This is a genomic window from Cohnella endophytica, from assembly GCF_003628305.1.
GTDB lineage: Bacteria > Bacillota > Bacilli > Paenibacillales > Paenibacillaceae > Cohnella > Cohnella endophytica.
Genome location: NZ_RBZM01000002.1, coordinates 115,344 through 173,014, shown reverse-complemented (window position 1 = coordinate 173,014; position 57,671 = coordinate 115,344). Strand labels below are relative to the sequence as shown.

56 protein-coding genes (2 of these 56 cut by a window edge) are annotated in these 57,671 nt (G+C 54.0%); 48 read left to right on the top strand and 8 right to left on the bottom strand.

The window, feature by feature from the left end; translation table 11 throughout:
* The 3 genes in view from D7Z26_RS02945 to D7Z26_RS02935 are tightly spaced (at most 29 nt apart) and all read left to right on the top strand, a layout consistent with a single transcriptional unit that may run on beyond the window.
* Positions 1-921 carry the 3' portion of an FtsX-like permease family protein gene (locus D7Z26_RS02945; protein WP_120974578.1) on the top strand. It extends 1,872 nt beyond the left edge of the window, so only the last 921 of its 2,793 coding nucleotides appear in the window; its start codon lies off the left edge, out of view; the stop codon is at positions 919-921.
* Positions 922-950: 29 nt separating this feature from the next.
* Positions 951-1,952, top strand: a complete 1,002-nt coding sequence (locus tag D7Z26_RS02940; RefSeq protein WP_120974577.1) for an ABC transporter ATP-binding protein — start codon at positions 951-953, stop codon at positions 1,950-1,952.
* Positions 1,927-2,403 (top strand): RNA polymerase sigma factor, encoded by a 477-nt coding sequence (locus D7Z26_RS02935; RefSeq protein ID WP_120974576.1) that lies wholly within the window; start codon positions 1,927-1,929, stop codon positions 2,401-2,403. The genes D7Z26_RS02940 and D7Z26_RS02935 overlap by 26 nt, the downstream gene beginning before the upstream one ends.
* Positions 2,404-2,474: 71 nt before the next feature.
* Here D7Z26_RS02935 and D7Z26_RS02930 read toward each other — a convergent pair whose 3' ends face one another.
* Together D7Z26_RS02930 and D7Z26_RS02925 are read right to left on the bottom strand one after the other, a co-directional pair.
* Positions 2,475-2,753: a DUF2653 family protein gene (locus tag D7Z26_RS02930; protein WP_120974575.1), complete on the bottom strand. Its 279-nt coding sequence runs from the start codon at positions 2,751-2,753 to the stop codon at positions 2,475-2,477.
* A gap of 6 nt (positions 2,754-2,759) precedes the next feature.
* Positions 2,760-3,203, bottom strand: a complete 444-nt coding sequence (locus D7Z26_RS02925) for a hypothetical protein (protein ID WP_120974574.1) — start codon at positions 3,201-3,203, stop codon at positions 2,760-2,762.
* Positions 3,204-3,422: 219 nt separating this feature from the next.
* Here D7Z26_RS02925 and D7Z26_RS02920 point away from each other — a divergent pair, with 219 nt between their 5' ends.
* On the top strand, positions 3,423-3,992 hold the full coding sequence (locus D7Z26_RS02920; protein WP_120974573.1) for a DUF309 domain-containing protein: 570 nt from the start codon (positions 3,423-3,425) through the stop codon (positions 3,990-3,992).
* Here D7Z26_RS02920 and D7Z26_RS02915 read toward each other — a convergent pair.
* Complete coding sequence (locus D7Z26_RS02915; protein ID WP_120974572.1) at positions 3,955-4,533, bottom strand: beta-class carbonic anhydrase; 579 nt, start codon at positions 4,531-4,533, stop codon at positions 3,955-3,957. The genes D7Z26_RS02920 and D7Z26_RS02915 overlap by 38 nt on opposite strands.
* 18 nt (positions 4,534-4,551) lie before the next feature.
* Positions 4,552-4,893 (bottom strand): iron-sulfur cluster biosynthesis family protein, encoded by a 342-nt coding sequence (locus D7Z26_RS02910; protein ID WP_120974571.1) that lies wholly within the window; start codon positions 4,891-4,893, stop codon positions 4,552-4,554.
* Positions 4,894-5,031: 138 nt separating this feature from the next.
* Here D7Z26_RS02910 and D7Z26_RS02905 point away from each other — a divergent pair, with 138 nt between their 5' ends.
* From D7Z26_RS02905 to glnA, 22 genes are all read left to right on the top strand, one after another.
* Positions 5,032-6,561 (top strand): carboxypeptidase M32, encoded by a 1,530-nt coding sequence (locus D7Z26_RS02905; protein WP_120974570.1) that lies wholly within the window; start codon positions 5,032-5,034, stop codon positions 6,559-6,561.
* An 83-nt stretch (positions 6,562-6,644) separates the two neighbouring features.
* Entirely contained in the window at positions 6,645-7,616 is a 972-nt protein-coding gene (locus tag D7Z26_RS02900) for an aromatic acid exporter family protein (protein WP_120974569.1), read from the top strand.
* Positions 7,617-7,755: 139 nt separating this feature from the next.
* Complete coding sequence (locus D7Z26_RS02895; RefSeq protein WP_120974568.1) at positions 7,756-8,319, top strand: outer spore coat protein CotE; 564 nt, start codon at positions 7,756-7,758, stop codon at positions 8,317-8,319.
* 191 nt (positions 8,320-8,510) lie between these two features.
* Positions 8,511-9,992, top strand: a complete 1,482-nt coding sequence (locus tag D7Z26_RS02890; protein WP_120974567.1) for a putative amidoligase domain-containing protein — start codon at positions 8,511-8,513, stop codon at positions 9,990-9,992.
* Between the two features lie 53 nt (positions 9,993-10,045).
* Positions 10,046-11,119, top strand: a complete 1,074-nt coding sequence (gene fni / locus D7Z26_RS02885; RefSeq protein WP_120974566.1) for a type 2 isopentenyl-diphosphate Delta-isomerase — start codon at positions 10,046-10,048, stop codon at positions 11,117-11,119.
* 114 nt (positions 11,120-11,233) lie between these two features.
* Entirely contained in the window at positions 11,234-13,906 is a 2,673-nt protein-coding gene (gene mutS / locus D7Z26_RS02880; RefSeq protein WP_120974565.1) for a DNA mismatch repair protein MutS, read from the top strand.
* Positions 13,906-15,330 (top strand): S41 family peptidase, encoded by a 1,425-nt coding sequence (locus D7Z26_RS02875; protein ID WP_158602166.1) that lies wholly within the window; start codon positions 13,906-13,908, stop codon positions 15,328-15,330. Before mutS ends, D7Z26_RS02875 begins: the two co-directional genes overlap by 1 nt.
* A gap of 58 nt (positions 15,331-15,388) precedes the next feature.
* Positions 15,389-17,410 carry a DNA mismatch repair endonuclease MutL gene (gene mutL, locus D7Z26_RS02870; RefSeq protein WP_120974563.1) on the top strand — a complete coding sequence of 674 codons (2,022 nt, stop codon included), beginning with the start codon at positions 15,389-15,391 and terminating at the stop codon, positions 17,408-17,410.
* Positions 17,407-18,183 (top strand): class I SAM-dependent methyltransferase, encoded by a 777-nt coding sequence (locus tag D7Z26_RS02865; protein WP_120974562.1) that lies wholly within the window; start codon positions 17,407-17,409, stop codon positions 18,181-18,183. The genes mutL and D7Z26_RS02865 overlap by 4 nt, the downstream gene beginning before the upstream one ends.
* Positions 18,176-19,165: a tRNA (adenosine(37)-N6)-dimethylallyltransferase MiaA gene (gene miaA / locus D7Z26_RS02860; RefSeq protein ID WP_120974561.1), complete on the top strand. Its 990-nt coding sequence runs from the start codon at positions 18,176-18,178 to the stop codon at positions 19,163-19,165. The genes D7Z26_RS02865 and miaA overlap by 8 nt, the downstream gene beginning before the upstream one ends.
* 29 nt (positions 19,166-19,194) lie before the next feature.
* Entirely contained in the window at positions 19,195-19,437 is a 243-nt protein-coding gene (gene hfq, locus D7Z26_RS02855) for an RNA chaperone Hfq (RefSeq protein WP_120974560.1), read from the top strand.
* Between the two features lie 220 nt (positions 19,438-19,657).
* A complete protein-coding gene (locus D7Z26_RS02850; protein WP_120974559.1) occupies positions 19,658-22,144 on the top strand; it encodes a PBP1A family penicillin-binding protein in 2,487 nt (828 codons plus the stop codon).
* A 188-nt stretch (positions 22,145-22,332) separates the two neighbouring features.
* On the top strand, positions 22,333-23,274 hold the full coding sequence (locus D7Z26_RS02845) for a hypothetical protein (protein ID WP_120974558.1): 942 nt from the start codon (positions 22,333-22,335) through the stop codon (positions 23,272-23,274).
* 88 nt (positions 23,275-23,362) lie between these two features.
* Positions 23,363-24,124 carry an ABC transporter ATP-binding protein gene (locus tag D7Z26_RS02840; protein ID WP_120974557.1) on the top strand — a complete coding sequence of 254 codons (762 nt, stop codon included), beginning with the start codon at positions 23,363-23,365 and terminating at the stop codon, positions 24,122-24,124.
* The gene (locus D7Z26_RS02835) at positions 24,093-24,842 is read left to right on the top strand and encodes an ABC transporter permease (RefSeq protein WP_120974556.1); all 750 of its coding nucleotides are present in this window, start codon (positions 24,093-24,095) and stop codon (positions 24,840-24,842) included. Before D7Z26_RS02840 ends, D7Z26_RS02835 begins: the two co-directional genes overlap by 32 nt.
* A 226-nt stretch (positions 24,843-25,068) precedes the next feature.
* A complete protein-coding gene (locus D7Z26_RS02830) occupies positions 25,069-25,629 on the top strand; it encodes a DUF402 domain-containing protein (protein ID WP_120974555.1) in 561 nt (186 codons plus the stop codon).
* 29 nt (positions 25,630-25,658) lie between these two features.
* A complete protein-coding gene (locus tag D7Z26_RS02825) occupies positions 25,659-26,309 on the top strand; it encodes a YdcF family protein (protein ID WP_158602165.1) in 651 nt (216 codons plus the stop codon).
* A 74-nt stretch (positions 26,310-26,383) separates the two neighbouring features.
* The gene (locus D7Z26_RS02820; protein ID WP_120974553.1) at positions 26,384-27,370 is read left to right on the top strand and encodes an AAA family ATPase; all 987 of its coding nucleotides are present in this window, start codon (positions 26,384-26,386) and stop codon (positions 27,368-27,370) included.
* A 53-nt stretch (positions 27,371-27,423) separates the two neighbouring features.
* Positions 27,424-28,716: a GTPase HflX gene (hflX, locus tag D7Z26_RS02815; protein WP_120974552.1), complete on the top strand. Its 1,293-nt coding sequence runs from the start codon at positions 27,424-27,426 to the stop codon at positions 28,714-28,716.
* A 44-nt stretch (positions 28,717-28,760) separates the two neighbouring features.
* Complete coding sequence (locus D7Z26_RS02810) at positions 28,761-30,029, top strand: methionine gamma-lyase family protein (RefSeq protein ID WP_120974551.1); 1,269 nt, start codon at positions 28,761-28,763, stop codon at positions 30,027-30,029.
* Between the two features lie 102 nt (positions 30,030-30,131).
* On the top strand, positions 30,132-30,545 hold the full coding sequence (locus tag D7Z26_RS02805; RefSeq protein WP_120974550.1) for a MerR family transcriptional regulator: 414 nt from the start codon (positions 30,132-30,134) through the stop codon (positions 30,543-30,545).
* A gap of 30 nt (positions 30,546-30,575) precedes the next feature.
* The gene (glnA, locus tag D7Z26_RS02800) at positions 30,576-31,904 is read left to right on the top strand and encodes a type I glutamate--ammonia ligase (RefSeq protein WP_120974549.1); all 1,329 of its coding nucleotides are present in this window, start codon (positions 30,576-30,578) and stop codon (positions 31,902-31,904) included.
* A 337-nt stretch (positions 31,905-32,241) separates the two neighbouring features.
* Here glnA and lexA read toward each other — a convergent pair whose 3' ends face one another.
* Positions 32,242-32,865 carry a transcriptional repressor LexA gene (gene lexA, locus D7Z26_RS02795; protein ID WP_120974548.1) on the bottom strand — a complete coding sequence of 208 codons (624 nt, stop codon included), beginning with the start codon at positions 32,863-32,865 and terminating at the stop codon, positions 32,242-32,244.
* A gap of 167 nt (positions 32,866-33,032) precedes the next feature.
* Here lexA and yneA point away from each other — a divergent pair, with 167 nt between their 5' ends.
* The 4 genes from yneA (at position 33,033) to D7Z26_RS02775 (ending at position 35,199) form a co-directional block, all read left to right on the top strand.
* Complete coding sequence (gene yneA / locus D7Z26_RS02790; RefSeq protein WP_120974547.1) at positions 33,033-33,440, top strand: cell division suppressor protein YneA; 408 nt, start codon at positions 33,033-33,035, stop codon at positions 33,438-33,440.
* A gap of 137 nt (positions 33,441-33,577) precedes the next feature.
* Positions 33,578-33,769 (top strand): DUF896 domain-containing protein, encoded by a 192-nt coding sequence (locus D7Z26_RS02785; RefSeq protein WP_120974546.1) that lies wholly within the window; start codon positions 33,578-33,580, stop codon positions 33,767-33,769.
* Positions 33,770-33,873: 104 nt separating this feature from the next.
* A complete protein-coding gene (locus D7Z26_RS02780; RefSeq protein ID WP_120974545.1) occupies positions 33,874-34,392 on the top strand; it encodes a hypothetical protein in 519 nt (172 codons plus the stop codon).
* A gap of 12 nt (positions 34,393-34,404) precedes the next feature.
* Entirely contained in the window at positions 34,405-35,199 is a 795-nt protein-coding gene (locus tag D7Z26_RS02775) for an HAD family hydrolase (protein ID WP_120974544.1), read from the top strand.
* Positions 35,200-35,261: 62 nt separating this feature from the next.
* Here D7Z26_RS02775 and D7Z26_RS02770 read toward each other — a convergent pair whose 3' ends face one another.
* Complete coding sequence (locus D7Z26_RS02770) at positions 35,262-35,801, bottom strand: cupin domain-containing protein (RefSeq protein ID WP_120974543.1); 540 nt, start codon at positions 35,799-35,801, stop codon at positions 35,262-35,264.
* A gap of 144 nt (positions 35,802-35,945) precedes the next feature.
* On the opposite strand from D7Z26_RS02770, the gene metH reads away from it, so the two are divergent.
* From metH to D7Z26_RS02700, 14 genes are all read left to right on the top strand, one after another.
* Entirely contained in the window at positions 35,946-39,401 is a 3,456-nt protein-coding gene (metH, locus tag D7Z26_RS02765; RefSeq protein WP_120974542.1) for a methionine synthase, read from the top strand.
* A 147-nt stretch (positions 39,402-39,548) separates the two neighbouring features.
* The gene (locus D7Z26_RS02760) at positions 39,549-40,517 is read left to right on the top strand and encodes a metal-dependent hydrolase (RefSeq protein WP_120974541.1); all 969 of its coding nucleotides are present in this window, start codon (positions 39,549-39,551) and stop codon (positions 40,515-40,517) included.
* A 245-nt stretch (positions 40,518-40,762) separates the two neighbouring features.
* Entirely contained in the window at positions 40,763-43,048 is a 2,286-nt protein-coding gene (locus D7Z26_RS02755) for a DEAD/DEAH box helicase (RefSeq protein WP_120974540.1), read from the top strand.
* On the top strand, positions 43,045-44,370 hold the full coding sequence (locus tag D7Z26_RS02750; RefSeq protein ID WP_158602164.1) for a ribonuclease H-like domain-containing protein: 1,326 nt from the start codon (positions 43,045-43,047) through the stop codon (positions 44,368-44,370). The genes D7Z26_RS02755 and D7Z26_RS02750 overlap by 4 nt, the downstream gene beginning before the upstream one ends.
* Before the next feature lie 4 nt (positions 44,371-44,374).
* Entirely contained in the window at positions 44,375-45,220 is an 846-nt protein-coding gene (locus tag D7Z26_RS02745) for an HAD-IIA family hydrolase (RefSeq protein WP_233566574.1), read from the top strand.
* Positions 45,221-45,260: 40 nt separating this feature from the next.
* On the top strand, positions 45,261-46,082 hold the full coding sequence (gene mutM, locus D7Z26_RS02740) for a bifunctional DNA-formamidopyrimidine glycosylase/DNA-(apurinic or apyrimidinic site) lyase (RefSeq protein WP_120974538.1): 822 nt from the start codon (positions 45,261-45,263) through the stop codon (positions 46,080-46,082).
* Positions 46,083-46,934 (top strand): deoxyribonuclease IV, encoded by an 852-nt coding sequence (locus tag D7Z26_RS02735; protein WP_120974537.1) that lies wholly within the window; start codon positions 46,083-46,085, stop codon positions 46,932-46,934.
* Positions 46,931-47,278 carry a cyclic-phosphate processing receiver domain-containing protein gene (locus tag D7Z26_RS02730; protein WP_120974536.1) on the top strand — a complete coding sequence of 116 codons (348 nt, stop codon included), beginning with the start codon at positions 46,931-46,933 and terminating at the stop codon, positions 47,276-47,278. Before D7Z26_RS02735 ends, D7Z26_RS02730 begins: the two co-directional genes overlap by 4 nt.
* On the top strand, positions 47,271-47,591 hold the full coding sequence (locus D7Z26_RS02725; protein ID WP_120974535.1) for a thioredoxin family protein: 321 nt from the start codon (positions 47,271-47,273) through the stop codon (positions 47,589-47,591). The genes D7Z26_RS02730 and D7Z26_RS02725 overlap by 8 nt, the downstream gene beginning before the upstream one ends.
* Entirely contained in the window at positions 47,588-48,367 is a 780-nt protein-coding gene (locus D7Z26_RS02720) for an ABC transporter ATP-binding protein (RefSeq protein WP_120974534.1), read from the top strand. Before D7Z26_RS02725 ends, D7Z26_RS02720 begins: the two co-directional genes overlap by 4 nt.
* Positions 48,364-49,386, top strand: a complete 1,023-nt coding sequence (locus tag D7Z26_RS02715) for an SAM-dependent methyltransferase (protein WP_120974533.1) — start codon at positions 48,364-48,366, stop codon at positions 49,384-49,386. The genes D7Z26_RS02720 and D7Z26_RS02715 overlap by 4 nt, the downstream gene beginning before the upstream one ends.
* Positions 49,368-51,155: a serine/threonine protein kinase gene (locus D7Z26_RS02710; protein ID WP_147423821.1), complete on the top strand. Its 1,788-nt coding sequence runs from the start codon at positions 49,368-49,370 to the stop codon at positions 51,153-51,155. The genes D7Z26_RS02715 and D7Z26_RS02710 overlap by 19 nt, the downstream gene beginning before the upstream one ends.
* Before the next feature lie 145 nt (positions 51,156-51,300).
* Positions 51,301-52,002 carry a response regulator transcription factor gene (locus D7Z26_RS02705; RefSeq protein WP_120974531.1) on the top strand — a complete coding sequence of 234 codons (702 nt, stop codon included), beginning with the start codon at positions 51,301-51,303 and terminating at the stop codon, positions 52,000-52,002.
* Positions 51,999-53,351 carry a sensor histidine kinase gene (locus tag D7Z26_RS02700; protein WP_120974530.1) on the top strand — a complete coding sequence of 451 codons (1,353 nt, stop codon included), beginning with the start codon at positions 51,999-52,001 and terminating at the stop codon, positions 53,349-53,351. The genes D7Z26_RS02705 and D7Z26_RS02700 overlap by 4 nt, the downstream gene beginning before the upstream one ends.
* 56 nt (positions 53,352-53,407) lie before the next feature.
* Here D7Z26_RS02700 and D7Z26_RS02695 read toward each other — a convergent pair whose 3' ends face one another.
* Positions 53,408-53,926 (bottom strand): C40 family peptidase, encoded by a 519-nt coding sequence (locus D7Z26_RS02695; RefSeq protein WP_120974529.1) that lies wholly within the window; start codon positions 53,924-53,926, stop codon positions 53,408-53,410.
* Positions 53,927-54,293: 367 nt separating this feature from the next.
* Between D7Z26_RS02695 and D7Z26_RS02690 the strand changes: the two genes are divergently transcribed.
* The 3 genes from D7Z26_RS02690 to D7Z26_RS02680 all read left to right on the top strand — a co-directional run bounded on the left by D7Z26_RS02690 (position 54,294) and on the right by D7Z26_RS02680 (position 56,734).
* Positions 54,294-54,923 carry a GNAT family N-acetyltransferase gene (locus D7Z26_RS02690; RefSeq protein WP_120974999.1) on the top strand — a complete coding sequence of 210 codons (630 nt, stop codon included), beginning with the start codon at positions 54,294-54,296 and terminating at the stop codon, positions 54,921-54,923.
* A 25-nt stretch (positions 54,924-54,948) separates the two neighbouring features.
* Positions 54,949-55,620: a GNAT family N-acetyltransferase gene (locus tag D7Z26_RS02685; protein ID WP_120974528.1), complete on the top strand. Its 672-nt coding sequence runs from the start codon at positions 54,949-54,951 to the stop codon at positions 55,618-55,620.
* 340 nt (positions 55,621-55,960) lie between these two features.
* Positions 55,961-56,734: an MBL fold metallo-hydrolase gene (locus D7Z26_RS02680; RefSeq protein WP_120974527.1), complete on the top strand. Its 774-nt coding sequence runs from the start codon at positions 55,961-55,963 to the stop codon at positions 56,732-56,734.
* Here D7Z26_RS02680 and D7Z26_RS02675 read toward each other — a convergent pair.
* A complete protein-coding gene (locus D7Z26_RS02675; protein WP_120974526.1) occupies positions 56,731-57,426 on the bottom strand; it encodes a thiamine diphosphokinase in 696 nt (231 codons plus the stop codon). The genes D7Z26_RS02680 and D7Z26_RS02675 overlap by 4 nt on opposite strands.
* Positions 57,427-57,605: 179 nt before the next feature.
* On the opposite strand from D7Z26_RS02675, the gene D7Z26_RS02670 reads away from it, so the two are divergent.
* On the top strand, positions 57,606-57,671 hold the 5' end (the start) of the coding sequence (locus D7Z26_RS02670; protein ID WP_233566571.1) for a trimeric intracellular cation channel family protein. The gene runs 564 nt beyond the window's last position; the window shows 66 of its 630 coding nt (coding positions 1-66); the start codon lies at positions 57,606-57,608; its stop codon lies beyond the right edge, outside the window.

Sequence of the window (57,671 nt, the reverse complement as noted above, 5' to 3'; positions counted from 1 at the left end):
GTCGAAATAAGCGGCAAGTCCGGAGGTTCGGCACAAGTCATCGGCATCGATAACGTCGATTTCGCGAAGACGGCATGGTTCCGGGAAGATCTGTTTCCGTTATCTCCGTATGAATATCTCAACGCCCTGGGTACGACCGAGCAAGCCGTGTTGATCTCGAAGGATTTCGCCGATAAACACGGCTTAAAAGAAGGCGATCCGATTAAGTTGACGATCGGATACGATAACGAGCCCGTCGATTTGGTCGTCGTCGGTATCGTGCCGTACTGGCCGAGCTTGTACCCGGAGGAATCTCCGTTCTTCGTCGCGAATCTGGATTACCTCTATCAGCAGATCGAGAAAATTCCGTACGAGGTTTGGCTGAAAATGAAAAAAGGCGCAAAGCTCGCCCCGGCGTTGGATGAATTGGCCGATCGCGGCATTGCCATCACGCAGGTTGAAGATGCTCGGGGCGAACTCGTTTTGCGAAGAAATCACCCGGCGCAGGGCGGAGTCTTTGGAATTCTCAGCCTTGGTTTTCTTATCTCCTTGCTAGTATCTTTGCTCGGCTACTTGATATTCTGGTTTTTCACTTTATCTCGGAGAGTCGTGCAGCTTGGGATATTGCGGGCGATGGGACTGTCGCGAGGACAGCTGACCGCCATGTTGCTGCTCGAGCAGTTGTTCACGACGGGATTGTCGGTCGCCGCGGGGATCGGGCTGGGGAAAGCCGCAAGCCGGTTGTTCCTCCCTTTCTTGCAAGGAGCAAGCTTGGAAGGCAACCGTCAAGTGCCACCGTTCCGCATCGTGTTCGAAGCGGAGGATACGCTTAAGCTTTACGCGGCTACCGGGGTCATGTTGGCGGCGGGAGCCTGCTTGCTCCTCTTGCAGCTGAGACGCTTGCGTATTTCCCAAGCCGTGAAGCTCGGCGAAGAAAGATAACAGGATTGGACGAAGGAGGGACCCGGGCAATGATTCATTGCGAAGGACTGGTGAAAATATTCAAAACCGACGAGATCGAGGTCGTTGCCTTGCAGGGTCTGAACATGACGATCGAACAGGGCGAAATGATGGCCATCATCGGTAACAGCGGCAGCGGCAAATCGACCTTGCTCAACATTCTGGGCGGACTGGACAAACCTTCGGCGGGCCAAGCCTCCGTGGGAAAGTGGGACTTGCTCAAAATGACCAAGGAGCAACTGATCGAATACAAGCGAAGCACGGTCGGATTCATCTGGCAGAACAACGGACGGAATTTAGTCCCTTATTTGACCGCGCTGCAGAACGTAGAGTTGCCGATGCTGATCCAAGGCAAAGCCGACCGCGCGTACGCGAAGCAATTGCTGAGCGCGGTCGGACTCGAACATCGGATGAAAAGCCGGCTCGCGCAGCTGAGTGGAGGCGAGCAGCAAAGAGTGGCGATCGCGATCGCGCTCTCCAACCGGCCGCAGCTCGTACTTGCCGACGAGCCGACGGGCTCGGTGGACAGCGCTACGGGAGAGCAGATTCTCGGTATTTTCCGCAGGCTTAACCGGGAAATGGGAGTAACGATCGTCATCGTCACGCACGATCTCTCGGTGGCCGGCAAAGTCGACCGCGTCGTGGCGATCCGGGACGGATTGACGAGCACGGAATGGGTAAGACGGGAGTCGGACGATGAGGAACGCGTTCATGCGGATAAGGCTTCTTTAGCCGGTACGGACGGGACCGTTATCGTTGCTTCGTCCGATTCCGCGTTCGGCGCTCGCCATGAGGAATATGTCGTCGTCGACCGCGTCGGCCGGTTGCAAATTCCTAAGGCGTATCTAGACGCGATGAACGTACAGGGCAAAGCCGTTCTCGAGTTCGATGGAAAACGCGTCTCGATCGGTCCTCCGGAGGTTGCTTCGGCAACGATGACGTCTGCGAAATCCGATTGTTCGTCCGAGGACGGAGGTGAACGGACGAATGGAGCAAGCGGGGAATCTGGATGAGCTGTATGCTACGCATTCGGTCACGCTCGGCCGATTCATGTTCAAGCTGACGCGCAACCGGGAGGAAGCGAAGGATTTAGTTCACGACGTTTTCTTGAAGCTCTGCCAACAGGAACGCATGCCCGAACATCCGAAGGGATGGCTGAACCTGACCGGCTACCGGTTGTTCGTCGATCAATGGCGCCGCAATCGCCGAATTTCTTGGACGCCGCTGGACTCGCAAGCCGCGTCGGTCATGTCGGATCCCGAGCAAGCTGTCATAGATCGGGAGTTCGATCGGCTCGTCCGGCGACTTCTATTACGGTTCAAGCCGCGCATGCGGGCGGCGATCTATATGCGGATCTATAAGCAGATCAGCTACGGAGATATCGCGCGGCAGCTCGATTGCTCCGAAAACACCGTCAAATCCTACATCCGGCGTGGAAAATCGCAATTATCCAAATGGATGTGAGAAATAAAAAAAGGGGTTTTCCCTCGGTCATTTTCAGAATGACTTCCGGGAAAACCCTTTTCATTTGTCCGTTATTGCTCGATATCCGCCCACATCTCGTCTTCTACGTCGAGGGTAATCTGCGAGGGGTAGACGCGGAGCTCGAATTCGGCCAATACGTAACGCATGATCGCTTCCTTGATATTCGCTTCGATGATGAAGCGGCTCCGTCCTTGCACCCAGACCTCGGCGCTGAACCCTTGCGCTTCATCATACAAGAGATCGACTTCGACGGATTCGACCGGCACTTCGTGGCGCTCGGCCAAATTCATGCAAACGGCGTTGACGATTTGATCCATGCTGAGTCTCATCGTCCGTTACCAGCGACGCGGGCCGTCTTGTTCGCGAGGACGCGGCTGGCGTCTGCGTCTGAAGGCGTTAACGACGGCCATGGCGACGGCGACCAATACGACTAAGGCAAGCGCGTTAACGATAAAGCCCATCATGCTGGCGAGGAAGCCAGATCCGAACATTCCGCCGAACATCAAACCGGCCAAACCGCCGATCATCATGCCTTTCATGAAGCTGCCGCCGCTGAAAAATCCGGGTTTCTTCGCGGTCGTTCCGCTGGTCGAGGAAGTGGATGATTTATTGGTGGTGGAACTTTTACTCACGCTATCTTGAGATTTTGGCGGCGTTTTGGAGAACGATTTCTTCCCCGAGCTGAACGAACGGGGTCTTGCGTCGGCGCTGTCGACCGGAACCGTAACGGCGATCGTGAACGCGAACAGGCTTAACACTAGCAATGCTTTTTTCCACATGATGTATGACGCTCCTTCTGAAACTTGATGGTCTATGGATGGTTATACGAAAAAGCGGCATGCGGGTTTCAAATTTAATAGGGTTAATTATTAAGAGATTCATTTTGTGAGTATTCCGGCGGCGTAATTGCTTTGGAGGGATGTCCGACAGCTCATTTTGAGGTATGCTTAAGAATAGATTTGCGCGTCGAAGGTGCGTGCACGCGAGGAGTGTATTCATTGAACGTATTTCCTTATCCGGAACGATTCATCGATTATCTGGCGGAGTATTACGGTTCCCGCGACTATTTCGAGTGCCATGAAATCATGGAAGAATATTGGAAGGAAAACCCCGATTCCCCGTATATCGGTTGCTGGCTCGTGCTGATTCGAATCCCGGTATGCCTGTACCATGCGAGGAGAGGCAATTGGACGGGGGCCGCGAAATTGATGGGCAAAGCGGCGGTAGAAGCAGAGGCGGAAGCGATGGCGGGGAATTTCGACGAACTGGGTTTGGATGGAAAAAAACTCGCGATCGCGCTAAGCAGAGCGGCCGAGGAATGGCGGAAACCCGAAGCGACGTATGCAGACATCGAATTGCCGCTCGTCGATCCGGTATTGCGCTCTGCCGCCGAAGAGCGTTGCCGCGAGCTCGGTTACTCATGGGGCATTGCGGGGCTTGAAGCCGGGGATAACGTCATTCACCGCCACCTGACGAGGGATCGCAGCGAAGTCGTGATCGCCCGGGCAGAGGCGGCCAAGCGCAAAGCGCTTAGCCGCGAGCTTCCAGGTGGAGATAACCGTCCGTGACCATCTCGAGTTCGCCGGTTTCGGGATGAATAATGAGTCCGTGAACGGGCGTTTCGGGAGGCAGCAAGGGGTGGTTGCGCACGATGTCGACGCTGTTCTCGACGCTTTCCTTCACGTTGTCGAAGCCGGTTAACCAACGGTTCAGGTTCATGCCCGAATGGCGGAGCGTGTGAATAACATGCTCTTGGATGCCGCGCTCTTTCATATGGGACACGACCTTATTCGGATCGATCCCCGTCATTCCGCACTCGTGATGCCCGATGATAAACACTTCGTTCGCCGCTAGCTCGTAAAGCGCGACGAGAACGCTCCGCATAATATTCCCGAACGGCGCGGTGATGATCGCCCCGGCGTTCTTGATAATCTTGGCGTCTCCGTTTTTCAGGTTCATCGCCTTGGGAAGCAACTCGGTAAGCCTCGCATCCATGCAAGTGACGATAACCAATCTTTTCTCGGGGAATTTCGTCGTTAAATATTCCTCGTAGCTTTTGTTTTTCACGAATTCGCGATTATAAGCCAGAATTTCATCCATTCTATGCATGAAGAAAGTCACCCCTATTTATTTAATGGAATTAATTATCCGTCGATCTTCGATTCTTAATCGGTTGCTATAAATCTGTCCGTCGCTCGCCAACTTGAAAGCGCGGTGCTCCGGCTGGTAGGTAACGCGCATGCTCTCGTCGAAGAAAACCTCATGGCGTTTCTCGTACCAGACCTCGAACGCGTTGCTCTCGGCTTGCAATTCGCCCTCCTGCGGAGCTTGAATCGCCCATAGCGCCGCGACTCCGTTCATTGCGCATCCGCAACCCTCGGAGTCCGAAACGAGCTTCCATACGGTAGCGTCGCTTCCGTATCTTAGACGAATTTCCCGTATCGCGTCGTCGCTCCAATGAATGATCATGACCGAAATTCCTCCTTCATATAACTGCAACCGAACGTCTTCGGACCGTCTAGGTTAAAACGATAAGTAAGTTGATTATAAATATTGCGGAAGTTATGATCAAGGAGACAATATCCAACAAGGAAAGGTCGTGCCTTCATGAGTAACCAAAATGAATCCGCCAAAGCACCCCTCGAGCGATTCCGGGAAATTATCGGTCGAATTAAACAATACGAAGAAATTCTCGGTCTCGTCTATTGGGATATGAGAACGGGGGCGCCCCGCAAAGGAATCGAGCTTCGTTCCGAAGCCGTCGGAGCGCTGTCCTCGGAAACGTTCAAGCTTTCGACTTCGCCGGAACTGGGAGATCTAATCGCGCAATTAAATGAACCTGCCAGTCTGGCCGAACTTGGCGAGATCGATCGCCGGCTCGTCGAGGAGACTGCCAAAGAATACGAGCGCAATCGGAAAATTCCGCCCGAACTGCACCGCGAGTACGTCGTATTGACGTCGCAAGCCGAATCCGCCTGGGAAACGGCGAAGGAGAACGACGATTTCGCCGGCTTCGTGCCGTACCTCGAGAAGATCATCGACTTCAACCGCAAATTCATCGAGCTGTGGGGCGTAAAGACGACTCCATACGACACGCTGTTGGATATGTATGAGCCGGGACTCACGACCGTCGAGCTCGATCGTTTGTTCGGCGAACTGAGAGCCCGTCTCGTGCCGTTGGCGGAACGCATCGCCAAGTCCGAGCATCAACCGGATACTTCGTTCTTGGAAGGCACGTTCGACAAGGAAGCGCAGAAAGCTTTCAGCAAGCTCATCCTTAAGGAAATGGGTTACGACTTCGAAGCGGGACGACTGGACGAGAGCGTTCATCCGTTCGCGACGGGATTAAGCCCTGGAGACGTGCGAATTACGACCCGTTATTTGCCGAATGATCTGACTAGCGCGTTGTTCGGCACGATCCATGAAGGCGGCCATGCGCTATACGAACAGAACATCATGCCAGAGCTGGCGGAGACGACGTTGTGCACCGGCACGTCGATGGGTATTCACGAATCGCAATCCCGCCTATGGGAAAATATGATCGGACGTAGTCTTGGCTTCTGGCAACGTTATTTGCCGGATTTGAAGAAGTTATTCCCCGGTCAGTTGGATCACGTTTCCGCGGAGCAGTTCTACCGCGCGATCAACGTCGTTCAGCCTTCCCTGATCCGGATCGAAGCCGACGAGTTGACGTATAACCTACATATTATGATTCGCTACGAGATCGAGAAAATGCTGTTCAACGAAAATTTAAACCCGCGCGATCTTCCGGTAGTCTGGAACCGGAAATATGCGGAGGCGCTGGGCGTTACGCCGCCTAACGACGCGCAAGGCGTGCTGCAGGACGTTCATTGGTCCGGCGGGGCGTTCGGGTATTTCCCATCCTATTCGTTGGGCAATATGTACGGCGCTCAGATGATCGACGTCGCCAAGCGCAAGCTGCCCGATTTGGATCGCCAAGTCGCGGAAGGCCGGTTGCAACCGTTGAAGGAATGGCTGACGGAGCAAGTGTATCGGCATGGAAAGCTGCTGCAGCCCTCGCAGATCATCGAACGAATTAGCGGCAAACCGCTGCAATCGTCCTACTTGTGCGACTATCTGGAAGAAAAATACAAAGACATCTATCGTTTGGATTAGCTCATGCCGGGGGCGAAGAAGAGGAAACTCTTGTTCGGCCCTTGTTGCGATGGGAACGGAAAGAAGGCCGGGAGGAGCTCGGAATGGGGATTCGCGTAATCAAAACAGCGGTGGCGACGTTAGTCGCCATCTATGCCGCATACTTACTAGGCGTCGATAATCCGCTTTCCGCGGGCATACTCGCGATCATGGGCGTGGACACGACGCGCTGGCGGGGCCTTAAAACCGTATTCGCGCGCTTTATGGCATCCGTGCTCGGATTGTTGCTGGCTTCGCTATTGTTCGGATTCGTTGGCTTCTATATTTGGGTGCTTGCCGTGTATATTTTGTTAGCTTATCCGCTTCTGGCCCGGACGGGGTTGAAAGACGGCATTATCACGGGATCGGTTATCGTATTCCACCTGTTCGCGCGGAACGAAGTAACGGCGCATGCGCTTCTGACGGAGTTGGAGCTGCTGACGATCGGACTCGGCTCGGCGACGTTGTTCAACATGGCGTACATGCCGAAGGAAAGCAGGACTCTCGCCGCGCTGCGGGTCCGGACGGAGGAAGGTTTTTCCGCGATTTTTGGACATCTGGCCGAGCATCTGAGGAAGCCCGATTCCATCTGGGGCGGAGAAGAGATGCTCGAGACGTTATCGACGATCGAACAAGGAATCGAAGTGTCGCAACGCGCGCGCGAGAATCGGCTTATTCCTCAGGACGAACCGTGGATGCTCTATTTTCAAATGCGCCGCCAGCAGATGGAGTCGATCGAACTCATGATGGAGTCCGTCGCGTTCGTGTCCAGCCATGTCTCCCAGGCGGAACTGATCGCGGTTTTGTTCGACAGGTTGAAGGAGGACGTCAAGTCGGATTTCTACGAAGGCGAGACGGAGAGAATGCTAGGCGAGCTGGAAGCCGAGTTCAAGGGAATGCCGCTCCCGTTTACGAGAGACGAGTTCGAAACCCGCTCCGCCCTCTTCCATCTTACCCGAGAGCTTAGAAGATATTTGGGAATCGCGAGCCGAGAGAAAAAACGGAAGTCAACTTCTGCCCAAGCGATCATACAATGAAACGTAAAGTCTATCCCGACAACCGCCCAAGACGGTGCCGGGTAACGGTTGCGGGTTGCGTCGATACATTTTTGTCACTCTAGACGAATGTCCTGCATAGACTTTAAGTGACTTGATCGTATGGAGGAGGTCTACCGAAATGGCTATTGCGGATAAACGGCTGCAGCGCAGGGAAATCATCACGAAGGCGGTTTGCGGCAAAGGCCGTAAGTTCTCGACGATTACCCACACCGTAACGCCGCCGCACCACCCGACCAGCATTCTGGGCGCGTGGATCATCAATCATCAATATGAAGCGGTGAAATCGGGGGACGGGATCGAAGTAATCGGGTCTTACGATATTAACATCTGGTATTCGTACAACAAAAACTCGCAAACCGATGTGGCGAAAGAGACGATCTCTTACGTTGAGCTTGTTTCTCTATCGTATGTAGATCCGAAACATCGCTCATCCACGGAAGAGGTCACTGCGGATGCGACGCAAGAGCCTAATTGCGTGGAAGCGACGATCGGTTCCAAAGGTACCTCCGTGATCATCCGCGTCGAACGGGAATTCGCCGTGGAGATGGTAGCGGAAACGAAAGTGTGCGTCGTTGTGGATCCTAGCGGAACAGACGACGAGGGGAAAGACGTCGGCTTCGGCCTTGGCGACGACGGAGATTTCGAAGATCTCGATTCCGATTTACTGGAAGACGATTTGTAATCGGTTCGGTCATCGGCCGGTACTTAAGTCTATGCAGAGACGGAACAATAGTCGAGGGCGAATGCCCTGTCGGAACAACGGGATAAGCCTGTTTGCAGCAGCGGCGAACATTGGGAAGGGTCATTCGGCTTCGGCGTTCGCGCGCCGCCTGCGGGACGGCCCTTCCCGTGTTGTCGGGAGGGGGTTTTCGTTTGGGCGGCCATGGCGGTTCCTTTCGTCTATACATCCCGGAATCGGAAAAAAAAGGCAACGTTCGGCGCGACGAAATGGAGCGATGGGGCATCCCTCTGCTTAGCGACCTGTCGGAGGCAGGGCCGAACGATTGCCTCGCGTCGATGGATGGATTCGGCACGAACGGAAAAGGGACAGCCTTAAAGGCACTGCAATCCTTAGGAAAGGCAACCCCTTGGTACATGAACGTATCGTCCCGCGCCGTCATGAGCTTAAGCGCGGAGGAAATCGAGCGGCGCCTTCGCAGGGAAGGGCTTCCGGCTAGAATCGGCGACGAAGGTCGCGAAGGAACGCGAATTCAAGTTACGGTCTGGGGACTCGAAGCCGTCGGAATGAAGCGGGTTAGAAGCGCGGGAACGTCTAAAACTATGAAAATTAATGAGGTTAAATATAGAAGATTCAGTACTTTCGCCAGCGAGCAAGATATAATTCCTCAGGAGCATCCCATCTGGAAGCCGGCGGAGAGATTGTCCGTTCGGGCGATCTATGCGCTTGGTCTCGATTTCGGCCAAGCGACAATACGGCTGAGCGACTCGGGTACAATATGCGTGACGGGGATTTCGTCCGTTTGGCCGCGGATTAGCGACGAAGTCCAAGCAACCCGGCTCCGCGATCTATTACAACTCCACGCCGACAGATGGGAGAAGGAGTCAGGGAGCGAAGTTCATGCGACGCTGGGAGCGGACCCCGAATTCGTACTTCTGTCGCCGTCGGGCCGCATCGTCTCGGCTTCCAAGTTTTTCGCGCCGGAAGATGACGCCGGCTGCGACTCGGTACGTCTTCGAGGGGAGAAAATATGGCCGCTTGTGGAACTGAGGCCAAGACCGACGCCGGATCCGATGAGCTTAACCGCGGACGTTCGCAGATTGTTGCGCGTCGCCGCGGAGAGAACGGCGGGCACGTTGTTCTCCTGGCACGCGGGGGCGATGCCCGTGCGAGGCTTACCGCTTGGCGGCCATATTCATCTGAGTGGCGTCGAGTTGACGGGGGAACGACTCCGCGCTCTGGATAACGCGGTCGGCTTGCCGCTCCGATTGCTGGAGCCTCCGGCCGCGGGCAAGAGGAGGCCTCGCTACGGCACGCTCGGGGACGTAAGGCGACAGCCGCATGGCGGCTTCGAGTATCGGACTCCGCCGAGCTGGCTCGTTTCCCCGCGGCTGACGCTGGGCGCGTTCGCGTTGGCCAAAGCGGCCGCGGAGCATTCGCGCGAATTGGCCGCGAGCCGTCCGTTGGACGACGACGGCGTTCGGGATGCCTTCTACGAAGGGGACCGAACCGTATTGCTGCCGGCCGTCGAAGCCGTCTATCGCGCGATTCAAGACACGGAGATTTACGCCGCGCACCGCGCGGCTATCGATTTCGTGTTCGACGCGATAGCGAGGGGACGGAGTTGGAACGAAAATGCGGATATTAGACTGAAATGGCATATTCCGATAAGGTGAAGGAAAGCTAATCAATACCGATTCATAGATACAGCATCGCGGGGGCAGAGAGAATGAGCAGTTGGAATGAAACGAAGCCGCTAGAGCAATCGCAAGCGGATATCAAGCGCAGGAAAAACGAACATATCGAGATTTGCATGAACGAAGACGTGGAAGGTTGGGGAGGAGGAACGGGATTCGACGAATACGGTTTCCGGCATCAAGCGTTGCCCGAGCTTGATTTCGGCGCGATAGATACCGCATGCGAATTTCTAGGACGGAATCTAAAGGCTCCGCTGATGGTCAGTTCTATGACAGGCGGTACGGACGAAGCCGCGCGCATTAACGTTCGACTCGCGGAGGCGGCGGAGTCGCGGGGCTGGGGAATGGGACTGGGTTCTTTGCGGGCGGCGATCGAATGCCCGGAAACGGCCCATACGTTCCGCGTTCGGAGCGTTGCGCCCAGCATCCCTCTCATCGCGAACTTGGGGGCGGTGCAATTCAATTACGGATACGGTGTCGACGAATGCCGGCGAGCCGTAGACTTAACGGAAGCGGATGCGCTCGTGTTGCATCTGAACGGTTTGCAAGAGTTGTTCCAAACCGGCGGCGACTGGAATTTCTCCGGATTGCTGAACCGGATCGAGTTGTTGTGCAGACATGCGGAATTTCCGATCGGCGTGAAAGAAGTAGGCTTCGGGATCGATGGCGATACGGCGCGCTCGCTAGTCGATGCCGGAATATCGTTCATAGACGTGGCGGGAGCGGGCGGCACTTCCTGGATCGAAGTGGAGAAACATCGCACTTCTGATCCGATTCGCCAAGCGGCGGCGAAAGCTTTCGAGGATTGGGGAACGCCGACCGCGCAATGCGTTACGGAAGTCAGACATGCTCTGCCGAACATCGCTCTCCTAGCAAGCGGAGGGCTGGTTAACGGAGTCGAAGCAGCGAAGGCGATCGCGCTCGGCGCGAATATGGCTTCGTACGGCAGAGCGCTGCTCGCCCCCGCGATCGAGTCCGCCGAAGGGCTCGCCGAGTTGTTCGGGCGAATCGAGTTCGAGCTCCGAGTCGCGATGTTCGGCATCGGGGCTGCGAATTTATCGCAATTGCGAGGGACAAGCCGCTTGGCGTCTCGAAGAATGACTTAGACTAAGCGGCAGCAGGGGGTACATTCGTCGTCCGAGCCAATTGAATTTCGCTATGCTATAATGAGGTATTAAGCTAGAGAACTATTTACCGCATACCTTACCGGGAGGAAGACGATGGCCGGATATACCCCAATGATGGAGCAATACTTGTCCGTAAAGGCGACGGCGCCGGACGCGCTGTTATTTTTTCGCCTTGGCGATTTCTATGAAATGTTTTTCGAGGACGCGATCACCGCGTCGCGAGAACTGGAGATTACTTTAACCGGTCGCGGCGCGGGCGTCGAGGAACGAATTCCGATGTGCGGGGTACCTCACCATGCAGCGGAAGGCTACATTGCCAGACTGATCGATAAAGGCTATAAAGTCGCGGTATGCGAACAAATGGAAGACCCGGCAGCAACGAAAGGAATGGTCAGACGCGAGATCGTACGCATCGTGACGCCGGGAACGGTAATGGACGCGAAAATGGTCGGCGACGGCTCGAACAACTTCATCGTCGGCGCGGCGCTGCTGAACGGACGTTTCGGACTCGCGGCTTGCGATCTAACTACGGGCGAGCTGTACGTGACTTCCTTCGTCGCCTCTCCGGAAGCGATCAATAACGCGCTTAACGTGTACAGGCCGTCCGAGGCCGTCGGAGACGAAGCGGCCGTTAACGCCATACATACGGAAGTCCGCCAAGCCGCCCGCTCTATTACCGCGACGGTTCGGGACGCCGCCGACATCACCAAATTGTCCGAACAATTCCCGGACGAGCCATGGAACTCCCACGAGCCGGCCAGGCAGCGCGCGGTAGCGCGCTTGTTGGCTTATCTGGAAGAGACGCAGAAGCGATCGCTGGCGCATCTTCGCGCGGTGAAAGCTTATGATTCGGAATCATACATGTCTCTGGACGCGTTTACGAGACGAAACCTAGAACTGACGGAAACCGTCCGCGATCGTTCCCGCAAAGGTTCGCTTCTCTCCTTACTCGACCGAACCCGTACCGCGATGGGCGCGCGTTTGCTCAAGCGCTGGATCGATCAGCCGCTGCTGAACCGAACGGAAGCCGAACGCAGGTTGGACGCGGTGGAGGCTTTGCACGGGGATTGGATCAAACGCAAGGAAATGCGCGACGAGCTTGGCGAAGTATACGACCTCGAGCGGCTTGCGGGCCGAATCGCTTACGGAACGGCTAACGCGCGCGATTTGAACGCGCTCAAGAACTCGCTAAGGCGCATCCCGTCCGTCCAATCTCTCTGCGATAGCTTCGGCAGCGCGCCTCTATCCGAGCTTTCCTCTCGCATGGACGCTTGCGAGGATATCGCCGACGACATCGAGCGGGCGATATCCGACGAGCCTCCCGTTACTTTGCGGGAGGGCGGAATTATCCGCCCGGGCTATGACCCGAAGCTGGACGAACTGCGCGAGGCAAGCCAGAACGGCAAGCAATGGATTGCCGAATTGGAACGCCGGGAACGGGAAGCGACGGGCATCAAATCTTTGAAAATCGGCTTCAACAAAGTATTCGGATACTATTTGGAAGTGACGCGCTCCAATCTCGCAAGCTTGCCGGAAGGCCGATACGAGCGAAAGCAGACGCTGGCGAACGCGGAACGTTTCGTCACGCCGGAGCTGAAGGAGAAGGAAGCGCTCATCCTGGAAGCGGAAGATCGGATGTTCGATATCGAATATGAACGCTTTATCGCTTTGCGGGACGGGATCGCCGCCCAGATGGCTCGGCTGCAGCGACTCGCGGAAAGTGTGGCGGCGCTCGACGTGCTCCAAGCTTTCGCGGAAGCGAGCGCGGAGCGCAGGTACGTGCGTCCGTCATGGACGGACGGCGACGGCTTCGACCTTACGATCGAAGAAGGACGTCATCCGGTCGTCGAGTCGGTGAACGAGAACGGAGTGTTCATCGCCAACGATTCGTCGTTAACGTCGGACGGAGGCTCGATCCTGCTCATTACGGGGCCGAATATGGCAGGGAAAAGCACGTATATGCGCCAAGTCGCGGTCATTTGCCTCATGGCGCAGATCGGTTGTTTCGTGCCCGCTAGGCGAGCTACGTTGCCGTTCGTCGATCGCATCTTCACTCGGATCGGCGCGGCGGACGATCTGGTCGGCGGACAAAGCACGTTCATGGTCGAGATGAAGGACATTCAAGTCATGACGGAACAGGCGACCAAGAAAAGCTTGATCATCATCGACGAGCTCGGCCGGGGAACCTCTACGGACGAGGGAATGGCGATCGCGCAATCGGTCATCGAATACGTTCACGACCATATCGGTTGCAAAGCGCTCGTATCGACCCATTTCCACGAGCTGGCACATTTGGAGAATTCATTAACGGGTTTAAAGAACGGCTGCATGGCCGTCAGGGAAAGCGCCGACGGCGTTACGTTCCTGCGCAAGCTCGTACCGGGAGCCGCGGATTCCAGCTATGGCATCTATTGCGCGCAATTGGCCGGCTTGCCGGAAACGATCGTTTCCCGCGCATACTCGTTATTAAACGAACACGGAGCATTCGGAGCAAACGGTTCTATGGGTGTTCCTATGGTCAAAGAAGCGGCAGCAACAGCCTATAATACGGAGCAAGCTCCCGCAGCCGCGCCGGCCAAAGGTATCGTTCAACTGAGTTTGTTCGCGGAGGCGGCGCCGGTCGCTAAGCCGGCGAAGCCGTCCGCAAGCGATAAGCTGTTGGATAAGCTGAGGAAACTCGATGTGATGAGAATGACTCCGATGCAGGCGCTGGAATGGCTGAACGACGCTCGGAACCAACTGACCGAAAGCGGGGATCCTTCTTGATGAACTATTTTCGTAAATTTCGTCTAACGCTTGCCTTATTGCTTTCCGTAGCCCTATTCGCGATCGGCTCGCCGATCGCGCTCGGAGCAAGCGCCGAGCAAGTTCAGGAAGTACGCGACCTGCTTGAGCAATATCATCTAAGCAAGCCGGATGATACCGTTCTGAGCGGCACCGAAATGGACAAAATGGTCGAATCGCTTCATGATCCGTACACGCAATATTTCGACGACGAGCAATGGAGTTCTTTTAACTCGGCGCTCGAGCAGACTTTCGTCGGCATCGGTATCGTGATCAGCGAAGAGAAGGGCATCGTCTACGTGCAGGAGGTAATCGCCGGCAGCCCTGCCGAAGCTTCCGGGTTGCAGGCGGGAGACGCGTTGGCGGCCGCGGACGGCAAGTCCCTGAAAGGCTTGAGCTCCGCGGACGTCCAGAAGGAACTGCGCGGCGTGGAAGGTACGTCCGTCAAGCTGACGGTAAACCGAGGAGGTAAAACGCTCAGCTTCATTATTACCCGACGCGCCGTGCAACTCCCTGCCGTAGCCGCTCGTATGCTGGATAACAACATCGGTTACTTGTCGCTGTCCGGATTTTCTTCCAATTCCGGCAACGAAGTGAAGACCGAGCTCGAGAAGTTGGAGAAGAACGGGTTGAGCGCGCTCGTGTTCGACCTTCGCAACAACGGCGGGGGTTACGTGAACGCCGCTCAATTCATTGCCGGCCTATTCATAGAAAAAGGCATACTCGCCCATATGAAGGATCGCGACGGTATCGATCATCCTCTCGAAGTGAACGGCTCCAAGAAAACGTATCCGGTCATCATGCTCGTGAACGAGAATTCCGCAAGCGCCTCCGAGCTTCTGTCCGGAGCGCTTCAAGATTACGGAGTCGCTAAGCTTGTCGGCACGAAAACGTATGGCAAAGGCGTCGTGCAATCCATCTTGTCCGTAAAAAGCGGAGGCGTGCTTAAAGTCACCGTACAAGAGTATTACACGCCGGCCGGGCGGAAGGTGGATAAAGTAGGCCTTACTCCGAATGTCGTCGTTAACGGTGCCGCGGAACAATTCATTAACGCGTATCGTCTCGCGGGCGGACAGAAAGTAACGGTAACGACGGCTAGCGGCTTGATAACGGTAAATGGCGTCCGTATGGCCGAGCCGGGCATCACGCTTCAGGATAAGTCCGTCTGGTACGTCAATATTAAGCTGGCGGCATCCATTCTCGGAGCGAAGCTAACCTACGATACCAAGAACCATGAGTACACTTTGTCGAAGGGAACTCAGTTGCAGACGATCAAGACGAACGATTCGCACCTGAGGATCAAGGACGGCCAATCGAATATCGATGTGCGCCTGCTTATGAAGAAGTTCGCCGGTTTCTCGTTCTCCTCTAACGGAGAAACGTTGAAAATGGTCGCAAGCAAATAATATAGCTAGAACAGATATAGGTAAATGAACGGAAACGTTCGGAAAGGAGAGTGTCGGAATGGGGATCATTCATGCGTTAGACGAACATTTAGCGAACCAGATCGCGGCGGGCGAAGTCGTCGAACGGCCGGCATCCGTGTTGAAGGAGCTGATCGAGAACGCCGTCGACGCGGGCTCTACCCGAATCGACGTTTCCGCCGAGGAAGGCGGCTTGAATCTGCTTCGCGTCGCGGACGACGGAAGCGGCATTCAGCCGGATGACGTGCTGCTCGCCTTCCAACGTCATGCGACGAGCAAGATTTCCACGGGCAAGGATTTGTTCCAGATTTCAACGCTCGGTTTCCGCGGCGAAGCGTTACCCAGTATCGCCGCCGTCGCCAAAGTAAAATGCGTTAGCGCCACGGACGACAGCGGCTTGGGCCGACTGCTCGAGATCGAAGGCGGTTCCCTCTTGGCCAATCGCGAGACCAACGCGCCGAAGGGGACGGAAATGGTCGTGAAGGATTTGTTCTACAACACGCCAGCCCGCCTCAAATATATGAAAACGATCCAAACGGAGCTCGGTCACCTGTCGGACGTCGTCTATCGGCAAGCGCTCGCGAGGCCCGATATCGCCTTTACGTTCTCGCATAACGGCAATATGCTGCTTCGTACGCCGGGCAACGGCGACTTGCGCCAGGTCGTTGCCGCGATCTACGGCACTTCGTCCGCCAAGGCGATGATCGAGGTGAAGGAGGAAAATCCCGACTACTCGGTTCGCGGCTTAACCGCGCTCCCCGTCGAGACGCGCGCTAACCGCAACGCGGTCACCCTGCTCGTGAACGGGCGGTACGTGCGCAGCCAAGCGATCGTGCAACCGCTCATGCAGGCTTATCATACGTTGCTGCCGCTCCATCGCTATCCTCTCGCGGTGCTCGATCTGAGAATGCATCCGACGCTCGTGGACGTCAACGTTCATCCGGCAAAGCTAGAAGTCCGGTTCAGCAAGGAGAACGAGCTTCGCGCGTTCGTAGAGAACGCGGTCAAGCAAGCGCTTGGAGCAGAGGCATACATTCCGTCCGGGACGTCCGTTCGTACTCCGAAGGCGAATACTTGGGTGCAAGAGCAAATCCGTCTTCAAGTTCCTCCGGCATCGGAGCGAACGGAATCGGCTGATGTACGAGCCGACAATGCGATTGATCAACTTGCCGCGGCATCGCAAACTGCCGGAGCCGCCGAAGATCAATCCGGCGCCGTCGATGCCATCGATTCCGCGAATCCTTTTATCGCGGAGAGCCAACCGTCTTACGGTAAATCCGCGGCTTCTGACAGTGCTCCCGCTCGCGGTTGGGCGAATGCTCCTGCGACGTCAACTTATTCGCAGCAGAAGTACCCGTCCGTGCCGGCATCCAATCGGGGATCGGCAGCGCGAATGGAAAGGCAGGAGACGGTACGCATTCCCGAAGAGTTATGGAGAAGCGCCTTCGCCGCTCCGGAATCGAAGCCTCAATCGCCCGCTTTTCCCGAGCTCAATTGGATCGGGCAGCTACACGGCACCTATATCGTCGCCCAGAACGAAAGCGGTTTGTATCTCATCGACCAGCATGCCGCCCACGAACGGATCCATTACGAATATTATTACGATAAATTCGGTAGGCCGGAGGAAGCGAGTCAGGAGTTGCTGCTCCCGGTAACGTTGGAATTCGCGCCGGACGAGTGCGCCGTGCTTCGCGGACGTTTGGCCGCCTTTCAAGCCGCGGGCGTCTATATGGAAGATTTCGGAGGCAACACGTTCATTATCCGCGCGGTGCCGCATTGGTTCCCGGGCGGAGACGAAGCGGCGATCGTCAGGGAGATGGCCGAGTGGATCATTCAGGAAAAAAGCGTCGATCTGCGAGTCCTGCGGGAGAAGGCTTCGATCATGTGCTCCTGCAAGGCGTCGATTAAAGCGAACCAAGCGCTTACGCGCGAGTCCGGCGATAAGCTGCTGCAACGTTTAGGCGCTTGCCGTCAGCCGTATACGTGTCCGCACGGTCGGCCGATCGTGGTCAGCTTCACCACGTACGAACTGGAAAAAATGTTCAAGCGGGTGACGTCTTGATCGTAACGACAACCGAACGTCCGCAGGAATCGACGGTGGAGAAGGCCGTTCAATTAGCCGCCGAGCTGCAGTCGGTTTATGTGCCTCGCGGCAACAAGACCATACGGGCATTACGCGTCCTGCGGAATATCGACGAAGTCTTGATCGTCGGCCCTGCCGATATTCGATTGGTGCAGGAAGGCCAACACCTCTTTTATTATCATCCGAGTATGGCTCTGGTAAGGCTGAAAAGGCTCAGGGACGGCGGCAACGACACATTGCTGACGGTGACCGGCGCTTCTCCCGGAAATACCATACTCGATTGTACGGCCGGATTATGTTCGGATTCGCTCGTCTTCAGCTATGCGGTCGGGCGGGAGGGCAAGGTGATCGCGTTGGAAGCTTCCCGCGTCGTTCACGCGATCGTGCGGGAAGGTTTGCTGACCTATGAAACCGGTCTGGCGGATATCGACGCCGCTATGCGCGCCATTCAGACGGCAAGTGGCCGATATCAAGAACGATTGCCGGAGTTGGAAGACAAAAGCGCGGACATCGTCTATTTCGACCCGATGTTCGAGAAGCCGGTGACGACGTCGAGCTCGCTAATCCCGCTGCGTTCGCAGGCTTTCCGGGAGCCGCTCGACGAGCTGTCCGTCCGCCACGCGATCCGCGTCGCCCGCAAGAAAGTCGTGCTTAAAGATCATCGCGATAGCGGACAATTCGAACGGTTGGGCTTCAGCCCGGCCCGGATGTCCGGATCCGCGGTCGCTTACGGAGTGATCAACATTGAATGACGATACGATAGACAATCGGCCGCCGCTGCTTGTTCTTGTCGGACCGACGGCGGTCGGCAAGACGGCGCTTAGCCTGCGGCTGGCCAAAGCGCTTAACGCGGAAATCATCAGCGGGGATTCCATGCAAGTCTATCGGCGCATGGATATCGGAACGGCGAAGCTGATGCCCGATGAGAGAGAGGGAATTCCCCATCATCTCATCGACATCCGCGAGCCTGAACATCCTTTTTCCGTCTCCGAGTTTCAAAGCTTGTGCGCGGAGAAGATCGCGGAAATCCATAGCCGCGGCAAGCTGCCATTTATCGTGGGAGGCACGGGATTATACGTCGAATCCGTCTGTTACGGCTTCCGCTTCCAGGATACGGGATCGGACGAGGCTTTCCGCGCGGAGATGCGTTTATTTGCTCGCGAACAAGGGGCGCAGGCGTTGCATGATCGACTCGGAGCCGTCGACCCCGTAACGTCGGGTAAGCTTCATCCGAACGACGAAGGTCGGATTATTCGCGCCTTGGAAGTGTATCATCTGACAGGCAAGCCGCTATCCGAGTCGCAGGACCAATCCCGCGGCGACGACAAGCAATCTCCTTACCGGTTATGCATTATCGGACTCGCGATGGATCGGGCGGATTTATACGCGCGAATCGACCGAAGAGTCGACGAGATGATGGAAGCCGGGCTGGTAGACGAGGTGAACAAACTCCTCGGAGAAGGCGTCCCGCGCGAGGCCGTTTCGATGCGGGGATTGGGATATAAGGAGATCGTTGCCTACTTGGCGGGGGAAACCGACTACGCTACCGCGGTAGACATTCTGAAGCGCGACACGCGGCATTTCGCGAAGCGCCAGTTAAGCTGGTTCAGGCACATGAAGGCGTTGGAATGGGTAGATGTTCGGGACGACGGAAAAAACAGCGATCTTTTCAAGCGAATATGTGCTATAATAGCAGGAAAGTTTCAGATTGATATTGAATATATTTGTTCATAAATATTTGTGGCGATGGGGGTTTACGGCCAATGAACAAGTCCATTAACATCCAGGATACGTTTCTCAATCAACTTCGCAAAGACAGCATTCCGGTCACTGTTTATTTGACCAACGGGTTTCAAATCCGCGGCATCGTCCGCGCTTTTGATAACTTCACCATCGTAATCGACAGCGAGGGGCGCCAGCAAATGGTATACAAACATGCGATCAGCACGTTTATGCCGCAGCGTAACGTCTCCCTCATGCAGCAAGACAGCGGATCTGACAACTGATCCGGCATCCTAAGATGCCGGGTTTGTGAAACTTTTCCCCAGCCATAAGCGTCTAACACAATAGGCCGGCACTTGAGCAACCCGTCAGCGGGTTGTTCTTTCTTTATGGCGAAGACGGTCTCGGGAGGACTTGATCGGTTAGCGTTTTTACTCGGGTGAAGTTGAATATGTTGGGTAAGTTATAGACTAGAGAGATTTATCGATAGAAGGGGAGAGCAGGATGAACCAACCTGAAGAGCGTAACCAAACCGGAAATGCCGGTAGAAGCAGGACGGGCGTGGGCAAAGGAAAACGTAACGGAGGCGGCAAATCGAAAGGACCTCGCAAAGGCAGGGGCAGGCGCGCGTTGATCTGGATTTTCTTCGTCGTCTTGTTCGCGGTCGTCTGCGCCGTCGTCGGCTACTTGTTGATTATTCTGAACGGCCAACGCATCTTGAGCGCGAATATCAATAAATTGAATTTGGATGAGGCGTCGATCATCTACGACAGGGACGGGAAGGAAGTCTCTAAGCTATACACGCCGGAAGGAAATCGGGAATTCGTGTCGATCACCAAAATTCCGAAAATCGTGCAGAATGCTTTCGTGGCAACCGAGGACAAACGGTTTTACGAGCATAGCGGCATCGATCTGCTAGGCATCGGGCGGGCGCTCGTGAAGGACGTTATCGCGAGAAGCGCCGTCGAGGGTGCAAGTACGATCACGCAGCAATTGGCCAAAAACCTGTTCCTGAACGCGGACAAAACCGCCTTCCGTAAAGGTACCGAAGCGTCCATCGCGCTTGCGTTGGAGCAGCAGAAGAGCAAGGAAGAGATTCTCGAGCTGTATTTGAACCGGATTTACTTCGGCAAAGGGCAATACGGATTAATGACGGCCGCGAAATTTTATTTCGGAGTGTCCGATCTCGATAAACTGGAATTATGGCAGGTGGCGACGCTTGCAGGTATACCGAAAGCGCCCGGAACTTATAATCCGGTCAGCAATCCGGAGAAATCGAAGGAACGTCGCGGGGTCGTGCTCAAGCTGATGCTCGACCAAGGTCTCATTACCGAAGCGGAGCGCGCGGAAGCGGCGGACGTGGATTATGAGCCGAAGGGAACGGCGGCGAGCAAAGACGCGAAATATTTGACTTATCTCGATTTCGTGCTCGACGAGGCTCAAGAGAGAACCGGACTGAGCGAGGAGGAGCTGCGCAGCGCCGGCTATAAGATCACGACCACGATCAATACGAAAGCCCAACTCGCGATGGAGAAGGAATTCGCGAACGCCGATCGCTTCGAGAAAGGACCGGACGAACGGATCGTTCAAGGCGCGATGGTAATTATGGACCAACACGACGGATCGCTCATCGCCATGGTCGGCGGACGCAATTACGAGAAAACGGGAACGAACCGCGTCGTCGAGAAGCGGCAACCTGGTTCGTCGTTCAAGCCGATCATGGATTACGGTCCCGCGATCGAAACCGGAGATTTCTTCCCTTGGTCGATCGTGCAGGACGTGAAGCAATGCTTCGGAAACGGCACCTATTGTCCGAGCAACTCGAACGGCAACTACCTTGGGGCGATTCCGATGCGGCAAGCGATCAAGGAATCGCGCAACGTGTCGGCCGTATGGCTGCTCAACGAGATCGGCATCAGCAAAGGTCTGGCTTTCGCTAACAATCTCGGGATCAAGCTCGAGAAAGAAGATCGAAACTTGGCGACGGCGCTCGGCGGCTTGACGAAGGGCGTAACGCCGCTCGAGATGGTCAGGGCTTACGGAGCGTTCGCCAACGGAGGCAAGCTGGAAGACCCGCATAGCATTATGATGATTAAGAACAGCAAGGATCAGGTCATTTATCAATACGACGAGTCCTCCGCCAAACAAGTCATGGACGAGAAAACCGCCTATTACGTTAGGGACTTGCTGCAAGGCGTCGTCCAAAAAGGCGGAACCGGCGTTAGCGCCGCGATTAGCGGACGCACGGTCGCGGGCAAGACAGGTACGACCCAAGCGGGCATTCCGAATTATAGAACGAGCAAAAACCGCGACAACTGGTTCGTCGGTTTTACGCCGGAATGGACGGCCGCCGTCTGGATGGGGTACGACAAGACGGATAAGGAGCATTTGCTCTCGAAATCGAGTTCGCAAGCTGCGAAGATGTTCTCCGCGGTCATGTCCAAGGCTCTCGAAGGAATCAAGAAACAAAGCTTCCCGATTCCGTCCGGCTTAGAGGAAGCCCAGAAACTTCCCGGCGTGAGCGGATTTATGGCAGCCTACTCGCCGGAATCCGTGTCCGTCGAGCTCACGTGGAGCCCGGTTACGGGAGAAGGCATAACGTACAAAATATATCGCAAAGGAGACGGGGAAGCGGAGGCGCGATTGATGGCTGAAACCGCGGAACCGGCTTACGACGACTTCGCGATTTTGCCGGATCGGAAGTTCACTTATTACGTAACGGCTTATCAAGCTTCCAAGAAGCTGGAGAGCAATCCTTCGGAGCAGCTTACCGTTACGATTACGACGGGAATGGAGTCGTCGCCGCCCCCCGACGAAGGCAACGGAGGAATTACGCCGCCGGACGATGGAGGGGTGGAGACGCCGCCTATCGAAATCGTCGTTCCCGGAGCGTCTCCAACTCCATCTCCCACGCCAACACCGACGCCGACGCCTCCAGCGGGCGATTTGCCCGGCATGGCGCCCGGCGAGTCGACGAGTCCATCGCCTTGAGGCATCGCAGTACGATCGTAAGCCATATATAAAAGAGGCGTTGCAGGAAGAATATCCCTGCAACGCCTCTTTTCGTTTGGTCATCTTTCAGCTCAAGTTAAGATTTATTTAATAGACCATTCACAGTTCATTCATTTCTGAAGGTTACGCTACAAGAGTAAGATCAATCCAAGCTAGGGAGGATATCCATGATCAAGAAAAAATGGCTTATGACAGGCGGCGCGATCGGCATTAGCAGCGTCGTCATGCTTTCAACCGGGCTTACGGCGTTAGCGGGCACTTCGGGTTACGAAGACTATAAAACGGCATTAAAAACAACGAAAGCGCTGAACAGCGTTAGCGTCCAAGCCGTGGCGACACTACGGGATAACGGCATCGTCCTTACGGAAGCGCAAGGCAATCTGAAGGCGAATTTGAAAACGGAAACGAAAAGCGGAAGCTTCAAAGTCAGTAACAAGGGCGTCGAACAATCCGTCGAGCTTTACTCGTTAACCGACGGACAAGCGTGGAAAAAGGGCGACGCCGATACTTATTTCGTTAAGAAAGACCCGTTGGACAAGGAAAGCGATAACTCCGAAGAAAGTAAGGACAGCTCGTGGCTCGATCAACAAGCGGAGACGGTCATCGATGCGTTGGTAGGTAATTTGAAAGATTACGTGACCGTCGATACCCGATCGGACGGTTCTAAGAGCATTTCTTTGTCGCTGGATAGCGTCCAAATCCCTGCCGTTGTTCAAGCGCTAGCGCCGCTCGCCTTCAAAAAACTGTCCGATACAAACGGCCATGAAGGAAAAGACCAAAAAGAAAAGCAAAATCCGGAGAAGATAGCAGATCCGGAGGATATGTTCGGAAAGAGCCTATTCGATCCCGCAAACCTTGTCCTTACGCAGGAAATTCATATTCGTTCGATTAGCTTGAATGCCGACGTGAACGCCGCCGGCGATATCGAACGTCAGCAAGCCAGCGTCGTTTTCACCGGAAAAGATGCTTCCGGAGCCGCGCATGAATTAAACCTGAACTTGGATCTCCATCTATCGGGTTTCGACCAAACGACGCCGGATACGATCGATTTAACGGGTAAAAAAGTACAAACGATTCAAGACCGGCATGAAGGAAGGCATCGCGATTAATTTATAGTTTTTAGGATGACAGCGATCGTCGCGGCAGACGCGGCTATTTAGCCCATCTGCCCTTAGCGGTTGAGGAGGGGGAATCGATGTGGAACCGATCGTCGCGATTGCGGACTTATCGAAAGCTTATCGAAACAACAGGGGAGTACGAAACATTACGCTAGAGCTTCGCAGAGGAGACGTCTACGGTCTACTCGGGCCGAATGGAGCAGGCAAAACGACGCTATTAAAACTAATGACGGGACTCATCCGACCGGATAGCGGCTCGATTGCCCTATTTGGCCGCTCTATCGGCGAATCGTTCGAATCCGCCATGAATAAAGTGGGCTGCATGATCGAGTCGGCCGATTTTTACGAGTATACGAATGCCGTCGATTACTTGAAGCTGGTCGCTAGGTTCTATCCTAACCTTAGACGCGAAGCGATCATGCAGACGCTTGAGCAAGTCGGATTATCTCCTTACGCCCACGAGAAAATTAAATTTTTTTCTACCGGGATGAAGCAGAAGCTAGCGCTTGCAGCAGCCGTGCTCCCGGATCCCGAACTCGTCCTGCTGGACGAGCCGACGAACGGACTGGATATCGAAGGAATCGTCTTGTTCAGGGAAATGGTTAGAAGGTTATCCTCGGAGCGGGGGATTACTTTTCTGATTTCAAGTCATATGATTCATGAACTTGAGCAATTATGCAATCGGATCGGAATTGTCTTCGGAGGGGAACTCGTGCAAGAGGGGGAGGTAGCCGATTTGTTAAGGGACGGCAGTACCCTCGAGCAATTTTATATTCGTCAACTCGCGAGAAGCAAGGAGGCGATAAGCGATGGCCAGCTTACGAGCGGCAATCCGCAATGAGTTCTGTCTAATGTATTACCGGAAAACGACGCTTATCTTTATGGTCGTCTCCGTAGTCGTACCGATCTTGGCTACCTTTGCTTTTCGATCGCTTAAATCCGTATTGGGAATCATCTCCGTTAATTCCTCGTTCCCGATCGAAATGCTCGGCGTGTATACGGCGATTTGGATCCCGATTTTTCTGTTTCTGACGATTGCCGAATTGTTCCCGCACGAAGTTTCGACCCGAACCTTAAAGCTATCATTGCTCCGGCCGATTACGCGATTCCGCATCTATTTAGCCAAATTGTCGGCTCTCGCGGTTGCCATAGCCGCATTGCTCTTCCTTTTGCTTGCGGTGACTTTGATCTGTAACGCTCTTGCGGGATCGGTCGGTCAGTCGTTAGCGGATTGGTTTGGATTCGTAAAAGCATATTTTGCGGGTTTCTTATCCATGTTGGCGCTTGCCGCGTTTTTTTCTTGGGTGTCCCAGTTTTTCCGCAGTTCGAGCGGATTTCTAACTTTCTCGATCGTTATCTATGCAGCAGCGAAAATAGCCCCCTATTTCGTGAAAGGCTTCTCGGCATTTTCCCTTGCATCGTATACGGATTGGTACGTTTTATGGTTGAGCAACACGGTCGCTTCAGGCAGGTTGCTTACTTCTTCATTATTTGTATTATCGGGAATCGTGCTCTTCGTTTCGCTTGGGTATTTGTCATTCGAACGCAGAGAGGTCTAGAGTAGTTACGATTGTATTGGCAGACGAAACAAGCGATCAAAATCGAACGAGGCGTTGAAGGGAAAGACCTCCTGCAACGTCTCGTTTATTTTGCGTTTAGATGTCGCTCCGCGGCGCTTAACTGGTGCGTAAAGGCAGTTTGTGGTAACCTTTGAGTATATGGAGCCGCCTAGACGGCGGCAGGGATGTACACACTAACGTTGGATTTACGGAAAGGATAGTTTTCATGAAACGTAAATTTTCGGATCGGGCCAATTGGCGGCGCATCTTAAAGAAAAGCTATGCTTGCATTCCGATGGACGAGCCGCACTTTAAGGGTTTCGTGACTTTGTACCGCATTCATGAACTGCGGGATCCGTTGTGGAAGGAGTACAACGGCCGGAGAATGTGTTTGGCGGATCGCGGTTATTTGTGGATGCAGCATTTTCCGCGCGGAGAGCATTTCGTCGTGACGACGATGTTCGACGATAAGGGGCAAGTCGTGCAGTGGTACATCGATATTTGCAAAATTCAAGGGCTGACCGATCAACAAGTGCCTTGGTTCGATGATCTGTACTTGGATATCGTCGTATTGCCTACGGGCGAGCGTTTGCTTCTGGATGAGGACGAACTGGAGGAAGCATTGGACGACGGTCAGATTACCGTCCGCGATTCCGCGATGGCCCAGAAGACGGCAGCGCGCTTATTAGAGCTGATGAACCAGAACAAATTCCCGTTTTTCGATCTTAGTTTATCTCATCGCAAACAACTGTTGGATAAACTGGGCTGGGAGAAAGGAACCGTCTGATGCGCGATTTCACGAGAGGGAGATTTGAATTGACTACGAACCTCTATTCTCCGAAAAGAAAGCGCAAGAAATGGCTGCGCGTCTTTTTCTGGGCGGCGGCGATCGGGTTCGTTGCGCTCGTCGCATGGTGCGCTTCCTTATATTACGTGATCACGCACTATGAAGGAACGGTCAGAGACGAGGTTTCCGTCTCGACTTCGGCGCGCGCGGATACGGGTATCGTCTTAGGTGCCACGTTATGGAATGACAAACCTAGTCCGGGGCTGCAAGAGCGATTGAACCTGGCTTTAAGATTGTATCGAGAAGGCGCGTTCGAGCATATTATCGTTACGGGCGGTCTCGACGATAACGGCGCCACGGTTACGGAAGCGGAAGGCATGAAAAGATATTTGCTTGAACAGGGCGTTCCGGAGTCGGCGATCATGGCCGAACCGCTATCTCGCAGTACTTACGAGAATCTGGTCAATTCGAGAAAGCTGATGGAAGATCAGGGATGGCGAACGGCTATTATCGTGACGCACAATTACCATGGGTCCAGAGCGGCGGATATCGCGAAGAAATTGGATTTTGCGCCCGTGCAGGTAGCCGTAACGAAGTCGACGGTTCTGAAAATGTCTTATCACAATACACGGGAAGTGCTGGCTTATACGAAATGGCTCGGGACTAAGCTCTTCCTATGACTAGCCGTCGGACGAACGGAATACATTGGTATTGCGGCAAATTCGTCGACTTAAGTGCTATGGGGTGAGGCGCGATGAACGTCAAATCGAGCGCATCGGAAGCAAAGGAAGCTACGGCCGCGAGCAAAAGGCCGTCGCGGCAAATCAATGTCGTGCTTAGGAATTCCGCGGATACGGATTCCGCGTCTAACTCGTTGCAATCGGCGGAAGCTGCAGGCAACGTCAAGTCGCTGCCCCAATCCGGCCCATGGGCCGAATGGCAGAAGGAACTGGACCGCATGATCGGCTTGGATAACGTCAAGGAACTCGTCTACGAGATTTATGCGTTGCTGCAGATTATGCAATATCGGAGCGAGGCTAGCTTACAGGCGCAAGCGCACGTCTATCATATGATTTTCAAAGGAAATCCCGGTACGGGAAAGACGACGGTGGCCAGATTGCTCGCTAAGCTTTTTCAGAGCATGGGGCTGCTGGCAAAGGGTCATCTCGTGGAGGTGGAACGGGCCGATCTCGTGGGCGAATATATCGGGCATACGGCGCAGAAAACGAGAGAGCTGGTCAAGAAATCGCTCGGCGGCGTATTGTTCGTGGACGAAGCCTATAGCTTGGCTCGCGGAGGAGAAAAGGATTTCGGCAAAGAAGCGATCGACACGCTCGTCAAAGCGATGGAGGATTATAAGAACCAATTCATCCTTATCCTCGCGGGATATACGGTCGAGATCGAGACGTTTTTGTTGACGAATCCGGGGTTGCCTTCGCGTTTTCCGATCCAGATGGAGTTCCCGGATTATTCGATCGACCAGCTCGTGCAGATTTCCGAAAGCATGACCAGAGACCGGGAGTACACGCTGCTCCCTCAGACGGTATTCAAGCTCAGGCAGCTAATTACCCAAGAAAAGTCGGATGCGGTGTACGATTTCAGCAACGCCCGATTTGTTCGCAACGTATTGGAACGGGCTATCCGTTACCAAGCCGTGCGTTTACTCTCGCAGCATCCGAACGGTTCCCCCGGACGCCAGGAGTTAATGTCGCTCCGTCCGGAGGACATTCGCGGTTTATAAGGTCGTCATGAGCTTAGAATTGACGTGAATCGCTTTGAGAAAGAGGGTTGCTTTTGAAACAAGCCACGTACGAAACGCAAGCCGGCGAGCAAGAAAAAGCCGTTCTCGTTAGTTTAGTGACCGACAAGGTTAAGAGAGCCGGAGCCGATCCGGTTCATTCTTTGGAAGAACTCGTCGCATTGGCGGATACGGCCGGCGTATCGGTCATCGGAACGGTAATGCAAAATCTCGACGTTCCGGACAAGAAGTATTTCGTCGGCAAAGGAAAGGCGCAGGAAATCCGCGCCCTTGCGGAAGAAACAGGCGCCGATACGGCGATATTCGATCAGGAACTTTCCGGAGCGCAGGTTCGGAATCTCGAGGAAGCTCTCGATATGAAAATCATCGATCGAACCCAGCTCATTCTGGACATCTTCGCCGGGCGCGCCAAGACGCGGGAAGGAATTCTTCAGGTCGAATTGGCGCAGCTGTCTTATTTGCTGCCGCGTTTATCCGGACATGGGATAAATCTCTCTCGTCTCGGCGGCGGAATCGGAACTAGAGGTCCCGGAGAGACGAAGTTGGAGATGGACAGAAGGCATATCCGGGATCGGATTACGGAGCTAAAGCGGCAACTTGAAGCGGTAACTGCCCATAGGACGCTGCATCGCGAGCGACGTCGCAAAGCCGGCGCCGTTCAAGTGGCGCTCGTCGGATATACGAACGCGGGCAAGTCGACGTTGCTAAGGCAGTTAACGGAAGCGGACGTGCTGGCGGAAAACAAGCTGTTCGCCACGCTGGATCCGACTTCGCGCAACTTGGAATTGCCGAGCGGCAAAGAGATCATTCTGACGGATACGGTCGGATTCATCCAGAACCTGCCGCATGATTTGGTGGCCGCTTTCCGCGCTACGCTCGAAGAAGCGGTCGAAGCCGATTTACTGCTGCATGTCGTAGACGCCTCGTCTCCGATGCTCGCGAGACAGATGAAGGTCGTCGAAGAGGTGCTGCAAGACCTGGGCGCCGGCGGTAAACCGACGATGATCGTGTATAACAAAATCGATTTGAGCTCGGAATCGGCGTTATCCATGATGACCGGAGGGTCGGACACGATACGCGTCAACGCTTTCGTCGAGCAAGATATGGCCCGGCTGCGCGTAGCGATCGAAGATCGGATTCTCGGCGAAGTAGCTCGTTACCGTATTCCGGCATCTAGAGGGGATCTAGCCGCGCTCGCCTATCGGGTCGGCGAGGTGACGGATTCCGATACGGACGAGGATTGGCTTCTCTTGACCGTTAGGCTGAACATGGCGGATATGGTGAAGTCGGGACGCGAGTTGGAGGACTTTCGCTTCATGGGGCAATAGACCGGAATCGTCGCTTAAGGGGAAAAGGAGAATAAGTGAGCAGCATGAGAGACAACATACATTCGGATTTCGATCGGCAATGGGAGCAATGGGCGGAAGAGGCCGAAGAGCAGGTCGCCGCGAGGTTCCGGACATTGGATCGAATCGTCGAGTTTAATCAAACCAAGGTTATTCGGGCATTTCAGAAGCATCGCGTCAGCGATTACCATTTCGCGGCTTCGACGGGATACGGCTATAACGACAGCGGACGGGAAGTTCTGGACCGGGTATACGCGGAAGTATTCGGAGCCGAAGCCGCGATCGTCAGACCGCATTTGGTATCGGGAACCGCTACGATATCGGCGGCTTTGTTCGGTTGTCTGCGTCCCGGCGACGAGCTTTTGTTCGTTACCGGCAAACCGTACGACACCTTGCATAAAGTCATCGGCAAACCGGGGGATGGCCTAGGCTCGCTGGCGGATTGGGGCGTTCGTACGGTCATCGTTCCTCTGCTGTCCGATGGCGGCGTCGATTGGGATGCGGTCGAAGCCGCGGTTACCGATCGCACGAAAGTATTCGCGATCCAACGTTCGCGGGGGTACGATTGGCGACCTTCGTTCACGGTGGAGCAGATCGGGGATATGGCAACGCGAATAAAAGCGTTGAAACCGGACGGCATCGTATTCGCGGACAATTGTTACGGCGAATTTACCGAGCGAATGGAGCCGACCGAGGTGGGGGTCGACCTGATCGCCGGTTCGCTCATCAAAAATCCGGGAGGCGGTCTTGCCGCCAGCGGCGGATATATCGCGGGCAAGGAGCGGCTGGTCGAGCTGGCCGCGTTCCGCATGACCGCGCCGGGTATCGGGGGCGAAGTAGGCGCCATGCTCGGCACGACGCGTTCGATCTATCAAGGTCTTTTCCTTGCACCGTTATTGGTGGGACAAGCAGTGAAGGGTAGCGTGTTCGCGGCGTCCATGTTCGCGAAGCTCGGCTTCGAAACCCACCCGAAGTGGGACGATCCGAGAACGGACTTGATTCAAGCGATCCGTTTCGCGGGAGCGGATCCTTTAGTGCATTTCGTGCAAGCCATCCAGAAGGCTGCAGCCGTCGACGCCCATGTCGTTCCTGAACCGTGGGATATGCCCGGTTACGAACATCCCGTTATTATGGCCGCGGGAACTTTCATTCAAGGCGGTAGCTTGGAGTTGTCGGCCGACGCCCCGGTACGGGAACCCTACATCGCTTACATGCAAGGAGGGCTTACTTACGCGCATGTGAAGTTTGCCGTAAGGCAAGCTTTGTCGGATTTCCGCGAACGCGGTTATTTGTAAGTTCCCTCTACACAAACCTTACATGCCTTGACATGTTTTGTGGTCGAGGTTACAATGAATGTGATTACAATTACAACAGGCTAGTTGGAAGGTTGGTATGACATGGGCGACGAGATTCGCAGGAATATGGCATTGTTTCCGATTGGCATCGTAATGAAGCTGACCGACTTGACCGCCCGCCAAATTCGGTATTACGAGCAGCACGAACTGATTCAACCGGCCCGTACAGACGGCAATCAACGCTTGTTTTCCTTCAATGACGTCGAACGCTTGATGGAAATCAAATCTTTGATCGAGAAGGGCGTTAACATTGCAGGGATCAAACAGGTGATGAATCCGGTAGGACTGGACGAAAATGACGGAACGATCATTAACGAAGTGTCCGAGGTCAAGCGGCGCGAGATGAGCGATTCTCAGCTTCATCGTATGCTGAAGCAGCAATTGATGGCAGGCAAACGGCCTGGTCAAGTCTCGCTCATCCAAGGCGAGCTTTCCCGGTTCTTCAAGAACAAATAATACGCTTACGAAGCATTCTAGGAGGCTGTCATGACCTACACTCGTGAAGATATTACGCGCATTGCCAAAGAACAGAACGTGAGGTTCATTCGTCTCCAATTTACGGATTTGCTCGGTTCGATCAAGAACGTGGAAATTCCGTTCAGCCAATTGGAGAAAGCGTTGGACAACAAAATGATGTTCGACGGCTCTTCGATCGAAGGATATGTCCGCATCGAAGAATCCGACATGTACTTGTATCCGGATTTGAGCACTTGGGTCGTGTTCCCGTGGGTGACGGAAAACCGGGTCGCCCGTCTTATTTGCGATGTCTATATGCCGGACGGCACTCCGTTCGCAGGAGATCCGCGCGGTATTCTGAAGCGTGCGCTAGAAGAAGCGGAAGAAATGGGTTATACGACGATGAACGTCGGTCCCGAACCGGAATTTTTCCTGTTCCAGACGGACGATAAAGGCAATCCGACGACCGAACTGAACGACCAAGGCGGCTACTTCGACTTGGCTCCGACCGATCTCGGGGAAAATTGCCGCAGGGATATCGTGCTTGTACTGGAAGAGATGGGCTTCGAGATCGAAGCGTCTCACCACGAAGTGGCGCCGGGACAGCATGAAATCGACTTCAAATATGCGTCCGCCATCAAAGCGGCCGACCAGATCCAGACGTTTAAGCTTGTCGTGAAGACGATCGCGCGCCAGCATGGCTTGCATGCGACCTTCATGCCGAAGCCGCTGTTCGGAATGAACGGATCCGGCATGCACTGTCACCAATCGTTGTTCAAAGGCAACGAGAACTCGTTCTATGACGCGAACGATAAGCTTGGTTTAAGCACGGTAGCTCGCCAGTACATGGCCGGCGTTCTGAGACATGCTCGCGGATTCGCCGCGATCACGAACCCGACGGTTAACTCGTACAAACGTCTCGTTCCCGGCTATGAAGCGCCTTGTTACGTAGCTTGGTCCGCGAGCAATCGCAGTCCGATGATTCGTATTCCGGCATCCCGCGGATTGAGCACGCGCGTCGAGGTCCGCAACCCGGATCCGGCAGCTAACCCTTACTTGGCGCTTGCCGTTATGCTTAAAGCAGGTTTGGACGGAATTAAGAACAAAATGGCGATTCCGGCTCCGGTAGACCGCAATATCTACGTCATGAGCGAAGAAGAACGGATAGACTCCGGTATTCCAAGCTTGCCGATCAACCTCAAAGAAGCGTTGACGGAAATGCTGCGCGACGATGTCGTCTGCGATGCGCTCGGAGATCACGCGTTAAGCCACTTCTACGAGTTAAAAGAAATCGAGTGGGACATGTATCGGACGCAAGTTCACCAATGGGAACGCGATCAGTACCTCACGATGTATTAATAAGTTTGTTTTCGGGCCTCAAACTCGCGCTTATCGCGGGTTTGGGGCTTTTATTTTTTTCTTTTCTTGCCAAGCCTTGCTCATTCGGTGTTGTAATACGCTCGCGGCGTCTTACAGCCGACAATAGGAAAGGAAAAAAACTGAAATACGCTTAATCTGGTCTTTATGCAGGGATGGAGCTTCGGAAAGGCGGGGAGGTAAGCGGATATTAGTGTGATAATTACATGAGTGGAACATATGTTCGGCAAGTCGTTTTATTATAAGGAATAAAAACAAAAGACCTCCGACTTCGCCAAGGGCGGAGAAGGAGGTCTTGGCCATTGTTGGAATAGCCCGCTTACATTACGGAACGAATTAAGCCGATGACTTTGCCAAGGATGCTCACGTTCGGGAGCCTGATTGGCTCCATGCTGGAGTTCTCGGGCTGTAGACGGATGTGATCCCGTTCTTTGTAGAACGTCTTGACCGTCGCTTCGTTCTCTTCGGTCATAGCGACGACGATGTCGCCGTTCGTGGCTGTGGGTTGCTGGCGTACGATGACGTAGTCTCCATTATGAATGCCGGCTTCGATCATGCTGTCGCCTTGGACCGATAACATGAATACCGGCTGATCGCCAACCATGTTAATAGGAAGCGGATAATATTCTTCGATGTTCTCGGTTGCCGTAATCGGTACGCCGGCGGTAACTTTACCGAGCAACGGAATCGGACGGACCGATGAAGAAATTTTGTAAATACCGTTTTCCTCGTCATCGAGAATCTCGATTGCGCGAGGCTTCGTCGGATCCCGGCGAATCAAGCCTTTCTTCTCCAAGCGGTCGAGATGACCGTGGACGGTGGAACTGGACGCAAGGCCGACAGCTTCCCCGATTTCCCTTACGGAAGGGGGATAACCTTTGTCGCGTACCTCGTTCTTAATGAATTCGAGTATGGAATTCTGGCGATTGGACATCTTGGACACGCCAAACCCTCCCTATGTATTAGCTCATGATGACAAATTATAACACAGAACCCGAGTTCGCACAAACATTCGTTCTACAGAACAAATGTTCCAAATTTTGTTGACAGGTACATACGTTCGTGTTACGATTGCATCAAGACGAGAACAAACGTTTGGGGGCGCTTTTCATGACACACACTTGGGTTTCATCTCAAGCCGCAGCTGTTCCTACTACATATCATTCCGGTTCGTTCGCATCGCGACGTTCTATCGGTGTTCATAAACGACAAGAGAACGCCAACAATTGGAAATTCGCCAGGGGCCTGTTCTTCCTGTTTGCTTTTCTGATTCTCTTTAGCGGCTTCACTCTTGTACATACGTTCGCATCTTCGGGCGAAGTTGCTCACGCGTCTTCCAATGAGATCGTTATTACAGTCGACACAGGGGATACGATGTGGCAGCTTGCCAGAGCTTATAAGAAAGATTCTATGGATACGAGGCAGGCGGTTCATGAAATCGCCAAACGCAACGGATTATCTAATACAACCGTTCGCGTCGGTCAATCGTTAATCCTACCGGAACGGATATTACCTTAAAGAGTGAACCTTTCAAGCGTTTTCCATTTGCGGGACAGACCGAATTCGTTCGGTCTTTTTTGTGTGTTCGCTTTTCTTGACAACCTGTCCGCGGAAGTGGCAAAGTAGAGGAGGTAATGAAAGGAGAGTGTACGAAAATGGAATGGGAACAATTGATTAACCGAATTAACGAACTATCCCGTAAAAATAAAGCCGAAGGCTTGAACGCTAGCGAGATTGCTGAACGGGCAACTCTCCGGAGGAAATATCTCGACACGTTTAAACAAAATTTCCGTCAAGAGCTCGATCGCATCGAGATCGTTGACGAAGAGCCGAAGCTGAGACACTAAGGGAGTCACGCATTTCCATGCGAACGTTATGGTAATCCTTACGTCAAGTAATGTACCTGCGAAATCGCATGGCGAAGTTTGCTGTATATATAAGGAGGAAGTTTATGTCCCGTTCTTGGGAACGTATGGTCACGAAAAACTCGAAACAAATTAACAAACGTCGGAAGAAAGAAGGAAAAAAGGGATTTAGCCCGAATGCGCCCCAGGTGGATCGTTTTAAGGGACGTAATTACGTGATTCCGATCCTGCTCGTAATGCTGATCGTTCTGTATGTCACGTTAGCTCAACCATGGTCGGATAACTTCCTGCAAGACAAGACGATGTTCTGGGTAACGATCGGATGTTATGTCGTGCTGGCCGTATTCTATTATTTGCGCCGGCCATACCTAAGCGTCACTCGAGATACGCTTGAGACTCGTAAGTTCACGGGTTACAAGACCTTGCGTCCTACGGAAATTCGCAAAATCGTCATTCAGCCGGGCTACGTGATCGTCGAGTCGGTCAAAGGCGCTAACTGGGTATTCTCGCGTCTGATGAACCGTTACCCGGTCTCGCAGATGGAAGCACGGTTGAAGACTTTCGCGGAATTAAATCATATCGATTGGGAAGTAAAAGCCAAGTGAGGAGAACGCACAATGTCGGTTAAGGCCGTACTTTTTGATCTGGACGATACTTTATTATGGGACGACCGCAGCGTTAGCGAAGCTTTCAAAGATACTTGCCGTCTGGCCGCAGCGGAAGCAGGCGTGAACGAAGAGGAACTCGAAGCTTCCGTGCGCCGTGAAGCGAGAGCGCTTTACGAATCCTTTGACACTTTTTCTTTTACCCAAATGATCGGAATTAACCCCTTTGAAGCCTTGTGGGGCAAATTCGAACGCGGAGATCATCCGATGTTTAGAAAGCTGCAGCAGTTAGCGCCGGAATATCGCATTCAAGCATGGACGAATGGATTGGCGGCTCTCGGAGTCGATCATCCCGAGCTCGGCCGGAAGCTGGCGGAATGGTTCCCGGCTCAACGCCGCAAGCTCAAGTATGTATATGAAGAAACGTTCGCCGTTCTTGACGAGCTCAAAGGCAAGTACAAGCTATTGCTGTTGACGAACGGCTCTCCGGATTTGCAGCAGGAGAAGCTGGACGGCATGCCGGATCTCATTCCTTATTTCGATTCGATCGTCATTTCCGGCAACTTCGGCGAAGGGAAACCTTCTTCCAAGTTGTTCGCGCATGCGATGGAGCAAATCGGCATTACTCCGGAAGAAGGCGTTATGGTAGGCGACAAGCTGACGACCGATATTCTCGGCGCGAACCGGATCGGCATGACTTCCGTGTGGATCAATCGCCACGGCGCCGTTCGTAACGACGAAATCATCCCTTCCTACGAGATCCAAAGCCTTCAAGGTTTACTCGATCTTTTGCCAAAGCTGCGATAATAAACGAAAAGCGCTCCCGCGGGAGCGCTTTTGCTTTACTTTATTAAGGACCACGATTCAAATTATTTCACAAAAGCAGGGTCTTCGAACGGATCCGCTACCCAACCGGCCGGCTCGATGAAGAGGCGAACGGCAACGATTGCTTTGTTGTCCATTAACGTGAAGAAGTGCGGTTGGCCTTCCGGAACGGAAATGACGTCGCCCGCGCTTAATTCGACGTCGAAGTAGCCCGTTTCGTCGTCGCCTTTAATAATGAAGATTCCGCGTCCGGCCGTAATGGCACGCACTTCGTCTTCGGTGTGCGTATGCACTTGCTCGAACTTCTTCAGAATTTCGGGCAAGTTCGGCGTCGCTTCGGACAACGCTACGATATCCCATACCTTATATCCGCGGCGATCGGCGAGATCGCGAATCTCCGAATCGTAAGTAGACAAGATTTCGCCCTTATCGTCGTCCGACAGCGTGAACTTATCGTTAAGATGAGCAGGAAGCTTGCTTGCATCCCAGTGTTCGTACAATACGTTTTGTTTCGTCAGAAAGGATAGCACTTCGCCTTCGTTCGAGATCCGTTCGTTCGTGTTACGGATGCGAATTTCTGCCATCGTTAATCCCTCATTTCCCAATATGAATTTATGCCTTTATTATAGTCCAATTCCCTAAAGCTGTCGATGTGCATCTTTTCGTCCTGTAATAGTTCTGGTACTATAGAGTTTAATGATTTGACAGACAGGGGAAGAGACTCCACTATGACTTTAACGCAAAAGAAACCGTCTCTGCAAGAGGCACTGGCTTCGAGAATATTGATCTTGGACGGCGCGATGGGAACGATGATCCAGCAAGCGAATTTGACCGCTGACGACTTCGGCGGCGACGATCTGGACGGATGCAACGAAATTCTCGTGCTTACTCGTCCGGACGTTATTTCTACCATACATGAAGCGTACCTTGAAGCGGGTTCCGACATTATCGAGACGAATACTTTCGGCGCGACCGCCATCGTGCTCGCGGAATACGATATCCCGGAAAAAGCGAGGGAAATCAATCTCGCGGCCGCAAAGCTGGCTAGGGACGCTTGCGATAAATATTCGACGCCGGACAAGCCGCGTTTCGTCGCGGGCGCTCTGGGACCGACTACGAAGACGTTGTCCGTCACGGGTGGCGTCACGTTCGATCAATTGATTAAGGATTACGAAGAGCAGGTATTGGCTCTGATCGAAGGCGGTTCCGATTGCATTCTCATCGAGACTTGCCAAGATACGTTAAATGTCAAGGCGGCTAGCATCGGGGTGCGCCAAGCGTTCGCCAAAAGCGGCATAGTGCTGCCGATCATGATCAGCGGTACGATCGAGCCGATGGGAACGACGCTTGCCGGTCAGAACATCGAATCCTTCTATATCTCGCTTGAGCATCTGAATCCGGTATCGATCGGTTTGAATTGCGCGACGGGACCGGAGTTTATGCGCGATCATATCCGGACGCTGTCCGGCATCGCCAAGTCAGCGGTCAGCTGTTATCCGAATGCCGGTCTGCCGGACGAGAACGGCCACTATCACGAATCCCCGGATTCGCTCGCCAAAAAAATGAAAGGCTTTGCCGAGCAAGGCTGGATTAATGTGGCGGGAGGTTGCTGCGGAACGACGCCGGCGCATATTAAGGCGATCGCCGAAGTGATGCAGGAGCTTAAGCCTCGACGTATCGAAGGAGAGCACCCGCCGGCGGTATCGGGCATCGAGACGGTATATATCGAGAACGAGAACCGTCCGTATATGGTCGGGGAGCGAACGAACGTTCTGGGCTCGCGGAAATTCAAACGGCTCATCGCGGAAGGCAAGTACGAGGAAGCCTCCGAGATTGCCAGAGCCCAGGTGAAAACCGGGGCGCACGTCATCGATATCTGCTTGCAAGACCCGGACAGGGAAGAGTCGATCGATATGAAGCAATTCCTGGAGTTTGCCACGAAAAAGGTAAAAGTTCCGTTCATGGTCGATACGACGGACGCGGCGGTAATCGAGATGTCGCTGAAATATATTCAAGGAAAGTCGATTATTAACTCCATTAACCTTGAAGACGGCGAAGAGAAATTCGAGAAGGTCGTTCCGATTCTGCATCGCTACGGTTCGGCCGTTGTCGTCGGAACGATCGACGAGCGCGGACAAGCGATCACGCGGGAAGATAAACGAGAAGTGGCCATCCGTTCGCACGACCTGCTCGTGAACAAGTACGGACTCAAATCCGAAGACTTGATCTTCGATCCGCTTGTATTCCCCGTCGGTACCGGAGACGAGCAATACATCGGCTCCGCCAAGGAAACGATCGAAGGCATTCGTCTCATTAAATCGGCGCTGCCTAAGGTTCATACGATTCTCGGCATAAGCAACATCTCCTTCGGTTTGCCGGAGGCGGGACGCGAAGTTTTGAACTCCGTGTTCCTATACGAATGTACGAAAGCCGGCCTAGACTATGCGATCGTAAACACCGAAAAGCTGGAACGCTATGCCTCCATTCCGGAGCACGAACGCAAGCTGTCCGAGGAACTGCTATACAATACGAACGACGAGACGTTAGCGGCGTTCGTGGCTGCATTCCGGGATAAGAAGGTCGAGAAAAAGGTTAAAGTAGAAAACCTTTCGCTCGAGGAGCGCTTATCTAATTACGTCGTCGAAGGTAGTAAAGAGGGTTTAGCGCCCGACTTGGACGAAGCGCTAACCAAATACGCGCCTCTGGACATTATCAACGGGCCGCTTATGGCCGGCATGTCCGAAGTCGGAAGATTGTTCAACAACAACGAGTTGATCGTGGCCGAGGTGCTTCAAAGCGCGGAAGTCATGAAGGCGTCCGTCGCCCAGCTTGAGCCGCACATGGAGAAAGCCGATTCCGCCGTCAAAGGCAAAATCATGCTCGCGACCGTCAAAGGCGACGTGCACGATATCGGCAAAAACCTGGTCGAGATCATTTTGTCCAATAACGGGTACAAGATCATCAATCTCGGCATCAAAGTACCGCCGGATCAGATCATTGAAGCCGCGCGAAGGGAAAATCCCGACGCAATCGGTTTGTCCGGATTGCTCGTCAAATCCGCGCAACAGATGGTCATCACGGCGCAGGATTTGCGCAGCGCCGGCATCGACGCTCCGATACTCGTCGGAGGCGCGGCGCTAACCCGCAAATTCACGAAAAACCGCATCGCGCCGGAATACGATGGCGTCGTTCTCTACGCGAAGGATGCTATGGACGGCCTCGATATCGCGAACAAGCTTAGCGATCCGGGTCACCGCGCTCGCATCATCGAAGATCATTGGGCGGCGCAGGCGAAGCTGGCCGAAGAGCTCGACAAGCCGGAGAAGGAGCTTCCGGAGCCGTCCAGGGCCCGTCGTTCCAACATTAATCCGGACGCGCCGGTCTTTACTCCGCCGGATTACGAGCGTCACGTGCTTCGCGACTATCCAATGCCTCACGTCTTGCCATACGTGAACTTGCAGATGCTGCTTGGACATCATCTTGGTCTGAAAGGCAACGTCGAAGAACTGCTGGCGGCAGGCGACGAGCGTACCGTGAATCTTAAGGAAACGGTCGACGACATCATGAAGCAATCCCAGACGCAAGGTTGGCTGAACCCGCAAGCGATGTACCGGTTTTTCCCGGCGCAGTCCGAAGGCAACGACATTCTGATCTACGATCCGGAAGACAAGAGCCGTGTGCTTCATCGTTTCACGTTCCCGCGCCAACAGGTCGAGCCTTTCCTGTGCTTGTCCGACTTCCTTAAACCCGTGGATAGCGGCATTATGGATAGCGTAGGTTTCCTTGTCGTTACCGCTGGACAAGGAGCTCGCGAGCAAGGGGAGAAGTGGAAGGAAAGCGGAGATTACCTGCGCTCGCATGCTTTGCTGGCGACGGCTCTCGAGGTTGCCGAAGGATTAGCCGAACGCGTGCATCAAATCATGCGCGACAACTGGGGCTTCCCGGATCCGGCGGACATGACGATGAAGAAGCGTTTCGGGGCCCGTTACCAAGGCATTCGCGTTTCTTTCGGATATCCCGCGTGCCCGGATCTGGAAGATCAAGGTCCGCTGTTCGCGCTCATGAAACCCGAGGATATCGGCATTCACTTGACCGAAGGCTTCATGATGGAACCGGAAGCCTCCGTCTCCGCGATGGTGTTCTCGCATCCGGAAGCCCAGTACTTTAACGTCGAGAAAGCATAATATCCCATCTGTCGCTTAGAAATCCCCGTACCGGAAACGGCATTAGCCGAACCGTACGGGGATTTCGGCGATTTTACGCCGCGTTGATCTCCCCCGAACGCTCGCCCGTTATGCTATAGAAAACGGAAACGAAAGGGGAGAGCCCTTATGGATACCGGGTCTCATCTATTGTTCGGAGCCACATTAGCCGGTTTGGCATTCGTCTTTCCCGCGGTTTCGTCCGATCCTCAGCTTGCGGCCGCGGCCTTGACGGTCTCGTTGGTCGGGTCTCATGCGCCCGATCTCGATTCGGTCACCCGCCTGTTCGGCAACGACGTTTATTTGAAGCTTCATCGCAGCTATAGTCATTCCGTGGCCGCATGGCCGTTATGGGCCGTCGCGATCGGATCGCTGGCAGCATGGGCTTGGGGCGCAGGGGAACATTGGGCGCTGCTATGCGGCGTGGCCTTGGCGGCGGTCGTCCTGCACGTCGCTTTCGATTATACGAACGCTTACGGCGTACAAAGCTTGTTGCCCTTTAACAAGGAATGGCATCATCTGGACGCGCTCGTATTAACGGATCCTTTTCTCGTCTTCATCCATGCGGGCGCGGTTATGATCTCCCTATCGAACGGATTAGCGGATCCCGCGCTGCCTTGCGGAGTCGCTTGGGCTGTCTCGATCGTCTATATCGGATGGAGAGCGTTGCATCATCGGCTAATCGTCCGAAGAATTCGCAGGAGGTTCAGGCGTTGGCGAGCGGTTCATGTGTTGCCGGGTTTATGGTGGTATCGCTGGCAGTACGTCGTACAAACCGATACCGGACACGAAATGGGCGAAATCTCGGGCCGAAGAATACTTCCATCCGAAAGTCTTCCTTTCGGAGAGTCGCACGCCTGCATCGAAGCGACCCGCAACGCCTCTTCCGTCAGAACGTTGCTTGGGTATGCGAAACGTCAGCATGCGAGCTGGACTTCGCTTCCGGGCGGAGGATATCGGGTAACTTGGACGGATCTTCGATTCTGGCGGCCGGGGAAGCTTCCATATCGCGCCGAGGTGTGGCTGGACGACCAGTTCAACGTGAGGCGGGAATGCATCGGTTGGCATAAGAAAGCGTGGGAGGCACCTTACGTTTGATCGAATGAAACTCGACTTCACGACCGTTCTCCCTCTTCGGAAGAACGGTTTGTTATTTCCGGAATAGTTTCCCGGGAAAGCGCAGGAGCCGACACGATTTGTCGCAATTGGCTTGATCTTCGGAGATAGAGCAGATTGTTAATGCTTTTAATTGAACCGTTTGTCGAAAAAGAGACAGTAGCGCCCGTTGCCGTGCGAACATGTATTCTGTACAATAAGGGTATTACGATTTTAGGAGAAATTACATGAATCCGTATACGTTAAGAACGGAGTCGGTAGACGAATGGCTCGGCTTGCTCAGAAGCAAGCCCGAACTGATGGATAACGTGACGTTCTGGCATACGGAGCCGGCAAAGCCGCCCCGTACGGTCAAGCTGCCGGACGCCGTGCACCCTAAGCTGGCCCATGCCTTAGAGAAAAAAGGCATTACGCAACTATATACGCATCAAGCGGCTTCCTTCGAAGCGGTTAACTCCGGACGCCATGTCGTGACGGTGACGCCGACTGCTTCGGGCAAGACGCTTTGTTACAATTTGCCCGTCATTCAGAAGCTATTGAACGACGACAGCGCCAGGGCGCTCTATTTGTTTCCGACGAAAGCGCTGGCCCAAGATCAGGTTGCCGAGCTGCAGGAGCTTGCGAATCTGATGGAAGCCGACATCAAGACGCATACGTACGACGGGGATACTCCGCCGACCGTACGCCAAGCGATCCGCAACGCGGGCCACATCGTCGTGACGAATCCCGATATGCTGCATTCCGCCATTTTGCCGCACCATACGAAGTGGGTTAAATTGTTCGAGAATATCCAATACGTCATCATCGACGAGTTGCATTCGTACCGCGGAGTGTTCGGAAGCCATGTCGCCAACGTCGTCCGCAGGCTGAAACGGATATGCAAGTTCTACGGAAGCAATCCGCAGTTTCTTTGCGCTTCCGCGACGATTCGCAATCCGAAGGAGCATGCGGAACGGCTCATCGGGGAATCGGTCGCGCTCGTCGACGACAACGGCGCTCCAGCGGGAGAGAAACACATGGTATTTTACAACCCGCCGGTCGTGAACAAGCAGTTGGGAATCCGCCGCAGCAGCGTGTTGGAATCGCAGAAGTTAGCGGCCATGCTGCTTAAGAGCGGCATCCAGACGATCGTGTTCGCGCGCAGCCGCGTACGGGTGGAAATTCTGCTCACGTATTTGCAAGAAAACATCAAGCATGAGCTCGGAACGAAGTCGATTCGCGGCTATCGCGGGGGGTACTTGCCTAAGCTGCGGCGCGAGATCGAGAAGGGGCTGCGCAGCGGCGAGATCCGCGGCGTCGTCAGCACGAACGCTCTTGAGCTCGGCATCGACATCGGCCAGCTTCAGGCATGCGTCTTGAACGGTTATCCGGGAACGATCGCCAGCACTTGGCAGCAATCCGGGCGAGCCGGGAGAAGGCAAGGCAGCTCGGTCACGTTCCTCGTAGCCAGCAGTAATCCGCTAGATCAATACTTAATCCAGAATCCGGATTATTTTCTCGGGCGTCCGCCCGAAGAGGCGCGTATTCATCCCGACAATCTGCTCATCTTGCTCGACCACTTGAAATGCGCCGCTTACGAGCTTCCTTTCGAGGAAGGAGATACGTTCGGAGGCGAGAAGCTCGTCGACTTGCTCGAGTTTCTGGCCGAGGAAAAGGTGCTGCACCGGGTCGGCAATCGCTGGTATTGGATGGAGCAAGCTTTTCCCGCCCACAATATTTCGCTACGTTCGGCCGCGCAGGAAAACATCGTCATCATCGATATGACGGAGGGGCACCGCGTGATCGGCGAGGTAGACCGCTTCAGCGCGCCGACACTCGTCCACGAGGAAGCGATCTACTTGCACGAAGGCGTGCAATATCAAGTGGAGAAGCTCGACTATCCGGAGAAGAAGGCGTACGTGCGCGAAGTGAACGTCGATTACTTCACGGATGCGAGCCTTGCAGTCGAACTCAAGGTACTGCACGTCGATCTGGAATCGGAGTCCGGTCCTCTCCAGAGACAATACGGCGAAGTGACCGTCATGGCCAAACCGACGATATTCAAAAAAATCCGTTTGCGCACGCACGAGAACATCGGATCCGGGCCGATCTATTTGCCGGAAGAAATTTTGCATACGAGCGGGTATTGGTTCTCGTTCTCCGAAGAAGAAGCGGGCAAGAGAAGCGCGAACGACATGCAGATGGCGCTTCTCGGCCTCGCGAACGTGCTTATCCATCTCGCTCCGCTGCATCTGATGTGCGATCCGCTCGATATTCGCGTCGTGCCGCAAGTGAAGGCGACGCATACGAAGCGGCCTACGATTTATTTCTACGACCGTTATCCCGGCGGAATCGGGCTCAGTCAACGGCTTTACGAGAAGCACGACGAGCTGTTGGAGGAAGCGCAGCGGCTTATTCTGGGCTGCGGTTGCCTTAGCGGCTGTCCGGCATGCGTCGGTCCGATCGAAGAAGTCGGCCTGCTAGGCAAAGACTTGGCAATGTCGTTGCTCAGAAGCACGAGGGAAGCCGAATGAGCGGGCTCAGGGAAAGGCTTGGACGTCTTCGTTCCGAATCCGTCTCCCAACAAAGTCAACCTCCGGCATCGCTCGAGGAGGAGAAAATAGCCGATGCAACCGATCAAGAAGGCGAAAGTTTCGCCGTTCCTAAGGCATTCCGGTCGATCGGCGTCGCGCAGAAGGAAACGGAATTCGGTTCCTTTCTGCTTCGGAAAATCGAGTATTCGTTCCCGTACCGGCATGGGACGCACGAATTGGCGGACTTACACGGTTGCTCTCCTTTTTTGCAGCCTATCGCTTTCCGGCAGAATAAGAAGGACGAAGTAATCGCTCCCGAACATTTGTTGTTTCTCGATACGGAGACGACAGGACTGGGCGTAGGAACGGGCAACGTTCCGTTCATGATCGGATTCGGGTATATCACGGAGACGGCGTTCGTCGTCGAGCAGACGCTTATCCGCCATCCCGGCGAAGAGAAGGCGATGCTCAGCTATTTACTCGGTCATATGAAGAATAAGAGCCATCTGGTAACTTACAACGGGCGAACCTTCGATTGGCCCGTGCTGACGAACCGGTTTATCCTTAACGGTTGGCGCAAGAGCGGCGCGGATCCGGGGCATATCGATTTCCTTCATCCTTCGAGGGCTTTGTGGCGCACTACGTTGCCATCGTGCAGGTTAAGTACGGTCGAGGTCGAAAGACTCGGCATTCAGAGAGGCGAAGACGTGCCGGGGTCACTTGCGCCTGCTTTGTATTTTCAATATTTAAGCGACGGAAACCCGGACCATCTGCACGGCGTTTACACCCACAACGAAAAAGACATTCTTACGCTGGCTTCCCTCTGCGTCCATTTTGGGTTATTGTTAAGCGGACGAAACGATGCGGAAATCATCGAAGCTTCGGAGAGCGAGGAGCTGTTCCGGACCGCAAGCTGGCTCGAGCAGCACGGAGAAGCGATTCTCGCGGAAAGGCTGTTCGATAGGCTCGGAGAGCGGGAAGTTATCGGGGAAGGCGGCTGGAGCTTGGCGCTCGCCGCTAGGTTCAAGCGCTCCGGCCAATATGCCCGGGCTCTCCCGTTATGGAAGAAAGCTTCCGAATACGCGGAAGCGGCGACGGCTCCCAAGCTGGATGCGCACGTGGAACTTGCCATGTATTTCGAGCATCGGGATAAGCGATTGGATATGGCGTTACATTATGCGGAGAAGGCTTTGGAGCTTGCGCTACGCAGGGCGAGACTGATTTCCGACGCGAAGAAGCGTAGGGAAGAGAAAGAAGCGCTGCAGCGCAGGGTGGCAAGGTTAAGGGAGAAAATATCCCGGGCAAGCGAAAGGAAGTCATGACATCTTGAAGGCGACATCGAGTAAACAAGCGACCGTAAGTTTGCGGAAGCCGGAAGCGCTGCTGTTCGACTTGGACGGAACGTTGTACCGGGGGAACGAACCGATACCGGGAGCCGGCGCAATGATAAAGGGACTTGTAAGCAAAGGCGTTCCTTGCTATTACGTGACGAATAACTCGACGCGTACTCCGGCCGAAGTCGCGGAACATCTTCATGCGATGGATATTCAGGCCGACGAGCGCGCGATCGTCACCTCGGCTACGGCCGCGGCCTATTATATAAGGTCGAAGTTTCCCGGCGCGAACGCTTACGTCATCGGAGAACGCGGACTTCGCGTTGCTCTAAGAGAAGCGGGAATGCATCTGATCGATGAGGATTCGAAGGACGTTCAGGCTCAGTTGGTCGTTCAAGGCTTGGATCGCCAATTGACTTACGATCAACTCGCGACCGCGACGACGCATTTGCTTAACGGAGCGGCATTCGTGCAGACGAATCCCGATCGGTTGCTGCCGGTGGACGGAGGTTTTCTTCCGGGAGCGGGTAGCATAGGAGCCGCCCTGCAAGCGGCGACGGGCATCGAGCCAATATTGATCGGCAAGCCTTCCAGCGTAATAATGGATTATTCGCTGAAGCTTGCGGGAACGGATCCCGACAAAGCTTGGGTAATCGGGGATAATCCTTATACGGACCTCGCGGCGGCGCGCAACGCGGGATGTCCCGCGATCCTCGTGCTGACCGGCTTATGCACGGAGCAGAACTGGCAGGAGCACTGCGAGGCCGCGGGCGTAACGCCTGACGCGGTATGCGAAGGTCCGGCGGAGCTGGTGCAATTGATTAACGGCATAAAATAATAAATCACATCTGCAGGAAAATCAGAAGGGAAGAGAATGAATGCCGGAATTACCGGAAATGGAGCATTATAGATCCCGCTTGTCCCACTTGCTGTGCGGACAGCAAGTAACCGGCGTCGTCGTTAACCGCGAAGGAACGATTAACGAGCCGGCGGAAGTGTTCAAGGCGTCGTTACTCGGGCGCGTTATCCTGTTCGTGGAGCGAAGAGGCAAACATCTGTTATTCCACTTGGACGACGGATATCGTCTGCACCTGCATTTAATGCTTGGCGGATGGATGAGCTACGGCGAGCAAGCCCCCAAGAAACTAAGCCAATATCAAGTCATCCTCTCTTTCGGCAATGGAGTGTCGCTTTACTTCGGAGGTTTACGCTTAGGGTACCTACATCGGATTACGGCGAAAGCCGCGATCGAAGAGTTAAAAGAACTCGGCCCCGATGCGCTCGATCCGCGTTTGACGCTTGAAGCTTTCCGTAAGCGCTTGGCTGGAAAGAAGGGCAAGCTCAAAACTACGTTAACCGATCAACGATTCGTGTCGGGCATCGGCAATTGCTACAGCGACGAGATCGCTTTCGATGCCAACGTATTCCCGGCTGCGGCGGTTAGCGGACTGAAGGACGAGGAGATCGAGCGAATCTACCATTCCATCCGCAATGTACTGACCGCGGCGATCGAAGCGGGCGGTTATATGGAGCAGCCTTTCACTTCGGACGATACGGTGACCGGCGGATTCAACGACCTTTGCCAGGTATACGACCGCGGAGACGAGCCTTGTCGCGTATGCGGCACGACTATTCAGCACGAGACGATTACGGGACGTAAAATGTTTTATTGTCCGACCTGCCAGCCGAAGGGCGCGTAGATGAGAAAAGCGGGCTGCCACGTCAGCACGAGGCAAGGATATCGGAAGGCGGCGGAGCAAGCGGTTGCCCTTGGCGGCAACGCTTTTCAATATTTTCCGAAAAACCCGAGGTCTATCGCATTAAAAACATTCGACCGGGACGATGCTCGAAGATGCGCGGAATGGTGCGACTTGCATAACGTCACGTCCATCGCGCACGGGCCGTACGCCGTTAATCCGGCAACGGAAGGGGAAGAAGCGGCGCGAATGGCGGCGTGTACCCTTAACGATCTCGAGATCGCCGAAGCTTGCGGTTCGATCGGCGTCGTCGTTCATTTCGGTCGTTACAAAGGCGCGGATCCCTTGAGAGGGTATCGCAATATGATTCGCTGGATAAACGATGTCGCATCGCGTTGGGACGGAAGGGCATTGATCTTGCTCGAGAACCAAGCCGGCGATCATGGTCCGATGGGCACGACGCCCGAGGAGCTCGTGCAGATCCGAACTTTGGTCGAATGCCCCGAGAAGGTCGGATTTTGCTTGGACAGTTGTCATTTGTACGCAAGCGGACAATGGCGGCCGGGTCAATGGAAGGCATTCGCCGAAAGGGCGGGGAAGCTGGCTTTCTGGGAAGGCTTGCGCGCAATTCATCTGAACGATTCCAAGTATCCTTCCGGTTCGTTGAAAGATCGCCATGAAGCGATCGGAGAAGGCCGGATCGGCGAAGCCGACATGCGGGAGCTGCTGACGTCGCCGGAGCTTGCTCGCGTGCCGCTCTTTCTTGAAACGCCGGCGGGAGCCGGAGGGACAGGCATAACGCATCGGGATCAACTCATAACGGTGAAGCGATGGTCGGAGGAGGCGATAAGGTGATTAACGTATTTTTGGACGACATTAGGCCATGTCCGCGGGGGTTCGTCGTTGCAAGATCGGCGGAGGAATGCTTGTTGCTGATGTCGGCGAGCGCGGTTCGCGTGTTGTCGCTCGATTACGAGCTAGGTTATGGACAGCCGAACGGTTTAGCCGTCGTGCAAGGAATTATCGCCAGCGGCAATTATCCGAAGGAAGTATACGTTCATTCCTCCAGCCTGATGGGCAGGGAGTATATGGTGCGCGAGCTACGCGCGGCCAATCCGGCCGGAGTGACGATACACGACGGACCTATGCCGGCTTCCGTGCTCGAGGCTGCCGCTAGGGGAGGGTATAGCGATGAATGAATGGGAACCGGCGGATTGGAAGCGCGAGTGGACTTTTACTCCCGCGCCTTTCGCGGTTTTCGTGCATACGCCGCTCTGCGGGACATGCCAAGCGGCGAAGCGGATGTTAGCCGTCGCGGCGGAAGTCGTGCCGGAATTGCATCTCGCATCCGCCAATCTGAATCTCATGCCGGAACTCGCGCAGCAGTTCCGCATCGAGAGCGTACCGTGCTTACTCGTCAAGCGCAAGACGGGCGAATGGATTAAACAATACCGTTTCCCGTCCGTAACGGAAATCGTGGAAACTTTAAGAAGCGAGAGGGATAGGCCATGATACATTTACAAGGGTTAACTTTCCGCCGGGACGACCGGCAAATTCTTCGCGGCGTGGATCTTCGGGTGAACGCGGGAGAGCACTGGACGCTGCTCGGCCGCAACGGTTGCGGTAAATCGACCGTTCTGGAGATGATCACGGGTTATTTGTTCCCGACTTCTGGAACGATCGACGTATTGGGCAACCGTTACGGTCAAGTCGACGTGAGGGAAATGCGCAAGAGAATCGGATACATAAGCCCTGCGTTGATCGAGAAAATGACGCTTCGGGATCCCGTGTGGGAAATCGTTGCGAGCGGCGCATTCGCTTATTTGCGATTTTACGAAGAAGTGGCGGATGAAGTCCGCGAACGGGCTTACGTTGAGTTGGAGCGAGTTGGGTTGCGCCATTTGGCGGAGCAATCGTTCGGTACGCTGTCACAAGGGGAGCGCAAAAAGGCATTACTCGCGCGCACGTTGATGGCTTCGCCGGAGTTGCTTATTTTGGACGAGCCTTGCGCCGGGCTGGATCTCTACGAGCGAGAGAAGTTTCTCGCGTCCCTATCCGAATTAGCGAACCGGAATTTGTCCATGCTGTACGTAACGCATCATATCGAAGAAATCATTCCTCTATTCACGCATGTCGCGCTCATGTCCGACGGTCAATTGGTCGCTTCGGGCGCCAAACGCGACGTACTGACGCCGGAGAAGCTCAAGGAAGCTTACGACCTGCCTATCGAGATCCGATGGAAGGAAGATCGTCCGTGGATCGAGGTTGGAAAGGTGACAAGCCGATGATTACATACGTGGGAACGTCCAATCCGGGATTCGCGCCCTACGCGATGGAAGAAATCCGCAGACGGATCCAAGGCACGAAGGTGTCCGGTCTCGCGCCGGGCGAGACGTTCTCGTTCACGACCGGCGACCACGATCCCGAACAATTGCTGACGGACTTGCGTCGCAAAGAGCCGATCTTCTTGCGCCATCTGTTCCCGGTCGAACGAGAGATCGACGTGACGGACAGCGAGAAAGGCACCGCTAAGGCATTAAGGGATTATGCTTCGACTTTGGGAGATCGGATCCAAGGACGCAAAGTCGCGATACAAGTTCGCAAGGAGCAGAACAGTCCGTTCCCGTTCGCTTCGGCGGAAGGTCGGGACGAGATGGTACCGGCCGTGGAGGAGCTTGGCGCCGAGGCGGTCGCACGCGAAGCGGATTGGATCATCTCCGTCTATGCGACGAAAAAGAAGCTTTTCATGGGCTGTTCTACCCCTCGCGACAATTTATCGGACTGGCCGGGAGGATCCGTTCGTTTCCGTAAAGACGAAGGGCTGATCTCCCGGGCGGCGTTTAAGCTTTTGGAGGCGGAGCGGGCGTTTAATTTGCCGCTCGATCGGTTCTCCAATGCGCTAGATCTGGGCGCCTCGCCGGGAGGCTGGACCTCGGTGCTGCTGGAACGCGGTTTGAAGGTGACCGCGGTCGATCCCGCGGAGATGGACCCGTCGCTGGAGCTTCATCCGCGGCTGCGCCATATTCGCCGGAATGCGGCGGACGTATCCTTCGCGCCCGGGTCTTTCGATCTGCTCGTGTGCGACATGAGCTGGGATCCGCATCACACTTGCCGGATCGTCTCCGAGCTTGCCAACGTTTTATCCGCGGGAGCATCGGGCATCATCACGCTAAAGCTCATGTACCGCAAGCCGTTCCAGAGCATTCAGGATCTGACGGAAGATTACGCTCACGAATTCGATATTCGCAAAGTGAAGCAGTTGTTTCATAACCGCGAAGAAGTTACAATGTGGGTGAAGAAAAAATAAAGGTTCCCGACGGGAAAGCATCCCGCATCCGGACGAAGCGACTTACGACGAGTACGTCGAAGCTTCGTCCTGGTGCGGTTTTTTTATTTTACCCGAGCCTGCTCGGGCTATTGAGGGGAGAGAACGGGATGGTAGAACACGGACGCAATAAAGTCGATCGGCATGCGGGTATGGATCTTGAGGAAGGAAACTTGTACGGGGGACGTTATCGGATCGTCATGCCGATCGGGAAAGGAGGCATGGGGCGCGTCTACCTCGCGGAAGATATTCGCTTAGGGGGTAAGCCGCGGGCGTTGAAGCTTACCCGGCCTATGCCGGACGATAGAAGAGCGTTCTTGCCCGAGGCGAAACTGCTGAGCGAATTGGATCATCCGAATTTGCCGGCGATCGTGGATTATTTTCCTCCGGATAATCCCGAAGGCATCGCTTGCATCGTAATGGATTATATCGCGGGAGATACTTTGGAAGAACGCTTCGAGCGCTACGGGCGCCGGTTATCCTTTTCTTTCGTATTGGGCGTCTTATGCGAGCTTTGCAAAGTCCTCGTCTATTTGCACGCGCAGCGACCTTCCATCGTTTTTCGCGACCTGAAGCCTTCGAACGTGCTCATGAACCGGCGCAACGAATCTATTCTTGTCGACTTCGGCATCGCCAGAAGATATCGGGAGGAGGGGATTAAGGACACGCTGCAGCTTGGAACGCCGGGCTTCGCCGCACCGGAGCAGCTCAGGGGAGAGCAATCGGACAGCCGTACGGATCTGTACGGGCTCGGTGCGCTTGCTTATTATTTGCTGTCGGGAGGTCGTTTTGCGATCCGGCATAGCGGTAGGTTGCGGCAGGCTCTTCAAAACGACGTTCCTCTGGAGTTCCTTCGGCTTCTGGAACGATTGCTGGATAACGATCCGAACCGCCGACCGCAGTCCGCGCAACGACTCGAAGATGAACTGATGGAAATCAGAGCAATGAAAGCGTCAGACGATAGGGAACTCCTTGCGAATAGCGACTTCCTGAACGTTAGGGATAACGAAGAGAAAACGAGCGTAATCGCGATCGCTTCGGTTTATCCCGGAGCGGGAGCGACTACGGTTACGCTTGCCCTATCTTCGGCGCTCTCGCGTCGCGGAATTTCACATGCGCTTGTCGAGTGTCCGGGCAGCGACGGAGAGTTGTTCTCGTTGCTTGACGGAAGCAGAAAAAAGCCGAGAGGAACGGTTTACGCCAGGCCGTCCGGCGACCAGGCTGCCGAACCTGCTTGGAGGAACGGCAAAGCGGCGTTGTATCCGCTCGATCCTAACGAGGCCGCATCGTCCCGTATTCCCGAACCAAGCTTCGCCAATTGGCTTAAGAGACTAGGAGTGCCCCTCGTATTACTTGACGTATCCAGTCGCTGGGAGCAGCCGGAGCTGGCGGAATGGCTCGTCGGAGCTGCAGACCGCGTTGCGCTTGTGGCGGATTGTTTTCCGGCCAAATGGTCTCGACGGAGGCAGGAAGCGTGCATAGAACTGCAACGTAAAGCTATGGACCGTTCGATCAAGTGCGATTGGATTGCCAATCGGGATCAGCCCTTCCCGGAACGAAGGACATGGCAGACCTTGTTTCCGTCCAAGCCTATCGTTTGTTTCCCGGACATCGAACAGGCCGCGATGCTACGGGCTTTATGGCGCGGGGAAGGGTTTCCCGCCGATTCGTTAACGGCGAAAACTTGCGAATTAACCTTAAGCGAGTGGGTCGGCTTGTTAACGTCTCAACCCGCATCGCTTCGTCGTTAAAGACACGATCCGACGAATTTCCATGACTTTGACAGCCATGTTACAATAAGATAGGAGAAAAGCTTGTACGCAATGAAGCAAACGAGATTGCACGTAAACGCCGGCGCCGCAGAATGCCGGGTTATATACACGCGAGGTGACTGGAATGAATAACAACGAGAATATATTGATCATCGAGGACGAAGACGCGATCGCGCGAATATTGCAGCTCGAGCTCGAGCATGAAGGATATGGAGTCGGAAGGGCGTCCGAAGGCCGCAAAGGGCTGGAAATGGCTTTGTCCGGAGAGTGGGATCTAATCCTATTGGACGTTATGCTGCCGGAACTGAACGGTATCGAAGTGTTGCGCCGGCTTAGGCAGAACGACGGAGCGGTTCCCGTGATCTTGTTGACGGCAAGGGACACCGTGCCGGATAAGGTAAGCGGGTTCGAGCACGGAGCGAACGACTATATCACGAAGCCGTTCGCGATGGAGGAACTGCTCGCGCGGGTGCGTAACCTTCTCCGAATCTTTAAGGCGTCCCGGGAAGGGGACAACGAGGACGTATTGCGGATCGGCGACTTGTCAATCGAATTGCTAACGCGCAAAGTATACCGCAAGGACCATTCCATCGACTTGACTCCGCGGGAATTCGAGCTGCTGCTCTATTTGGCCCGGCACAAAAATACCGAGAAAACGCGAGACGAAATTTTGTCCGACGTATGGGGCTACGAATATATAGGGGATACGAACGTCGTGGACGTCTACATCCGATATTTGCGTCAGAAGATGGACAAGGGTTACCGTCATAAGCTGCTGCACACCGTTAGGGGCGTCGGCTATATGCTTAAGGAGCCGGATGCATGACGTTAAGAGCCAGGTTTACTTTATTCACGGTTTTCTGGTTAATTTTTATTTTGATCCTCTATAATATTTTCGTCTATTTCTTCGTAATCCGGGTAACGACGCGCGGAGAACTGCAATTGCTTACGAATAAAGCCAATCTCGTTATCGAGAGCTTGCGGAAGCAGGGTATGCGGGGGTTAGAGGACCCCAAGCTATTAAGCGATATGTATAATAGCAACGAGATGATCCGCATCGTCACGGGCGACGTTCGGGTAGTTAACGAGATCGGTACGGCGGATCTTCTGTCGATTCCTCCTCAGATGCAAGCTTATAACTTTTCCGAGACGAGGCAGATCAACGGGCATCGCGCCATTTATTTGTCCGTGCCGTTTTTCGATCAAGGACATTTGATCGGAACGGTCGAAGCCGCCCGGTTCCTTACCGTACTCGATAGCTACTTGCAAATTCTCGTCGGCGCGCTTAGCGTGACGAGCATTGGCGCGGTCGTATTCGCGATCTTCGGGACGTATTGGTTTACGTCCCGGCTCACGGGTCCGATCGGTCAAATGGTTCAGACGATGCGGGAAATCGACAGGAGCGGGAAGCTGTACCGGGTAAAGCTGAACGGAAGGGAAGAGTCCGTAGAGCTTCAACAGATGGTGCGGGCGTTTAACCAGATGATCGACCGGCTGGATCGGACGATCGAACATCAGAAGCATTTCGTGGCGGACGCGTCGCACGAGTTGAAGACGCCTCTTACGGTCATCTCCAGCTATACGGATATGCTGAAGAGATGGGGAAGGGATAACGCGGAAGTACGCAACGAAGCGATCGAGGCCATTGCCAAGGAATCCGAGCGAATGCAGAACCTGATACGCTCGATGCTCACGCTCGCGGAAGCGGAACAGGACAATTGGCTGGACATTACCCGTTTTGACGTAACGAGCGTCGTCAGGGAACTGTCCGAGGTTCTCGGAAAGACGTTCCAAAGGGAAATCCGCGTCCATTCCGATACCCAGACCGTGTCGATCAAAGCGGATAAGGAGAAAATACGCCAATTATTGCTTATTCTGATCGACAACGCGATCAAGTATAGCAAAGAGCCGATCGACGTCCGCATTCGGCAGCAGAAAAATGTCATCAAGCTCGAGGTGACCGATTACGGCATCGGAGTTCCCGAAAGCGAGATCCCGTATATGTTCGAGCGTTTCTACAGGGTAGACGAGGCGCGCCACCGTTCAACGGGGGGCAGCGGACTCGGGTTATCGATCGCTAAGAAAATCATCGACATTCACGAAGGCAGCGTCGAAGTCTACAGCAAATCGGGTAACGGAACGACGATTTCCATTCAATTGCCGCGCAAGCATTAAAAACCAAAAAAACCGGCATCTCGGATGAACTCGAGATTGCCGGTTTTTTGGTTTGCTTATAACACGCGACGAGCGGTAATGTAATGGCTGCTCCAATAACCGGTGTTGATTGATGAAGTCGTGACGCCGGTCGAGCCATAAGTGTGCAATATTTTATTGTTTCCGATATATACCGCGACATGGCCGATTTTATTGCCCGTGCGGGCTACCCGGAAGAAGACGAGATCGCCTTTTTTCAAGTTTTTCTTCTCGACCTTTACGCCTTCGGTCGCTTGAGTACTGGATACGCGAGGTAATTCAATGCCGAATTCGCCGAAAATATATTGAGTAAAGCTGGAGCAATCGAATGATGTCGTTTTACCTGGCGTAGCGCCGAATTTGTATTTCACGCCTATGTATTCCTTGCCTAGAGTGATGATTTTATCCGCCTTAGCGGTTTTCAATACCGTAGCCGTTGCTTTAGCGGTAGCGGCGGAGGCTTGCGTTGCATGGCCAAAGCCGATGCCTACGAAACCGACGACGGCGCATAAACCGATGCCGATTGCTTTGCGAACGAGCGCAATGTTAAAACTCATCTGTTAGCTCCTTCCTAAGCTCGCATGATCGTTTCGGGCTATTAAAGCTCCGTTGAACAGTATACCACCCTCTGATTCTCCTAATGATTTCCAAGGAGAGAAAAAGAGCGGTTTTGGCGCGCTTTGAGCCGCTTTCTTAGAAAAATATGAGAATTTTCTCATAGCGTGATTGATTGCGTCATTTCTGGGTATGCAAGGTAATAACGTTGGAAAACGCTTGCCCCGTATCGATCACTTCCTATAAGATAGGAAGTGAGAACGGGGTATTTAGTCTTGCTTTCATTCGACATACTGACCGAAGAACCCGGGCTTAGAGATTGGAGTCGATATCGTGTTAAAAACGTTCAGAGTCCGTGACACCTTAAAGATGCAAGAAGTATCGATCAGAAATTATGGGAGGGGGGACTTCGCGAACTTGATCGCATTGCAGGTGCAATGCTTTCCGCCTCCATTTCCATCCGAATTGTGGTGGAACGAGGAACAATTGTCCGAGCACGCGACCCGATTTCCCGAAGGTGCTCTGTGCGCGGTCATTGAAGGACGAATCGTCGGCTCCATGACGGCATTGCGAAGGACGATCCGCGTGGATGAACCCCAGGATTGGGCGTCCGTAACGGACGAAGGCTATATTCGGAACCATGAGCCGAACGGCGATACGATTTATGTCGTTGACTTATGCGTGGCTCCGGAATATCGTAAGCTCGGTTTAGGCAAATGGCTCATGCAATCGATGTACGAGACGGTTGTCCATCTGGGCTGCAGCCGTTTGCTCGGAGGCGGACGAATGCCGGGGTATGGTGCGGTGTCGGACAAGCTTACGCCGCAACAATACATAAACCAGGTGACCGAAGGCCATTTGCGCGATCCGGTTATCAGTTTCATGTTAAACTGCGGTCGGTTGCCCATAGGTATTGTGGCCCATTATTTGGAGGATGAGCAGTCCGAGCACTTTGGAGCGCTAATGGAGTGGAAAAACCCATTTTTAGCCCGTTCATAGAGTCGTCACAAGAGGAGAGATAGCAATGGAATACATCCGCGTAAAATCGATAGAGGATCCCTATTTTACGGCGATGCACGAATTGATGAGCACCGTATTTCCTTCGGAGGAAGTGTTGGCCTTCGATTTGTGGAGAGAGCCGATAGAAGATCCGGATATTCACGTATACGTAGCCGTCGAACACGGTAACGTCGTCGGTGCGACGGAATACCGTTACTATCCGGATCTTCGCGTAGCCATGACGGATTTCACGATCATTGGAGCGATGGGACTCGGGATCGGAAGATTCTTATATGTGAACCGGAGCAATGATTTGAAACGGCTTCAGTCCGAGAGCGGGACGGAGTCGATCGGCATGTTCGCGGAAATCTACCGTACTCATGCCATATCGACCTTTAGGTTCGGCAATGTGCTTCCGATGCATCCGGCCGTTCGTCGCGAAGTGTTGTCTCATCTGGGATATCGGAAGCTCGACTTCGCGTATGTGCACCCGTCCTGGGATCATGAAGGCAAAGCTGTATCCGATCTGGATTTAGGTTTTCTTCCGGCGGAGGACGCAACGGAAACGTTGCCCACGGAATTGATCGTAAGGTTTCTCAAAACTTATTACACCGCGCTGCCGAACCGTCCGAGGGAATGGGAAGAAATGATTTCCGCGCTCGGGCAAGAAACGGACATCGCTTTGATGCCTTTGTAGAAAATATTCGATAAAATGCTCCAGTTTCGCTTGCGTTAGTTCCTCGCAGCGGTTCTGGAGCATTCCGTTGAAATATGGCTTTAATATCATCGGCATTCATACTCCCTCCCCCCCTTGCCGATAACCCCTGCATTCTTCGATTATTCGCTCCGTTTCTTGACATCCTTCCTAGAGTTATTTTCGAACCAACCGAATTGTAAGTAATTAAGGATTGAATCGGTGAGTTATGATCTGTTTTTTTTGACGTAAATTTGCGAATTATGGGCGACAAAGACGAAAAAAGGCAGTAAAATAGCGAAAGCGATAAGCAAGATTTTCCATGAACGGAAGGAGAGCAAAGATGCGCATTACGTTTCTAGGCAACGGCGATTCGATGGGAACGCCAAGGGTATACTGCGAATGTGCGGTTTGCGGGGAAGCGCGAATATCGGGCGGCAACATCCGCTTGCGTTCCTCGATTCTAATAGAAGAAGAGGGCCAACAGCCGTTATTGCTGGATTGCGGACCGGATTGGCGGAAGCAGATGGAGAACTCGGGGATCAGGGAGATCGGTCAGGCCTTGCTTACGCACGCGCACTTCGATCATATCGGCGGTCTTACGGAATGGGCGGATGCTTGTCGTTGGACGGAATCCGTCGCTCGGGTATATGCTCCGGACGAAGTGTTAAACGAGGTTCGATTGCGATTTCCTTGGCTGGAAAAACAATTCAAGATGTCAAGCAACGATAAGGGTCTCGATTATGGGGATTGGCGGATCACTCCTTGGAAAGTAAACCATGGGAAGAACGGTTACTCGTACGCTTACCATTTCGAACACGCGTTACGCGGCGTGAAATGGGCTTACTGTTCGGATGCGATTCAATTGACGGACAGACAAAAAGCGCCTTTGTCCATGTTGGAGCTGCTTGTTCTCGGTACGAGCTTCGTGGAGGAGAATTTCCCGATGGATACGCGTTCGGTATACGATATGAAGGAGGGGCTTTTGCTCGCGGAAGAGTGCCTGCCGGCGAAGGTTCTTTTTACCCATCTCTCCCATGACGTGGATGTTCGAGAGGACTATGGCTTGCCGGCAGGGATCGCACTTGCGGCTACGGGGATGCGGGTGGACATCTAATCTCGCGAACGGATAACGAGCAATTGGCCGGAACCGATGGTAATCGTGCCGCAGGGCGCATCAAGCGTGTTGCTTATTCCGATCGATTGGCCATGCTTTAAAGTTGCGTCGAGAAGCGGGTATTGAAAGCCATGCAAGGTAACTCCGGTAACTATCGATGTCAATGGAAGCAATGATACATAGGGAAAACAATCGTATTGCTCTAATCGGAAGTTGTCCGCGCATAGGGAAATTTCGTTGTGTTCGTCGATCAACGTAAGCGAGCAGCCTTGTTCATGCGCTAACGCGAGCAGATAGACGTTGCCTAGGCTATGATCGAATCTCGTTCCTAAAGCTCCGAAGAGGACAATGTTCCGATAACCTCTGCCGATCGCTTCGCGGAGAGCGAGTTCCGTATCCGTCCAATCTTTATCGACCGCGTCATAGGAAATAAGCTCTCGCGATGCAGACTCGATCCTATTCAGCTGTTCCGGCGTGACGGAATCGAAATCCCCTAAGGAAAGATCTGGCGAATATCCGCGATCTACCAGGAAGAAGGCACCTCGGTCTGCGCCGATGAGATAATCCTCGGTCTTCAAGTAGGTCAACGCCCAAGAACCAAGACGACCGCCCGTGAAAATAAGCGCGCGTGATGTCGGAGACTGAGCTTGCCGTTCGGATTGGTTAGGTGGACTAGGTTGAGTAGATGACATGAAGACATACCTCCGAATGGATCTATGCGAATGGTTCGCTTTCCCAGTATAGCTGTAAAATGAGCGTTGCGAAATAGCGAGGCTTCCCGCTACAATGAGAAAGAATTCATATCGTTCGGCGTCGGAAAAAGCATGTTTATGCGATCGCCGGAATGAAAATGCGCGGAGGAGAGTTTAAGTTGGAGTGGGAATTTCAAGCGTTTAGCATTATTGGTACCATTGCTTTCGCGATCAGCGGAGCGATC

Coding starts and splice junctions, on each gene's coding strand:
- D7Z26_RS02940 (WP_120974577.1), top strand. CDS start 951: ATGATTCATTGCGAAGGACTGGTGAAAATATTCAAAACCGACGAGATC.
- D7Z26_RS02935 (WP_120974576.1), top strand. CDS start 1,927: ATGGAGCAAGCGGGGAATCTGGATGAGCTGTATGCTACGCATTCGGTC.
- D7Z26_RS02930 (WP_120974575.1), bottom strand. CDS start 2,753: ATGAGACTCAGCATGGATCAAATCGTCAACGCCGTTTGCATGAATTTG.
- D7Z26_RS02925 (WP_120974574.1), bottom strand. CDS start 3,203: ATGTGGAAAAAAGCATTGCTAGTGTTAAGCCTGTTCGCGTTCACGATC.
- D7Z26_RS02915 (WP_120974572.1), bottom strand. CDS start 4,533: ATGCATAGAATGGATGAAATTCTGGCTTATAATCGCGAATTCGTGAAA.
- D7Z26_RS02910 (WP_120974571.1), bottom strand. CDS start 4,893: ATGATCATTCATTGGAGCGACGACGCGATACGGGAAATTCGTCTAAGA.
- D7Z26_RS02905 (WP_120974570.1), top strand. CDS start 5,032: ATGAGTAACCAAAATGAATCCGCCAAAGCACCCCTCGAGCGATTCCGG.
- D7Z26_RS02900 (WP_120974569.1), top strand. CDS start 6,645: ATGGGGATTCGCGTAATCAAAACAGCGGTGGCGACGTTAGTCGCCATC.
- D7Z26_RS02895 (WP_120974568.1), top strand. CDS start 7,756: ATGGCTATTGCGGATAAACGGCTGCAGCGCAGGGAAATCATCACGAAG.
- fni (WP_120974566.1), top strand. CDS start 10,046: ATGAGCAGTTGGAATGAAACGAAGCCGCTAGAGCAATCGCAAGCGGAT.
- mutS (WP_120974565.1), top strand. CDS start 11,234: ATGGCCGGATATACCCCAATGATGGAGCAATACTTGTCCGTAAAGGCG.
- D7Z26_RS02875 (WP_158602166.1), top strand. CDS start 13,906: ATGAACTATTTTCGTAAATTTCGTCTAACGCTTGCCTTATTGCTTTCC.
- mutL (WP_120974563.1), top strand. CDS start 15,389: ATGGGGATCATTCATGCGTTAGACGAACATTTAGCGAACCAGATCGCG.
- hfq (WP_120974560.1), top strand. CDS start 19,195: ATGAACAAGTCCATTAACATCCAGGATACGTTTCTCAATCAACTTCGC.
- D7Z26_RS02850 (WP_120974559.1), top strand. CDS start 19,658: ATGAACCAACCTGAAGAGCGTAACCAAACCGGAAATGCCGGTAGAAGC.
- D7Z26_RS02845 (WP_120974558.1), top strand. CDS start 22,333: ATGATCAAGAAAAAATGGCTTATGACAGGCGGCGCGATCGGCATTAGC.
- D7Z26_RS02835 (WP_120974556.1), top strand. CDS start 24,093: ATGGCCAGCTTACGAGCGGCAATCCGCAATGAGTTCTGTCTAATGTAT.
- D7Z26_RS02830 (WP_120974555.1), top strand. CDS start 25,069: ATGAAACGTAAATTTTCGGATCGGGCCAATTGGCGGCGCATCTTAAAG.
- D7Z26_RS02820 (WP_120974553.1), top strand. CDS start 26,384: ATGAACGTCAAATCGAGCGCATCGGAAGCAAAGGAAGCTACGGCCGCG.
- D7Z26_RS02810 (WP_120974551.1), top strand. CDS start 28,761: ATGAGAGACAACATACATTCGGATTTCGATCGGCAATGGGAGCAATGG.
- D7Z26_RS02805 (WP_120974550.1), top strand. CDS start 30,132: ATGGGCGACGAGATTCGCAGGAATATGGCATTGTTTCCGATTGGCATC.
- glnA (WP_120974549.1), top strand. CDS start 30,576: ATGACCTACACTCGTGAAGATATTACGCGCATTGCCAAAGAACAGAAC.
- yneA (WP_120974547.1), top strand. CDS start 33,033: ATGACACACACTTGGGTTTCATCTCAAGCCGCAGCTGTTCCTACTACA.
- D7Z26_RS02785 (WP_120974546.1), top strand. CDS start 33,578: ATGGAATGGGAACAATTGATTAACCGAATTAACGAACTATCCCGTAAA.
- D7Z26_RS02780 (WP_120974545.1), top strand. CDS start 33,874: ATGTCCCGTTCTTGGGAACGTATGGTCACGAAAAACTCGAAACAAATT.
- D7Z26_RS02775 (WP_120974544.1), top strand. CDS start 34,405: ATGTCGGTTAAGGCCGTACTTTTTGATCTGGACGATACTTTATTATGG.
- D7Z26_RS02770 (WP_120974543.1), bottom strand. CDS start 35,801: ATGGCAGAAATTCGCATCCGTAACACGAACGAACGGATCTCGAACGAA.
- metH (WP_120974542.1), top strand. CDS start 35,946: ATGACTTTAACGCAAAAGAAACCGTCTCTGCAAGAGGCACTGGCTTCG.
- D7Z26_RS02760 (WP_120974541.1), top strand. CDS start 39,549: ATGGATACCGGGTCTCATCTATTGTTCGGAGCCACATTAGCCGGTTTG.
- D7Z26_RS02755 (WP_120974540.1), top strand. CDS start 40,763: ATGAATCCGTATACGTTAAGAACGGAGTCGGTAGACGAATGGCTCGGC.
- D7Z26_RS02750 (WP_158602164.1), top strand. CDS start 43,045: ATGAGCGGGCTCAGGGAAAGGCTTGGACGTCTTCGTTCCGAATCCGTC.
- mutM (WP_120974538.1), top strand. CDS start 45,261: ATGCCGGAATTACCGGAAATGGAGCATTATAGATCCCGCTTGTCCCAC.
- D7Z26_RS02735 (WP_120974537.1), top strand. CDS start 46,083: ATGAGAAAAGCGGGCTGCCACGTCAGCACGAGGCAAGGATATCGGAAG.
- D7Z26_RS02725 (WP_120974535.1), top strand. CDS start 47,271: ATGAATGAATGGGAACCGGCGGATTGGAAGCGCGAGTGGACTTTTACT.
- D7Z26_RS02720 (WP_120974534.1), top strand. CDS start 47,588: ATGATACATTTACAAGGGTTAACTTTCCGCCGGGACGACCGGCAAATT.
- D7Z26_RS02715 (WP_120974533.1), top strand. CDS start 48,364: ATGATTACATACGTGGGAACGTCCAATCCGGGATTCGCGCCCTACGCG.
- D7Z26_RS02705 (WP_120974531.1), top strand. CDS start 51,301: ATGAATAACAACGAGAATATATTGATCATCGAGGACGAAGACGCGATC.
- D7Z26_RS02700 (WP_120974530.1), top strand. CDS start 51,999: ATGACGTTAAGAGCCAGGTTTACTTTATTCACGGTTTTCTGGTTAATT.
- D7Z26_RS02695 (WP_120974529.1), bottom strand. CDS start 53,926: ATGAGTTTTAACATTGCGCTCGTTCGCAAAGCAATCGGCATCGGTTTA.
- D7Z26_RS02690 (WP_120974999.1), top strand. CDS start 54,294: ATGCAAGAAGTATCGATCAGAAATTATGGGAGGGGGGACTTCGCGAAC.
- D7Z26_RS02685 (WP_120974528.1), top strand. CDS start 54,949: ATGGAATACATCCGCGTAAAATCGATAGAGGATCCCTATTTTACGGCG.
- D7Z26_RS02680 (WP_120974527.1), top strand. CDS start 55,961: ATGCGCATTACGTTTCTAGGCAACGGCGATTCGATGGGAACGCCAAGG.
- D7Z26_RS02675 (WP_120974526.1), bottom strand. CDS start 57,426: ATGTCATCTACTCAACCTAGTCCACCTAACCAATCCGAACGGCAAGCT.